This window comes from Agrobacterium sp. P15N1-A (assembly GCF_044626815.1).
Lineage (GTDB): Bacteria > Pseudomonadota > Alphaproteobacteria > Rhizobiales > Rhizobiaceae > Agrobacterium > Agrobacterium leguminum.
This window is the reverse complement of the sequence record NZ_JBIUPF010000002.1, coordinates 327,638-384,257: the sequence shown is the minus strand read 5'-3', so window position 1 is coordinate 384,257 and position 56,620 is coordinate 327,638. Positions and strand designations below refer to the sequence as shown.

51 protein-coding genes and 1 other RNA gene (2 of these 52 cut by a window edge) are annotated in these 56,620 nt (G+C 60.5%); 38 read left to right on the top strand and 14 right to left on the bottom strand.

The window, feature by feature from the left end; translation table 11 throughout:
• Positions 1–108, bottom strand: partial view of an alpha/beta fold hydrolase gene (locus ACIK7D_RS09870; protein ID WP_400156193.1) — the start only. It extends 870 nt beyond the left edge of the window; 108 of the gene's 978 nt are visible here — the first part of the coding sequence; the start codon lies at positions 106–108; its stop codon lies off the left edge, out of view.
• 147 nt (positions 109–255) lie between these two features.
• Here ACIK7D_RS09870 and ettA point away from each other — a divergent pair, with 147 nt between their 5' ends.
• The 3 genes from ettA (at position 256) to metF (ending at position 3,974) form a co-directional block, all read left to right on the top strand.
• Positions 256–1,905 carry an energy-dependent translational throttle protein EttA gene (gene ettA, locus ACIK7D_RS09865; protein WP_080816446.1) on the top strand — a complete coding sequence of 550 codons (1,650 nt, stop codon included), beginning with the start codon at positions 256–258 and terminating at the stop codon, positions 1,903–1,905.
• Between the two features lie 160 nt (positions 1,906–2,065).
• Positions 2,066–3,079 carry a metalloregulator ArsR/SmtB family transcription factor gene (locus ACIK7D_RS09860; protein ID WP_080816448.1) on the top strand — a complete coding sequence of 338 codons (1,014 nt, stop codon included), beginning with the start codon at positions 2,066–2,068 and terminating at the stop codon, positions 3,077–3,079.
• 1 nt (position 3,080) lies between these two features.
• Positions 3,081–3,974 (top strand): methylenetetrahydrofolate reductase [NAD(P)H], encoded by an 894-nt coding sequence (metF, locus tag ACIK7D_RS09855; RefSeq protein WP_003522177.1) that lies wholly within the window; start codon positions 3,081–3,083, stop codon positions 3,972–3,974.
• A 465-nt stretch (positions 3,975–4,439) separates the two neighbouring features.
• Here metF and ACIK7D_RS09850 read toward each other — a convergent pair whose 3' ends face one another.
• From ACIK7D_RS09850 to ACIK7D_RS09820, 7 genes are all read right to left on the bottom strand, one after another.
• Entirely contained in the window at positions 4,440–5,666 is a 1,227-nt protein-coding gene (locus tag ACIK7D_RS09850; RefSeq protein ID WP_127757276.1) for a lytic murein transglycosylase, read from the bottom strand.
• Between the two features lie 122 nt (positions 5,667–5,788).
• Complete coding sequence (locus ACIK7D_RS09845) at positions 5,789–6,568, bottom strand: GH25 family lysozyme (RefSeq protein ID WP_035239183.1); 780 nt, start codon at positions 6,566–6,568, stop codon at positions 5,789–5,791.
• 215 nt (positions 6,569–6,783) lie between these two features.
• Positions 6,784–7,503: a class I SAM-dependent methyltransferase gene (locus ACIK7D_RS09840; RefSeq protein ID WP_400156192.1), complete on the bottom strand. Its 720-nt coding sequence runs from the start codon at positions 7,501–7,503 to the stop codon at positions 6,784–6,786.
• Positions 7,500–8,750: a DUF3419 family protein gene (locus ACIK7D_RS09835; protein ID WP_003522181.1), complete on the bottom strand. Its 1,251-nt coding sequence runs from the start codon at positions 8,748–8,750 to the stop codon at positions 7,500–7,502. The genes ACIK7D_RS09840 and ACIK7D_RS09835 overlap by 4 nt, the downstream gene beginning before the upstream one ends.
• 199 nt (positions 8,751–8,949) lie before the next feature.
• A complete protein-coding gene (locus ACIK7D_RS09830) occupies positions 8,950–10,035 on the bottom strand; it encodes a transglycosylase SLT domain-containing protein (RefSeq protein ID WP_400156191.1) in 1,086 nt (361 codons plus the stop codon).
• Positions 10,036–10,171: 136 nt separating this feature from the next.
• On the bottom strand, positions 10,172–10,807 hold the full coding sequence (locus ACIK7D_RS09825) for a LysE family translocator (protein WP_400156190.1): 636 nt from the start codon (positions 10,805–10,807) through the stop codon (positions 10,172–10,174).
• A gap of 52 nt (positions 10,808–10,859) precedes the next feature.
• Positions 10,860–12,071, bottom strand: a complete 1,212-nt coding sequence (locus ACIK7D_RS09820; RefSeq protein ID WP_080816458.1) for a pyrophosphate--fructose-6-phosphate 1-phosphotransferase — start codon at positions 12,069–12,071, stop codon at positions 10,860–10,862.
• 319 nt (positions 12,072–12,390) lie between these two features.
• Between ACIK7D_RS09820 and ACIK7D_RS09815 the strand changes: the two genes are divergently transcribed.
• The 19 genes from ACIK7D_RS09815 to ACIK7D_RS09725 all read left to right on the top strand — a co-directional run bounded on the left by ACIK7D_RS09815 (position 12,391) and on the right by ACIK7D_RS09725 (position 33,032).
• Entirely contained in the window at positions 12,391–13,131 is a 741-nt protein-coding gene (locus ACIK7D_RS09815; RefSeq protein WP_003522185.1) for a DnaJ family molecular chaperone, read from the top strand.
• A complete protein-coding gene (locus ACIK7D_RS09810) occupies positions 13,128–13,907 on the top strand; it encodes an N-acetylmuramoyl-L-alanine amidase (protein ID WP_137003779.1) in 780 nt (259 codons plus the stop codon). The genes ACIK7D_RS09815 and ACIK7D_RS09810 overlap by 4 nt, the downstream gene beginning before the upstream one ends.
• A gap of 247 nt (positions 13,908–14,154) precedes the next feature.
• Positions 14,155–14,694: a lytic transglycosylase domain-containing protein gene (locus ACIK7D_RS09805; RefSeq protein WP_003522187.1), complete on the top strand. Its 540-nt coding sequence runs from the start codon at positions 14,155–14,157 to the stop codon at positions 14,692–14,694.
• A gap of 92 nt (positions 14,695–14,786) precedes the next feature.
• Positions 14,787–15,974, top strand: a complete 1,188-nt coding sequence (locus tag ACIK7D_RS09800) for an NAD(P)/FAD-dependent oxidoreductase (protein ID WP_400156189.1) — start codon at positions 14,787–14,789, stop codon at positions 15,972–15,974.
• A gap of 59 nt (positions 15,975–16,033) precedes the next feature.
• Positions 16,034–17,224 (top strand): NAD(P)/FAD-dependent oxidoreductase, encoded by a 1,191-nt coding sequence (locus tag ACIK7D_RS09795; RefSeq protein ID WP_400156188.1) that lies wholly within the window; start codon positions 16,034–16,036, stop codon positions 17,222–17,224.
• A 56-nt stretch (positions 17,225–17,280) separates the two neighbouring features.
• Positions 17,281–17,682, top strand: an RNA gene (rnpB, locus tag ACIK7D_RS09790) — RNase P RNA component class A.
• A 401-nt stretch (positions 17,683–18,083) separates the two neighbouring features.
• Positions 18,084–18,524, top strand: coding sequence for a division/cell wall cluster transcriptional repressor MraZ (gene mraZ, locus ACIK7D_RS09785; RefSeq protein ID WP_003522190.1), 441 nt, complete (start codon positions 18,084–18,086; stop codon positions 18,522–18,524).
• A gap of 14 nt (positions 18,525–18,538) precedes the next feature.
• Positions 18,539–19,564, top strand: coding sequence for a 16S rRNA (cytosine(1402)-N(4))-methyltransferase RsmH (rsmH, locus tag ACIK7D_RS09780; protein ID WP_003522191.1), 1,026 nt, complete (start codon positions 18,539–18,541; stop codon positions 19,562–19,564).
• 1 nt (position 19,565) lies between these two features.
• Positions 19,566–20,120, top strand: a complete 555-nt coding sequence (locus ACIK7D_RS09775; RefSeq protein WP_020811527.1) for a hypothetical protein — start codon at positions 19,566–19,568, stop codon at positions 20,118–20,120.
• Positions 20,120–21,862, top strand: coding sequence for a penicillin-binding protein 2 (locus tag ACIK7D_RS09770; protein ID WP_003522193.1), 1,743 nt, complete (start codon positions 20,120–20,122; stop codon positions 21,860–21,862). The genes ACIK7D_RS09775 and ACIK7D_RS09770 overlap by 1 nt, the downstream gene beginning before the upstream one ends.
• A gap of 57 nt (positions 21,863–21,919) precedes the next feature.
• Complete coding sequence (locus ACIK7D_RS09765) at positions 21,920–23,389, top strand: UDP-N-acetylmuramoyl-L-alanyl-D-glutamate--2,6-diaminopimelate ligase (protein WP_400156187.1); 1,470 nt, start codon at positions 21,920–21,922, stop codon at positions 23,387–23,389.
• Complete coding sequence (locus ACIK7D_RS09760; protein WP_127757266.1) at positions 23,386–24,819, top strand: UDP-N-acetylmuramoylalanyl-D-glutamyl-2,6-diaminopimelate--D-alanyl-D-alanine ligase; 1,434 nt, start codon at positions 23,386–23,388, stop codon at positions 24,817–24,819. The genes ACIK7D_RS09765 and ACIK7D_RS09760 overlap by 4 nt, the downstream gene beginning before the upstream one ends.
• 23 nt (positions 24,820–24,842) lie before the next feature.
• On the top strand, positions 24,843–25,943 hold the full coding sequence (gene mraY / locus ACIK7D_RS09755; RefSeq protein WP_003522196.1) for a phospho-N-acetylmuramoyl-pentapeptide-transferase: 1,101 nt from the start codon (positions 24,843–24,845) through the stop codon (positions 25,941–25,943).
• 3 nt (positions 25,944–25,946) lie between these two features.
• Entirely contained in the window at positions 25,947–27,356 is a 1,410-nt protein-coding gene (gene murD, locus ACIK7D_RS09750; RefSeq protein ID WP_400156186.1) for a UDP-N-acetylmuramoyl-L-alanine--D-glutamate ligase, read from the top strand.
• 5 nt (positions 27,357–27,361) lie between these two features.
• Positions 27,362–28,516, top strand: coding sequence for a putative lipid II flippase FtsW (gene ftsW, locus ACIK7D_RS09745; protein WP_003522198.1), 1,155 nt, complete (start codon positions 27,362–27,364; stop codon positions 28,514–28,516).
• A 6-nt stretch (positions 28,517–28,522) separates the two neighbouring features.
• Positions 28,523–29,659: an undecaprenyldiphospho-muramoylpentapeptide beta-N-acetylglucosaminyltransferase gene (gene murG / locus ACIK7D_RS09740; RefSeq protein WP_003522199.1), complete on the top strand. Its 1,137-nt coding sequence runs from the start codon at positions 28,523–28,525 to the stop codon at positions 29,657–29,659.
• On the top strand, positions 29,656–31,071 hold the full coding sequence (gene murC, locus ACIK7D_RS09735) for a UDP-N-acetylmuramate--L-alanine ligase (protein WP_080816481.1): 1,416 nt from the start codon (positions 29,656–29,658) through the stop codon (positions 31,069–31,071). The genes murG and murC overlap by 4 nt, the downstream gene beginning before the upstream one ends.
• Positions 31,068–32,033 (top strand): UDP-N-acetylmuramate dehydrogenase, encoded by a 966-nt coding sequence (gene murB, locus ACIK7D_RS09730; protein WP_020810676.1) that lies wholly within the window; start codon positions 31,068–31,070, stop codon positions 32,031–32,033. Before murC ends, murB begins: the two co-directional genes overlap by 4 nt.
• Positions 32,034–32,222: 189 nt before the next feature.
• Positions 32,223–33,032: a GGDEF domain-containing protein gene (locus ACIK7D_RS09725; protein WP_170985853.1), complete on the top strand. Its 810-nt coding sequence runs from the start codon at positions 32,223–32,225 to the stop codon at positions 33,030–33,032.
• 116 nt (positions 33,033–33,148) lie between these two features.
• Here the strand turns inward: ACIK7D_RS09725 and ACIK7D_RS09720 are convergent, their stop codons facing one another.
• Entirely contained in the window at positions 33,149–34,453 is a 1,305-nt protein-coding gene (locus tag ACIK7D_RS09720; RefSeq protein WP_003522203.1) for an MFS transporter, read from the bottom strand.
• A 543-nt stretch (positions 34,454–34,996) separates the two neighbouring features.
• Here ACIK7D_RS09720 and ACIK7D_RS09715 point away from each other — a divergent pair.
• The 9 genes from ACIK7D_RS09715 (at position 34,997) to ACIK7D_RS09675 (ending at position 47,285) form a co-directional block, all read left to right on the top strand.
• Positions 34,997–35,923, top strand: a complete 927-nt coding sequence (locus tag ACIK7D_RS09715; RefSeq protein ID WP_003522204.1) for a D-alanine--D-alanine ligase — start codon at positions 34,997–34,999, stop codon at positions 35,921–35,923.
• On the top strand, positions 35,911–36,843 hold the full coding sequence (locus ACIK7D_RS09710) for a cell division protein FtsQ/DivIB (RefSeq protein ID WP_003522205.1): 933 nt from the start codon (positions 35,911–35,913) through the stop codon (positions 36,841–36,843). Before ACIK7D_RS09715 ends, ACIK7D_RS09710 begins: the two co-directional genes overlap by 13 nt.
• Positions 36,840–38,171 carry a cell division protein FtsA gene (gene ftsA / locus ACIK7D_RS09705; RefSeq protein ID WP_003522206.1) on the top strand — a complete coding sequence of 444 codons (1,332 nt, stop codon included), beginning with the start codon at positions 36,840–36,842 and terminating at the stop codon, positions 38,169–38,171. Before ACIK7D_RS09710 ends, ftsA begins: the two co-directional genes overlap by 4 nt.
• A 92-nt stretch (positions 38,172–38,263) precedes the next feature.
• Entirely contained in the window at positions 38,264–40,024 is a 1,761-nt protein-coding gene (ftsZ, locus tag ACIK7D_RS09700) for a cell division protein FtsZ (RefSeq protein ID WP_400156185.1), read from the top strand.
• A gap of 265 nt (positions 40,025–40,289) precedes the next feature.
• The gene (gene lpxC, locus ACIK7D_RS09695) at positions 40,290–41,249 is read left to right on the top strand and encodes a UDP-3-O-acyl-N-acetylglucosamine deacetylase (RefSeq protein ID WP_003522208.1); all 960 of its coding nucleotides are present in this window, start codon (positions 40,290–40,292) and stop codon (positions 41,247–41,249) included.
• A 233-nt stretch (positions 41,250–41,482) separates the two neighbouring features.
• The gene (locus ACIK7D_RS09690; RefSeq protein WP_003522209.1) at positions 41,483–42,349 is read left to right on the top strand and encodes an outer membrane protein assembly factor BamD; all 867 of its coding nucleotides are present in this window, start codon (positions 41,483–41,485) and stop codon (positions 42,347–42,349) included.
• Between the two features lie 15 nt (positions 42,350–42,364).
• Positions 42,365–44,038, top strand: a complete 1,674-nt coding sequence (gene recN / locus ACIK7D_RS09685) for a DNA repair protein RecN (protein WP_020810274.1) — start codon at positions 42,365–42,367, stop codon at positions 44,036–44,038.
• Positions 44,039–44,152: 114 nt separating this feature from the next.
• On the top strand, positions 44,153–46,327 hold the full coding sequence (ligA, locus tag ACIK7D_RS09680; protein ID WP_400156184.1) for an NAD-dependent DNA ligase LigA: 2,175 nt from the start codon (positions 44,153–44,155) through the stop codon (positions 46,325–46,327).
• A 64-nt stretch (positions 46,328–46,391) separates the two neighbouring features.
• Positions 46,392–47,285, top strand: a complete 894-nt coding sequence (locus ACIK7D_RS09675) for an aminoglycoside phosphotransferase family protein (protein WP_400156183.1) — start codon at positions 46,392–46,394, stop codon at positions 47,283–47,285.
• Between the two features lie 6 nt (positions 47,286–47,291).
• On the opposite strand, the gene ACIK7D_RS09670 is transcribed toward ACIK7D_RS09675, so the two are convergent.
• The gene (locus ACIK7D_RS09670) at positions 47,292–47,825 is read right to left on the bottom strand and encodes a GNAT family N-acetyltransferase (protein WP_080816493.1); all 534 of its coding nucleotides are present in this window, start codon (positions 47,823–47,825) and stop codon (positions 47,292–47,294) included.
• A gap of 182 nt (positions 47,826–48,007) precedes the next feature.
• A complete protein-coding gene (locus ACIK7D_RS09665; protein WP_400156182.1) occupies positions 48,008–48,937 on the bottom strand; it encodes a DMT family transporter in 930 nt (309 codons plus the stop codon).
• 198 nt (positions 48,938–49,135) lie between these two features.
• Here ACIK7D_RS09665 and gcvA point away from each other — a divergent pair, with 198 nt between their 5' ends.
• From gcvA to ACIK7D_RS09650, 3 genes are read left to right on the top strand one after another with little or no spacing between them, the layout of a single operon-like run.
• Entirely contained in the window at positions 49,136–50,038 is a 903-nt protein-coding gene (gene gcvA / locus ACIK7D_RS09660; protein WP_080851418.1) for a transcriptional regulator GcvA, read from the top strand.
• Positions 50,039–50,081: 43 nt separating this feature from the next.
• Positions 50,082–50,690, top strand: a complete 609-nt coding sequence (locus tag ACIK7D_RS09655) for a 3'-5' exonuclease (protein ID WP_400156181.1) — start codon at positions 50,082–50,084, stop codon at positions 50,688–50,690.
• 46 nt (positions 50,691–50,736) lie between these two features.
• Complete coding sequence (locus ACIK7D_RS09650) at positions 50,737–51,228, top strand: CreA family protein (RefSeq protein ID WP_020810267.1); 492 nt, start codon at positions 50,737–50,739, stop codon at positions 51,226–51,228.
• Between the two features lie 234 nt (positions 51,229–51,462).
• Here ACIK7D_RS09650 and ACIK7D_RS09645 read toward each other — a convergent pair whose 3' ends face one another.
• A complete protein-coding gene (locus ACIK7D_RS09645) occupies positions 51,463–51,930 on the bottom strand; it encodes a chemotaxis protein CheW (protein ID WP_003522339.1) in 468 nt (155 codons plus the stop codon).
• 87 nt (positions 51,931–52,017) lie between these two features.
• Here ACIK7D_RS09645 and ACIK7D_RS09640 point away from each other — a divergent pair, with 87 nt between their 5' ends.
• The 3 genes from ACIK7D_RS09640 (at position 52,018) to ACIK7D_RS09630 (ending at position 54,028) form a co-directional block, all read left to right on the top strand.
• Positions 52,018–52,314, top strand: a complete 297-nt coding sequence (locus tag ACIK7D_RS09640) for a hypothetical protein (protein ID WP_400156180.1) — start codon at positions 52,018–52,020, stop codon at positions 52,312–52,314.
• A gap of 141 nt (positions 52,315–52,455) precedes the next feature.
• Positions 52,456–53,055, top strand: coding sequence for a cytochrome oxidase assembly protein Sco (sco, locus tag ACIK7D_RS09635; protein ID WP_003522341.1), 600 nt, complete (start codon positions 52,456–52,458; stop codon positions 53,053–53,055).
• A 94-nt stretch (positions 53,056–53,149) separates the two neighbouring features.
• A complete protein-coding gene (locus tag ACIK7D_RS09630; protein WP_080818669.1) occupies positions 53,150–54,028 on the top strand; it encodes a 50S ribosomal protein L11 methyltransferase in 879 nt (292 codons plus the stop codon).
• Positions 54,029–54,174: 146 nt separating this feature from the next.
• Here the strand turns inward: ACIK7D_RS09630 and ACIK7D_RS09625 are convergent, their stop codons facing one another.
• Positions 54,175–54,348 (bottom strand): hypothetical protein, encoded by a 174-nt coding sequence (locus tag ACIK7D_RS09625; RefSeq protein ID WP_003522343.1) that lies wholly within the window; start codon positions 54,346–54,348, stop codon positions 54,175–54,177.
• Positions 54,349–54,641: 293 nt separating this feature from the next.
• On the opposite strand from ACIK7D_RS09625, the gene ACIK7D_RS09620 reads away from it, so the two are divergent.
• On the top strand, positions 54,642–56,483 hold the full coding sequence (locus tag ACIK7D_RS09620; RefSeq protein WP_400156179.1) for an aminopeptidase P family protein: 1,842 nt from the start codon (positions 54,642–54,644) through the stop codon (positions 56,481–56,483).
• Here the strand turns inward: ACIK7D_RS09620 and ACIK7D_RS09615 are convergent.
• Positions 56,480–56,620 carry the final stretch of an AzlD family protein gene (locus tag ACIK7D_RS09615; protein WP_080816506.1) on the bottom strand. It continues 174 nt past the right edge of the window, so only the last 141 of its 315 coding nucleotides appear in the window; its start codon lies off the right edge, out of view; the stop codon is at positions 56,480–56,482. The genes ACIK7D_RS09620 and ACIK7D_RS09615 overlap by 4 nt on opposite strands.

The window sequence follows — 56,620 nt, the reverse complement described above, 5'->3', positions numbered from 1 at the left end:
GCGGGCGGGGAGGGCGGAAGGCTGATGACGGAAAGCGATGGAGGCGCCGGAAGGGGCCTCCAGTCTCTGGATCTGGCTGAACGCGAGGTTATCGGTCGTCTCATTCATCATCGCACCCATCGTCTCATCGCGCAGCTTGTCATAATCATGGGGTCATAATCGTGCCAGAGGTTGCCCCAAGGTCCTATTTACCCTACATAGCGGCAAATTTCCCGATACGTACTCTTAAAAATCCGATGTGGAGCATTCGCTACAATGGCACGTCAATTCATCTATCACATGGCCGGGCTGAACAAGGCCTACGGTGCGAAGAAGGTTCTGGAGAATGTGCATCTCTCCTTCTACCCCGACGCCAAGATCGGTATCCTCGGCCCTAACGGCGCCGGTAAGTCGACTGTTCTGAAAATCATGGCCGGCCTCGACAAGGAGTATACCGGCGAGGCCTGGCTGGCCGAAGGCGCGACGCTTGGTTATCTCGAGCAGGAGCCGAAGCTCGACGAAAACAAGACCGTGATGGAAAACGTCATGGAAGGCGTGGCGAGCAAGACGGCCATCGTCGACCGCTACAACGAACTGATGATGAACTATTCCGACGAAACGGCGGATGAAGGCGCGAAGCTTCAGGACATCATCGACAGCCAGAATCTCTGGGACCTCGAAAACCAGGTCGAGATGGCCATGGACGCGCTGCGTTGCCCGCCTGGCGACTCGGCCGTAACGGGCCTTTCTGGTGGTGAACGCCGCCGTGTGGCGCTCTGCCGTCTGCTGCTGTCTCAGCCGGACCTGCTGCTGCTCGACGAACCGACCAACCATCTCGATGCGGAAACCATTGCGTGGCTTGAAAAGCACCTGCGCGACTATCCCGGCGCCGTGATGATGATTACCCACGACCGCTACTTCCTCGACAACGTCACGGGCTGGATTCTCGAGCTCGACCGTGGTCGCGGCATTCCTTACGAAGGCAACTACTCCGCTTACCTGCAGGCGAAAGCCAAGCGCATGCAGCAGGAAGCCCGTGAAGACGCATCGCGCCAGAAGGCCATCAGCCGCGAAAGCGAGTGGATCGCCTCCAGCCCGAAGGCACGCCAGACGAAGTCCAAGGCGCGTATCAAGGCCTATGACGAGCTGGTGGAAGCAGCGGAAAACCGCCGTCCCGGCGATGCGCAGATCGTCATTCCGGTTGCCGAGCGTCTCGGCCGCGTCGTCATCGAAGCCGACAATCTGACGAAGTCCTTCGGCGACCGCGTGCTGATCGAAAACCTCTCCTTCAAGCTGCCGCCCGGTGGCATCGTCGGCGTCATCGGTCCGAACGGTGCGGGTAAGTCCACGCTGTTCAAGATGATCACCGGTCAGGAAAAGCCGGATAGCGGTTCTGTGACTGTCGGTGAGACGGTTCAGCTCGGTTATGTCGACCAGAGCCGCGATACGCTGGCGGGTGACAAGACCGTCTGGGAGGAAATCTCCGGCGGCAACGACATCATCAAGCTCGGCAAGTTCGAAGTGAACTCGCGCGCCTATTGCGGCGCCTTCAACTTCAAGGGCGGCGATCAGCAGCAGAAGGTCGGCAACCTCTCCGGTGGTCAGCGCAACCGCGTGCACCTCGCCAAGATGCTGAAGGCCGGCGGCAACGTGCTGCTGCTCGACGAACCGACCAACGACCTTGATACGGAAACGCTGGCAGCGCTCGAAGAAGCGCTGGAAGCCTTCGCCGGCTGCGCTGTTATCATCAGCCACGACCGCATGTTCCTCGACCGCCTGGCTACCCACATCCTCGCTTTCGAGGGTGACAGCCATGTGGAATGGTTCGAAGGCAACTTCGAAGACTACGAAAAGGACAAGGTCCGCCGCCTCGGCCCGGAAAGCATCAAGCCCGGCCGGGTGAGCTACAAGCGCCTGACGCGCTGATCCTTTTCCGTATCCCCTTAGAAAGGCCCGCCGTAAAGCGGGCCTTTTTTCGTGTAATAAGTTGACATGATCGTGTCACTGAACACTTTGCGCTTGCATCGAATGCCACATCGACATAAAGATATCTTTATATCTTGATTAGCTTGCGAGGCGCGGCAGAGTGGCGTTCGGTCTGGACAAATTGGTGGATCTCCTGAAGGCGGCGGGCGAGCCGACGCGCTTCCGTTTGCTGGCGCTTCTTTCGGCCGGCGATCTGACGGTTACCGATCTTACTGAAATCCTCGGCCAGTCGCAGCCGCGCATCTCCCGTCACCTCAAGCTTTTGACGGAAGAGGGGCTGATCGAGCGTTATCAGGAAGGCGCCTGGGCCTATTTCCGCTTGCGGCAGGATGGTGAGCCTGCGGGCGTCGTCCGGCAGTTGCTTGGCGCCGCGTCGCCGTCTGACGCGGTTCTCCAGCGCGACAGCGAGCGGCTTGCCACCGTCAAGCGGGTGCGGGCTGAACGTGCGCAGGATTATTTCAGCCGCAACGCTTCCGCCTGGGACGAGTTGCGCCGCCTGCATGTCAGCGACGAAGCCGTGGAAGGTGCGCTCCTGAAGCTGGTGGGCACCACGCCGGTCGATTCACTGCTCGATCTCGGCACCGGCACCGGCCGCATCCTGCAGCTTCTGAGCGGCATCTATCGCCGGGCGATCGGTGTGGATGCCAGCCGCGACATGCTGTCGGTGGCGCGCGCCAATCTCGACAAGGCGGGCGTGGTCAATGCATCCGTGCGCCATGGCGATATTCTCAACCTGCCGCTGGAAGGCCAAGATTTCGATCTGATCGTCATCCATCAGGTCCTGCATTTTCTCGACCAGCCGGAAATCGCGTTGTCCGAAGCTGCGCGCATGCTGCGCCCCGGCGGCCGCCTGATCGTTATCGATCTTGCCCCGCATTCCTTCGAATATCTGCGCGACGAGCATGCGCATGTGCGGCTGGGTTTCTCGCATCCGCTGATGGAAGAATGGCTGAAGAAGGCCGGGCTTTCTCTGGAGCGTGCCGTCGATCTTCATTCTGAAAAAGCGTCCGACGAAGCTCTGGATGTTACGATTTGGGTTGCCCGAGACCAGCGGCTGCTGATGGCAGACGATGTGGTGCAAGAGGTGGTTTTACTTGGCTCCGGGAGGGCATGATATGTTGAGGTCGGAAACCGCGCGCCGTGATGGCGATATCCGGTTGTCTTTCGAGTTTTTCCCGCCCAAGAATCCCGAGATGGAAACCCAGCTCTGGGAAACGGTTGCCGAACTGAAGAAATGGAACCCGGATTTCGTGTCCGTCACCTATGGCGCCGGCGGATCTACCAAGGCGCCGACGCTGGATGCGGTGCGCCGGATGATCGGCGACAGCCATCTGGCGACCGCCGCGCATCTGACCTGCGTGGATGCCAGCCGTGAGGACGTGCATCAGGTCATTGAAGAATTTCGTAATGCCGGCGTTCGTCATTTCGTGGCGCTGCGCGGCGATCCCTCCACGGGCATCGGCACGGCCTATAAGCCGCATCCCGAAGGGTATGAGAATGCCGCCGCTCTGGTGAAGGGGCTGCGTGAAATTGCCGATTTCGAGATTTCCGTGTCGGCCTATCCGGAAAAGCACCCGGAAAGCGCAAGCGAAGCGGTTGATATCGATATGCTGAAGCGCAAGGCTGATAATGGCGCGACGCGGGCGCTGACGCAGTTCTTCTTCGATAATGATGTGTTCGAGCGCTATATGGAGCGGGTGACAGCGGCGGGCATCACCATTCCGGTGGTTCCGGGCATCATGCCGATCCAGAACCTCACCCAGCTCAAGCGTTTCGCCGGTCGCTGCGGCACCAGCATTCCCGGTTTTCTGGATGAGCGTTTCGAAGGTTATGACGACGATCTGGAAGGTCGCGCCCGCGTGGCCGCGGAGGTTGCCGCCGAGCAGATCGCCGATCTGCAGCGGCGTGGCGTCAATGAGTTCCATCTCTACACCATGAACCGCGCGCCGCTGGTTGATGCGGTGCTTGAAAATCTCGGGCTGGAGCGTCTGCGCCGCAGCGCCGCCTGATTTTACACAGCGGATTACCGACATGAAAAAAGCGCAGGTCCCTCAGGGCCTGCGCTTTTTAAACTCGTGTCATCTACGGTTCTTATCTGCGTTTGGTCTTCACGTCTCGTCAGATGAAAAGCATCATCGCTACGAACAAAAACGCCAAACCGACTGCCAAGGCATTGAGAGATTTTGTAAGTCCCATGGGTGCCTCCTGTTGTTGACAGGTTCGATAATATGACCGTTTTGTGGCAGTTGAAAAGCGGTTTTTGTGATGCAGTGCAGCACATCTCCGAACGACATAAAAAAGAAATTTCTGTAATTATTTGAAAATAAAAGATTATTTTCTTATCACGCAGTGCTTCATATGTTTAAAAAAAGTAAATGACCGGGGTGTTATCCCCAGTCATCAGGTCGAGATTAACACTTTATGCCTTGATTCCGTCCGACAGATTAAGGGCCGGAAGGCGCTGTTAAGATTGCTTAAAGCGCCTGCAGAAGTGCGGTCGAAGGCCAGCCATCGGCGGGCAGCCCGAGACGCTGCTGCTCCTTCTGGATGGCGACGCGGGTGCCGGAACCGAGAATGCCATCCACCTTGCCGACATTGTGTCCGCGCGCTTCAAGCTTGGTCTGAAGCTCCTTCATGGTGGCATCATCGAAACCGGGCTCCGGGTTGCCCTTGTTGTAGACGGGAGAGCCCATGAGGCGGGTGGCGAAATAGGCGGCCGAGGTCGTGTAGATGAACGACTGGTTCCATTCCAGATAGATGTTGAAGTTCGGATAGGTAATGAAGGTCGGCCCCTTGCGCCCCTGCGGCATGATGAGGGCAGCGGGCAGGGTGGCGAAATTCCTGTTGCCGTCGCGCGGGGTGACGCCCAGTGCGAACCAGTCACCGGCGGTCAGCGGGCCGCCAAGGCCGGATTTTTCCCAGGGCAGGTTTTCCGGCAGCGAGACTTCCTGAATCCAGGGTTCGCCCTTCTTGAAACCGAGATGCTGGATGAATTTCGCAGCCGTCAGGATCGCATCCGGGGCGCTGCTCTTGACGTTGATATGGCCGTCGCCATCGCCGTCGACGCCGAAGGCGATGATGTCCTTGGGAAGCATCTGCACCTGACCGATTTCACCGGCCCATGCGCCGGTATTGGCGGCGGGATCGAGATCGCCGTGCTGGACCATTTCGATCAGCGCCAGCAGCTGCGGGCGGAAGAGTTCCGGGCGGCGGCAATCATGCGAGAGGGTCACCAGCGCGTTGCGGGTGTTGAAATCGCCCTGAACCGCGCCGAAATCCGTCTCCATGGCCCAGAAGGCGGCGATGACGCCGGCCGGAACACCGAATTCGTTTTCGGCACGGGCGAAGGTGGAGGAGAGTTCCTGAAGTTTCTTGCGGCCGATATCCAGGCGGGCCTGGCTGACGGTGCGCTGGGAGAATTCCAGGAAGGTCTGGCGGAAGACGCCCTGTGCACGGTCACGCGAGAGCACCTTCGGGTCGATCTGCGCGCCGGCAAGCGCCTTCTGGATCGCATCGGCCGGAATGCCCTTGGCAAGCGCATCGGCTTTCACGCCTTCGAGGAATGCACCGAGATCGCCGCCGCAGGCAACCTGCTTGGGATCGTCAGGCGAAGCCACTGGCGGTGTGGCGAGGGCGGAGCCGGTGGAAAGAAGCGACAAAGCGGCGGCAAAAATGATGCTGCGCGACCGGAACGTGGGCATGGGAATTTCCTCGATAGGTTGTGAGCCCGCTTTACCCATATGTTTGCGACAAAAAAACGGACCGAATGATCTGACGTTGCAGAACAACGCCGATTTTTCAAAAGTGTTGCTTCTTGGCCGTGTTATTTGGCGGAAGCAATCCATTTCCGCCAGTTTTTCTCCGTTCCGGCAAAGACATTGATGTCGGTCGGACCGTTCACGCCGGGCACGACGCCGGTTGCGGTATATTGCCAGAAGGCCCATTTGCGATCTTCGTAGATCTTGGCCGGATGGGCGGCGACGGAGCGGACCCAGAAATGGTAATCCTTGAACTGGCCGACGAGATTGTCGCGGTGGAAGTCCACCGAGGTATAGATGATCGGACGCTTGCCGTAGTGGGCTTCGATGCGGTCGAGGAAACGCTGCATCTCGGCGCGAACGATGCCGGGCGCGGGGCGCGTCTTGCAGGTGGGCGAGGCCGGGTTCCATTCCACGTCGAGAACCGGGGGCAGGGTGACGGCTTCCTTCGGCACGTTGCGAATGAACCAGTCGGCCTGGGCGTCTGCTGTCGAACAGAAATAATAGAAGTGGTAGGGCGCGTGCAGAACATCTGCCGCCGCCGCGCTGCGCCAATGGTCGCCGAATTTCGGATCGATGCGGTCCGATCCCTCCGTCGCCTTGATGAAGACGAAGGACACGCCTGATTTGCGCACGGTCGGCCAGTCGACATCGCCATTCCATTTGGACACGTCGATGCCGTGCACCTCATGGCGGTGCGGGTTGTTCGTGCCGAAATCCTGCGGATCGGTATCGGAAAATTTCGGCCTGGAAACGGATGCGGTTTCCAGCAGGTCATAGCTGGTGGAGGTGCAGCCGCCGATCAACAGCAAAGCCGACAATAGTGCCGATAAACGCAGCCGCATTGGAATCCTGATGAAAATGTTGCCCATCCCACGGCCGCAAAATGGCGCGCCGTATCTCCCGATTTACACATAACATGGTAAACAAACTGATATGGCAAGTGGCAACGTGCTTTTGCACCCGGCAAGTCGCTGGATTCGAAGCGATTTGCGGTTTCAGCGACGAAATCCGGCGTGGCAGGAGCCTCGAACGCGACGCCCCTTAGTACCGCCGGGAATCAGGCGTCGGCCAAGATGAGGTGGATTTTCGGCTGCTGCGCTTCGGCAGCCGGAAGCGTGATGACAGCCCGCCAGGCATAACCCCGGGCGATTTCCTCGAATTCGAGATTACCGTCAAAACGGCCGGCCATATTGGCCAGAACATAGCGGAGATTGGCGCGGGGCGTGACGTGGAAACGGGTAAGCCAGGCCTGCAAAAGGGTGCGGAACCACTTCGGCAATTGTTCCTGCTGGCCGAAATCGACGATGTGCAGCGAGCCGCCGGGTTTCAGCGCCGTGAGCGCCTGTTCGATCGCCTTTTCCCAATCCGGTATCATCGACAGCGCATAGGGGATCATGACGCGGTCGAAGCCGTCGGGCTGGCCGAATTCGGAGGCGCGAAAAGCAGTGGCATCGGCCACGCGCAGAATGGGGCGTTCCGTCTTGCCGGCAAAATTTTCGGCTGCGGTCAGCAGCATTTCGGCGGAGATGTCGAGGCCGAACAGCTTTGCCTGGGGAAACTTGCGGCTGGCCAGCAGCAGGTTGCGACCGGTGCCGCAGCCGACTTCCAGGAGCGTGCCACCCTTCGGCACGTCGAGGCCGGAAATGGTCCGGTCACGGCCGAGAAGGTAATATTTGCGGGTGATATCGTAGATATGCCGCTGGTGGCGATACATGCGGTCCATCAGGCTCGCATGCGCGCTGTCTGCAAGGCCCACATTCTCGCCGATGGTTTTCATGCCATAGCCCTCTGGTAGATATGGAAGCCGCCGTAGATGGCCGAGCGGTCCATGGCGTTGAGCTCGTTGGAGCGCTCTTCGAGATAGACCCACTGGTTGCGGATATCGGGCGAAAGCCGGCCTTCGATGACGCTCTTTTCGGCGGCGGTGCGGAAGATGACGCGCGCACCGGGCGCGGCGGTGCGGCTGATCTGCGACCACAATTCGTTGAGCTGCGTGTCCGTCATCCAGTCCTGCGCATCGAGGAGGATATAACGGTCGACGGCGCTCGCCGGCTTGCGCGAGAGAAGCTCGGTGTAGGTGGCGTGGTGCACCGCGACGCGCGCCGTGTTGTTGCGGATCGTCTCGTAATATTCCGGCTTGAGATAGGCGGGCAGCGCGCCCTCATGCGGTTCGGGATAACGGCGCGCGAAAGCCTGCCAGGCGAAATAATTGTCGCTGAGCGGGAAGTTGCAGGCGAGCTTTTCCAGACGCTCCTTCAGCACGGATGCAACCGTGCCATTGGCGGAAAGGCTGGCCAGCTCGTCATATTGGCGCGGCGGAATGCCAAGGCCGAACAGTGAGCTTTTGCGCTTCGTCAGCCAGCGCACGACCGGCTTGTCGAACAGCGGCGCCACCTTGCTGTCGAAAAACTGGCGCTGTTCGTCCAGCGTGCGGGTCTTGGCCATTTCGGTGAGCTTCACGCCGTGCAGCCGGGCCATGAGATGGCCGGCGCCGATGAAGCGGCCGAGCAGGCCGGTGCGATAGATGTTCCTGTCGAAGACAGAGATGCGGCGGCGGCCGGAAAGGGTGCGCTTCGACCAGTAAGCCTTGGTCGTGGCGTCGAGATGCTCGGCGATGAAGCGGTCGTAACCGTGGCTGTTGCTGCGCGTATTGGCGCGGCCGAAGTGGCGCACCACGTCCTGATGGGCGGGCAGATGGCGGAAGGCGGCGAGCTTCAGCTTGTTCAGCGCGATGTGGTGCGGGTTGAGGTCCACGACATCGATGCTGGCCGGGTTGCGGGAGAGATAGGCCAACATGTTGCAGCCGCCCGAGCCGATGGTGACGATGCGATGACCTTCGCCAAGCTCCATCGCTTCCATGTCGATTTCCGGGTCTTCCCATATCTGCGGATAGACGAGGCCGGAAAAGAGGACGCCGAAGAAGCGCTCGGACAGACCGCTTTTGGAGAGTGCCTTGTGCTGGAGCAATGCGGACTTCAGTTTCGTGTTCTTGCTGAAGCCGGTCTTGGGTGCCGCACTCGTCATATGTTCACCTCTCAGTCGATTGAGAGGCGTCTACAGCCGTGACACTACAATTTGATGACAGGGGCTGTGGGCAAAGGCGGGGAATAGGGGTGTCGGTGGAAAACCAGCCCGCGCCGCCCAATCAGGATGACGAAATGAAAACACCCGGCGGCTTAAGAAAAGCCGCGCGGTTGCATTCCCATAACAGAGCCGGAGGCCATCATTTGCGCAGAACGTGCAGCATGCCCTTGCGCTTGGCGTCGTAATAATAACCGCGCGCATAAAGCCGGACGGCGTTATCGCGGTCGTTGCCCGCCACAACCCATGCGCCGCGCAGATATTTCACGGCGTATTTGAGGTTGGTTTCGGCATCGAACAGGCCGGAGGCGGGGCCATCGAAGCCCATGGAGCGGGCCGTGGCGTGCCGGATCTGCATCAGGCCGAAATTGCCGCTGCTATAGGCGCCGGGATTATACATGCTTTCGCGCCGCACCACGCGGTGAACCAGATCTTCCGGCACATCGTACATGGTGGCGTATTTGGTAATAAGGCCGCTCAGCTTTTCGCGTCCAGCGGGGGCCGAATTGAGTGGCGTCGTCATCGATTCGTTCTGGCGGATGGCGGCCAGCGCGGCGTTGGTCGGGCCGGCGGCATAGGCCAGAACCGTGCTGTCCGGTTTCGGCAGCGGAATCACTTTGCGTTCGGCCGTCAGCTCGGTGCCGATGGAGGGCGAACCGGGCGGCGGCGGTGCGGGCGGGAAGCTGCCCTTGACGGCAACCACCTGCGGCAGATCGGCGGCGGCGTTGTGGGCAGCCGGCTTGGCCGCCACGTCAGCCGTTTCGATGGCTGCGACCGCCGAAGTGGCGCTTGTCGGTGCGAGCGCCGTGGCCGTGGTCGGCGCAGATGTCGTCACACTCGCCTGGGCGACTTCGTTCTGCTGCGGCTGCATCTGGGCGGCGATGGCTGCGGCTGCAGCAATTTCAGAAGCCGGCGGCAGCGCCACGCGTCCGCCCTTGACGGCGACTGCGGTGGGAAGTGCTGTAGGCTGGGAAGCGGTTGCGGTTTCGGCGGTCTGCACCGTTGCTGCTGCTGCCGGGGTCGCGCCCGCTGCTGCTTCGGCCGTTGCCGGCTGCGCCGATGTTTGCGCAGGAGTGGTCGCGGGATTGACCGTTGCGATCTTGGGGCCGTTCGGCCCTTCCTTTGCGGTATATTCGACGCTGGTGCATGCGCTCAATGCCAGTGCCAGACCCACGGTGGAAGACAGAAGAAGTGCACTTCTTCCGCGGAATTTTCCCGAATTTCGCATGTTGCCGCCTTCGTTATGCCTGTCTTTCGATACCCCCGCGTCGAGCGAAGCAGGCAGTGTCCCGTCGAGCCTTCATTAACCTATTGTAAGGATAGCGGCAAGCCGGGACGTTTCTCCCCGGCTTTCGGGCGGTTTTTCAGGCCGCGATGCGCCTGTATCCGGCGCTGACGGCGCGGCCGGAAATGAAGTGGGTGCGGTATTTCGGCCGGATTTTCTTATCGCCCGACATGCGGCGCACCATCGCCAAAGTGGTGCCGGCAAACAGCGCCTGCGCGGTCAGAATCACCAGCGCCAGAAGCAGGATGGCGGCCTGCGCCATGGCGAGCGTTTCAATTGCATTGCCGGAGGTGGACACGAATTGCGGCAGCAACGCCAGAAAGAAAGCGAAGTAGCGCGGGCGCAGGGCGGCAATGGCGTAACAATCGCGGAAAATGCCGCTCCAGGATTTGCCCGGCAGGTTGTCATTATCTGCATTGGCCGCCTGTGCGGCAGGCGTGGCGAAGGTCCACAGGAGAAACAGCATCAGCCAGCCGATGCCGGCCCATTGCACGATTTCGACGAAGGATTGCGGCAGCCAGGCGAGACCGGCCACCGGAATGGCGGAAATCGTCATGGCCGTGACGATGCCGAGCGCGCCGCCGCCGACGGAGGCGAAGACCGTCTTTTTGCCGCGAATGGCGGCATAGGAGGCGACAGAGAATACAAGGGGAGAGGGGAGTGCGAACACAACGGCACATGCTGCACAAAAAATCAGCCAGGCCTGTCCAGACATTCTCTTCCTCCTTGCCCTCCCTGTCGCCGTATTATTTTAGCCTATCGTAAAATCAGGCCGCTGTGAACGGCTGACCGACGTGTTCCATCACTTCGGTAAACCATTTTGCAGAGAGGTCGAAATGCTTTCCGCCCTTGATACGCGGAAACTCGATGGTCCGCAATTTGCCATTCTGGTCTTCGTCATGGCCGGTGACGCCGGAGACCTTGTTGAGCGCGCTTTCGACGGCGAGATCGACCATGCCCTGAATGAGGCGCAGGTCGTCGCCATTGGCGGCGGCGGAGCGGGCGAAATAGCCCGATTTCTGCACCATGGAACGTTCAGCGCCGATGAGGCTGGCGAACTGCTTCTGGAACCAGCCGCCGACATTGATGGTGTCGATCTTCACATGGCCGAAAGCGTCGCGCTTGACGGCCTCACCGGAGGCTTCGCGTTCGGCGACGATGGAATCGAGGCCCGCACCTTCGGAAACGAACAGCGTGACATAGCCGTTCCTGTCCATGATTTCCTTCAGTCGCTCGGCTTCCGCCTCGATGTCGAAGGCCATTTCCGGCAGGTAGATGCCGTCGATGTTCTTCATCTGCGTGTTCATCATCAGGCCTTCGACATAGTCATTGCCGCTGGTCTTCTGGATATAGGCGCGGGCGGTGGCGGCCGTCAGCCAGCCGCAGTGGCGGCCCATGACTTCGTGGATGACGAAGGTCTTGGGTGCTGCACTCTGCTCGTTGCTGACATTGTCGAAGAAGGACGCGCCGACTTCGGCGGCCGTCCAGGCGCCGAGCGATTGCTTGATCGGCACCACGTCGTTATCCACCGTCTTCGGCAGGCCGACGACGGTGAGATTGTAGCCGTTGGCGCCGAGATAGGCGGCAAGGTCCGCAGCTGTCGTGTTGGTGTCGTCGCCGCCGATGGTGTGAAGAATGGTGATGCCGTCAGCCGCCAGCCGGTCAGCCGCGACGCGAAGCGGATTGTCGCCTTCCTTGACCAGACCGCGCTTGGCGCAATCGGCTGCATTGGTGAGCTTGACGCGGCTGTTGCCGATCGGCGAGCCGCCGTAACGGTGCAGCAGATGCGCCTTCTCCCGCATATCTCTGGTGATCTCGATACGGTCACCCAGAAGCACACCCTGATAACCGGAGCGATAGGCCACGATGTCGATATCAGGCGCAATGTCGCTATACCGCTCGATCAGGCCGCCCACGGCCGAAGAGAGACAGGGCGCAAGGCCACCCGCGGTCAGCATTGCGACTTTCTGTTTGGCCATCATGGCTCTCCTTTTCACATATACCCAAAGACATGTCTGGCAAATGGATGCGACAGCCGCGTGTAGGTGTAAAGTGAATTTATGAAGAAAAACGCCGATTTCTCGCGGTTTTTCAGCGGCTTGAGCAAAGTGGCGGAATATAATCGTTTCAATCGGCATAGCCGGTGGTTGGCTTCCCGCCATCTGTGGAAAACTGTGGCGTCATCGTCTGGCGCGCTCTTGTTCCTGAAGCAAAACTGTCGCAAAGATGAATAAAAGTTAATGCCGCCGGCCCGCTGGACATATTGCATTCGCGGCAATATCCCGTCATGCTTGTCGCATGATGTTCGATTTCGCCTGTCTGCAAATTTCATCCCTGTGGGAACGGCTGCTCGGCGCAATCGGCGACGCGGCAGGCGGTGCGCTCGGGCGCGTGGTGGAAGCCATCCGCACCCTTTTCGAGGGCGATCCGGAGACACGCCGCAAGGTTTCCTTTTCCGTGGCGATCATAGCGCTCTCCGCCAAGATGGCGAAGGCCGACGGTGTCGTCAACGATGCCGAAGTGCGCGCCTTCCGGCAAATCTTCGATTTTCCGGAAGAAGAAGCCAAGAACGTCGCCCGTCTTTATAATCTCGCCCGTCAGGACGTTGCCGGTTACGAGGCCTATGCCGAGCGGCTTGCCGGTCTTTGCGGTTCCGGGCACGCCAATTGCGAGATGCTGGAAAGCGTCATCGACGGCCTGTTCCACATCGCCAAGGCCGATGGGCTGATCCATGAGCGGGAACTGGCCTTCCTCGGCCGGATCGCGGAAATCTTCCGTATCACCGAAGATCACTTCGAAACGATCATGGCGCGGCATGTCCATATGGACGGGCGCGACCCCTATCGCGTGCTCGGCGTTTCGCCTTCCGACGATTTTTCCGATATTCGCCGGCGTTATCGTTCGCTGGTTGCCGAACACCATCCTGACAAGCTCATTGCACGCGGCGTTCCCATGGAATTGCATGCGGCCGCGAATGAGCGTATGGCGGCTCTCAACGCCGCCTATGCGGCCATCGAGAAAGAACGCCGCGTCGCATGAGTGAATGTCTGCCGGATTTTACCCCGGATTTCGGGGGCGCAGCCGTTGCGCCTTCGCCTAACCATGGCGAAAGGCTGGGTGTGGCCGGCCCCGATATTATCCTGCTGCATTATACCGGCATGACGACGGCCGACGGCGCGCTGTCTTGGCTCTGCAATCCGGAAAGTCAGGTTTCCAGCCATTATTTCGTCTTCGAGGACGGGCGCGTCATCCAGATGGTTCCTGAAACCCGCCGTGCCTGGCACGCGGGCAAAAGCATCTGGGCGGGGGATCAGGACATCAATTCCCGCTCCATCGGCATCGAGATCGCCAATCAGGGCCATCCCGGCGGCCTGCCGGAATTTCCGAAGAAACAGGTGGAAGCCGTCATCGAATTGTGTCGCGATTGCGGCCAGCGCTGGTCTATCGCCCCTGAAAGGGTGCTGGCGCACTCGGATGTCGCGCCGATCCGCAAGGTCGATCCGGGTGAAAAATTCCCGTGGGACATCCTGTCGCAGCATGGTGTCGGCCATTGGGTGGAGCCTGCGCCGATCCGTGGCGGCCGTTTTTTCCAGCGCGGCGATCATGGCCAACCGGTCGAAGCGCTGCAGTCGATGCTGTCCATTTATGGTTATGGCGTTGAAATTACAGGCGCTTATTGCGAGAAAACCGAAGGCGCCGTGGCTGCCTTCCAGCGGCATTTCCGTCCCGCTCTGGTGGATGGCATCGCGGATTTCTCCACCATCGACACGCTGCATCGGCTGATTGCCAGCCTGCCGAGATTTTCGGCCGCCTGAACGCGAATCCTGGAAAATCGTTCCCGATTTTCTTGCCGTTCAAGTCGCTTTTTTTACCGTGCCACAGTTAATCCGCATTGAGGAAGTTTAAGAACGTCACTGCATGCGGTGTCGTTCTTCAGGGGAACCTGCCGTCAATATCAATCAAGGAGACCGGACAGCGGAAGGTCGTGATCGACTTTCCGGGCGCAGATTATTTGTGTCGCTTCATTGTTTCTGTCATCCGATCTGGAGACTTTTTCTACATATGAACAGGGTTGTTGTTGCTGTCGTGGCGGGCGTTGTTATGCTCGCTTCGCAGGCGGGGATTGCTTTTGCCAAAGACGAGGACGTCAAGACCAAAACCGTGACGCTGGAGACCTTCTTCCGCAAGCCCGGTTATCCCATTCCCGAAAAGAGCCTGCCTTCCTCGCTCAGGAACGACTATTCCGATCTGATCGTCAAATATGCCAAACGTTACGGCGTTCCCACCAATCTGGCGCATGCCGTGGTTTCGGTGGAAAGCAAGTTCAATCCGAAGGCCCGCGGCAGCGCAGGCGAGGTCGGGCTGATGCAGATCAAGCCGGCAACGGCGCGGATGATGGGCTATCGCGGCACGACCAAGGCGCTCTACGATCCTGAGACCAATATTCGCTGGGGCATGCAATATCTGGCCACGGCGCATCAGCTTGGCGGCGGCCAGGTGTGCAGCACGATCCTGCGTTACAATGCAGGCCATGGCGCCACCCGGATGAACCCGGTGTCCAAGCGCTATTGCGGTAAGGTGCAGGCGCTGCTGGCCGGCTGAGGCCGCCATCGTTCGTCTGCAAAATTGCGAAAAGCGATTCCGGTTCGGCCCGGCATGCTGTAGTCAGAAGCAAATCTGATACGGAGCATGGCATGCCGGATTTCAAATATATCGTCGTCGGGGCCGGGATGATGGGAGCGGCTGCGGCGCGGCATCTCTCAGCGCAAACGGATGGCGTGGCGCTGATCGGCCCGGACGAACCCGCCGATCGCAAGACCCATCAGGGTGTGTTTTCGAGCCATTACGACGAAGCGCGCATTACCCGCGGTTTTGATGGCGATCCGGTCTGGGCGGAACTGGCGCAGCGCTCCATCCGCCGTTATGCGGAGATCGAGGCCAAAAGCGGCATCCGCTTTTTCACGGAAGCGGGCTGCCTGTTCACCGGAAACGGCAAGGGGCTTGCGGGGGACTATGTCTCGCGCGCGCTTGCCTCGGCCGACCGTCTCGGTCTCGGTGTCGAGACACTCGGCACTGATGCGCTGGCTGGCCGGTTTCCGATGTTCTCCATGCCGGCCGATCACAGCGGTTATTTCGAGGCGCAATATGCCGGCCACGTCAATCCGCGCGCCTTGGTGAAGGCGCAATGCACGATTGCCGTCGCACAGGGCGCGCGGCTTGTGCGCCAGACGGCGGCGCATATTCGCGATACTTCCGATGGCGTCGAGGTTTCTACACGAGAAGGGGCGGTTCATACGGCTGAAAAGGTCATCGTAGCGGCCGGGGGTTTCACCAACATGGCCGAGCTTCTGCCTTCTCGCGTCGATATGGCGGCCACGGGCCGCACCATCGTCTTTTTCGAACTGGATGAGGCGCGGCAGGCGCTGTTCGGTGCCATGCCTTCCACGATTGTGCTGGCGGAGACTGAGGACGACATCGTCTATATCCTGCCGCCGGTGCGTTATCCCGATGGCAAGGTCTATCTGAAGATCGGCGGCGAGAGTGAAAAGGGCAGGCTTGAAACGCTCGCGGAAGCGGTTGGCTGGTTCCATTCGGACGGCACGCCGGGTGAGGTGGAGTTTCTGAAAAAGCGGGCGCTCTCCTTGATGCCGGAGCTCGCCGGCTGCCCGGTCACCTCAGGCTCCTGTGTCGCCTCCATCACCCGCAGCAGCTATCCCTATATCGGCTATACGCAATCCTCCAATATCGCGGTTCTGACCGGCGGTAATTTCGTCTCCGCCAAGTCTTCGGACGAAATCGGCCGGCTGGGCGCCATGCTGCTTTTGAACGGCCAGCTGACCGAGGATGAATTCGCCGCCGAAATGTCGCCGGTTTTCGTCTGACATTCAGGGACGAAGCAGCTACAAGGTTGCGACGGAAGTGAGCGGGTGAAGAGGGCGGCATGTCGGGACATTTCAGATACATCGTCGTGGGTCGCGGCATGATGGGTGCCGCCGCCGCCCGCCATCTGGCCGAAACGGTGGATGGCGTCGCGCTGATCGGTCCCGGCGAACCTGCCGACATCAAATCGCATCGGGGCGTCTTCGCCAGTCACTATGACGAGGCGCGGATTACCCGCACCATCGATGGCGATGCCGACTGGGCGCTGCTCGCCAACCGCTCGATAGCGCGTTACGCCGATATTGCCGCCAGAAGCGGCGTTGAATTTTATGCACCCGTCGGCTGCCTGATGGTGGGGCCTGAACGGGGCGGCGATAATCCTTTTGTCGACGATGTCCGCAAGGCGGCGGCGCGGCTCGGCGTGTCCACGGAACTGCTGGGCGGGGAACATCTCGAAAGCCGCTTCCCCTATTTCTCCTTCGAGCCGGGTTGCGAGGGGGTATTCGAGAGAAACAATGCCGGATACGTCAATCCGCGTGGGCTGGTGAAGGCGCAGGCCATTCTGGCGGAAAAGGCCGGCGTTACGCTTATCGACGATATTGTCGTTTCGACTCGGGAAGAGGATGGTCGCGCACGGGTGGAGACGGCCTCGGGCGCGGTTTATACCGCAGACCGGGTGCTGGTGGCGGCCGGCGGCTTCTCGATCACGAAAGATCTGCTGCCGCAGCCGGTGGCCCTCGATGTCTATGCACGCACCGTCGCTTTCTTCGAGGTAGATGAGGGTGATCTGGATCAATATGCGGACATGCCGTCGTTGATCTATGAGCCACGCGACACGACGAAACATATCTATCTTCTGCCGCCGGTGCGTTATCCCGATGGCAAATTCTATCTGAAGATCGGCGGCGATCCCGACGACAAGAGGCTCGGCAGCGACCCGGAAATCCGGGAATGGTTCCGCTCCGGCGGACGCGAAAGCGCGCGCGATCATCTCTCGGAGATCGTCGGATCGCTGGTGCCTTCCATCGATCTTTCGCGTGTCTCGATGGCCGCCTGCGTCGTCTCCAAAACGCAAAGCGGTTATCCGGCCATCGGCTTCACCGCCTCGCCGAAGATTGCGGTTCTGACCGGCGGCAACGGCACGGCGGCCAAGAGTTCCGATGAGATCGGACGGCTCGGCGCTGTGCTGCTGCGGGACGGAGAAATCGCCGATGGCGCCTTTTCGACGGATTTCAAACCGGCATTTCTTTGATCCTTGCCTGCGCTTTTCGGTGGCTTTCGCCTCGGAACATGGTTATGCAGCCCATGCCAGTTGGCCGGGCAGCCGCGCTTTACCAATGTCGAAAGACGGTAAGGTGAGGAAAGTCCGGGCTCCACGGAAATACGGTGCCGGATAACGTCCGGCGGGGGCGACCCCAGGGAAAGTGCCACAGAGAGCAAACCGCCATGCATCGCATGGTAAGGGTGAAAGGGTGGGGTAAGAGCCCACCGCGCTTCTGGTAACAGCGGCGGCAAGGTAAACCCCACCGGGAGCAAGACCGAATAGGGATGACACGGGATGGGCGAAAGCCCGTTCACAGCCGGTTTCCGGGCCCGTCATCCGGGTGGGTTGCGCGAGGCGGCATGCAAATGCCGTCCCAGATGAATGGCTGCCACGTTCCGGGTCAAACCGGAGCCATACAGAACCCGGCTTACAGGCCAACTGGCGAATTTTCCTTTCCGACCCTGAATTGCGGGTCTCGTGTGGGATTTGGTTATCCCGTTGCTTCATAAAAGAGAAATGGGTGTTTTGCGGTGAATTTCCACGCAGCGAAAGCGCATTGCCGCACGCAAAGTAAACCATTCGTTAAACTTAACGGCTTATGAATTTCCGATGCGAAGTCGGTATCGTGCCGGCTTCTCCCATTGACGCCCATAGTGTCCCATGATATCCCAAATGCACACCACATTGGGTCGTGTTTTTGACCCGCAATCGCTGAAACGAGTGAGGAGCCTACGAGGGGCTGCTGCAGGGCATGTCGCCCTGGCGCTTGGCGATGTGTCGTGCGTACCGGTGTCGTCTGTGAAGTGGATGGTTCGCTTTGCGGAATGCGGTTTTGGCGAGTTGAGTAATGGACCGCTTTTTATCGAACGTGACGAACAGGATCGACGCCAAGGGGCGCGTTTCGGTTCCGTCTCCGTTTCGTTCGGTGTTGGTCAGGCGCGGCATTCAGGAGCTTTATTGTCTTCAGGATTTCGCCTTTCCGGCCATCAGTGTCGGCGGTCCGGATTTGCTGGAGCGCTACGAGCGGCAGATTGCGTCGATGGATGCCTTCTCGCCGGAGGCGAACGCGATGTCGCTGCTGGTTCACGGCGGCGGCGTTTTCATGAAGCTCGACCAGGAAGGTCGATTGATGGTGACGGATTTCGTGCGGGAATTCACCGGCATATCCACCGAAGTCACCTTCGTCGGACGGGCGGATCATTTTCAGCTTTGGCAACCGAATGCGTTTTTGGCGGCGCAGGCGGAAGCAAGAGCGGGGCGCGGTTTTTCGGCTGCTCGCCCCGCCTAGGACGGGGACACGGAATGGCGGCGAATTCTGGCGGACGATCTTCTGATGCCGATGGCGGACCTCAGCGTCACATCCCGGTCCTGCTTCGCGAAGTCATTGCCGCGCTGGAGCCATCATCCGGCAAGATCATTCTCGACGGCACGTTCGGCGCCGGCGGCTACACCCAGGCCATTCTCGATCAGGGCGCCGACGTCATCGCGCTCGACCGCGATCCGACCGCTATCGCCGGCGGTCAGGCGATGGTTGCCGCCAATGGCGGTCGGTTGAGTCTCATCCAGTCGCAATTCTCCGATCTCGCGAAGCATGCCCCGCAAGGCGGGCTCGATGGCGTCGTTCTGGATATCGGCGTTTCCTCCATGCAGATCGACGAGGCCGAGCGCGGTTTTTCCTTCCAGAAAAACGGCCCCCTCGACATGCGCATGTCGGGTTCCGGCGTTTCGGCGGCCGATGTCGTCAATCGTGCGAAGGTCAGCGATCTGATCCGCATCTTCGGTTTTCTCGGTGAAGAAAAGCAGCCGGGCCGCATCGCCCGCGCCATCGAGAAGAAGAGGGCGGAAGAGCCTTTCCGCACCACCCGCGATCTGGCGGGCCTCATCGAAATCGTCACGCCGCGTAAGGCCAAAGACAAGATTCATCCCGCAACGCGCGTTTTTCAGGCGCTGCGCGTTTTCGTCAATGACGAGCTGGGCGAGCTGGCGCAGGCGCTTTTTGCCGCCGAGCAGGTTTTGAAACCCGGCGGCCGGCTGGTCGTCGTCACGTTCCATTCGCTGGAAGACCGTATCGTCAAGAAATTCTTCTCCGACCGTTCGGGCAAGGCCGCCGGTTCCCGGCACCTGCCGATGGTGGAGGACAAGCCCGCCATTTTCGATAATATCGGCAAGCCGATGATCGCCGCCAGCGATGAGGAGGCGGAACTCAATCCGCGTGCCCGATCCGCCAAACTGCGGGCCGGTCTGCGCACGACCGCACCGGCGCGCGCGGCGGATTATTCGATCTTCGAGCTTCCCGATCTCGCCAGCCTTGAAAAGATGGGAGGCTGATATGCTGCGCACTTTCGATGTCATCTTGATGGGTGTGATGGTCGCCGCGGCCGTCGTGACCTATTCGATCAAGCACAAGGCCGATCTGAAGCTTGAGGAGGTCCGCAAGCTGGAGGCCGAAATCAAGCTTGAGAAGGATACGATTGATCTCTTGAGGGCCGACTGGGCGCTCTTGACGCAGCCGAACCGTCTGCACCGGCTCGTGAATGCCTATCAGGACGAGCTTGGCCTTTCTCCGACGCTACCGACGCAACTGGCGCAGCCGCGCGAGTTGCCCATGCTGCGCTCGCAACTGCCGCAGCCGCCCGAGCCGGAAGGCATGAGCGTCGAGGATGTCATTGCCGCCGCCGTCAACGGTTCCAAGCCGGGTGCGACGCTTGGCGCGGCCACCAAAAAGAAATCACCGCCGGCGGGCCAGATTGCCGTTAACGGCACTCCGGTTCCGACACCCCGGGCGCGTGTTTCCCGTCCCACCGCGGCTCCGGCCGTCTCCGCCGTCGCGGGCGATGAAACCGACGACATGGATGACACGATAACAGGATCGGTGAACCGCTGATGTCTTTTCTCTCCCGCGTCATGGTTTTGAAGAGCAAGGCTCATTTTTCCGCCAGCACCACCGGCGTCTACACCGATCATGCGGCCTTTGAAGGCGCACGCAAGAAGCGCGCCGCCCAGGCGAAAAGCCGCGTCGGCCTGATCATTTTCGGTTTTGTGGCCTTTTACGCCGTCGTTGGCGGGCGTCTCGTGCAATATGGCATGGCGGAGCAGGAAACGGTGTCGAGCATCGCACCCGCCGACCGCTTGATGGCGTCGCGCCCCGATCTTCTCGACCGCAATGGCGAGGTTCTGGCCACCGATATTCGCACCGTCTCGCTTTTCGCCGAACCGCACCGCATCGTCGATATCGATGAGGCCATCGAGAAGCTGCGGACGGTTCTGCCGGATCTCGACCAGCGCAGCACCTATCAGAAACTCTCCTCCAATTCGCGCTTCCAGTGGTTGCGCCGCCAGCTTACGCCGAAGCAGCAGAGCCAGATTCTGGCGCTCGGCATTCCAGGCGTCGGCTTCCGCCCGGAAAAGCGTCGCTTTTATCCCGGCGGGCCGACCGCCGCGCATGTCGTCGGTCACGTCAATATCGACAATCGCGGCGTTGCCGGCATGGAACGTTACGTCGACAGCCAGGGCCTTGCCGATCTGACGGCGCTCGGCATGACCAGCGACCAGCCGCTGGAGCCGGTGAAGCTTTCCATCGATCTGCGCGTGCAGTCCATTGTCCGCGAAGTCGTGACCTCGGCCATCACCAAGTTCCAGGCGATCGGCGCCGGCGCGGTGGTTCTGGATGTGCATACCGGCGAAGTCCTCGCCATGGCCTCCGTACCGGACTACGATCCGAACAACCCGGCCGAAGGCGCCAAGGAAGGCTGGCTCAACCGCATGTCGAACGGCACGTTCGAAATGGGGTCCACCTTCAAGTCTTTCACGATTGCCATGGGTCTCGATTCGGGTCGCGTCCGTCTCGGCGATACCTTCGATGCGCGTTATCCGATCCGCATCGGGGGTTTCACCATCAAGGACTTCCACGGCAAGGGCCGGATGCTTTCGGTACCGGAAATCTTCCAGTATTCCTCCAACATCGGTACGGCCAAGATTGCCGACACCGTGGGAACGGAAGGCCACAAGGAATTCCTCACCCGGCTTGGCCTTTTGACCCGCATGCAGACCGAATTGCCGGAAGTGGCTCTGCCGTCGCAGCCGCGCGAATGGAAGAAGATCAACTCGATTACCATTTCCTTCGGCCACGGCGTTTCCACGACACCGCTGCAGACGGCGGTTGCCGGCGCCGCGCTCGTCAATGGCGGCAAACTGATCGAGCCGACTTTCCTGCCGCGTACCCGCGAACAGGCCGATCAGGTGGCCAAGCAGGTTCTGAAGCCGGGCGCCAGCAAGGACATGCGTTTCCTGTTCGAGTGGAACGGTGTCAACGGTTCGGGCCGCAATGCGCGCGTCGATGGTTTCAACGTCGGCGGCAAGACCGGCACGGCCGACAAGGTCGTCAACGGCCGTTACGTGCACGACAAGAACTTCAACGCCTTCCTCTCGGCCTTCCCAATGGACGATCCGCAATATGTCGTGCTGTCCTTCATCGACGAGCCGAAGACGGACAAGGGCAATGGCGCGGCACTCGCCGGCACATCCGCGGCGCCGATGGTGCGCGATATCATCACCCGCACGGCGGCGGTGCTGGGCGTGAAGCCGAAGTTCGGCAAGGATGGCTCGGCCTTGCTCGTGTCTTATTGATTGTTAGCTTATGATGTTCCGGCGATTCGCGCCGGGGGGACAAGACGGACACAGTCGATGAATTTGCGAGATATATCCGGAAATGCGTTTCCGGAATTGAAAGAATTGCTCCTGTCTGAGATCGGGGCGATCGAAATCGGGGGGATCACCGCAGACAGCCGCAAGGCTGCGCCCGGCAGCCTGTTCGTCGCGGTTGCGGGCACCAGGGCGGATGGTGCGGCCTATGTGAAGGACGCGGTTGCCAAGGGCGCGGTCGCTGTTGTTTCCGGACACGCGCTGGATGCCGATGTGCCGGTGCTTTCCGTTACGGATCCTCGCCTTTATCTCTCCCTTGCCGCTTCCCGTTTTTACGGAAAACAGCCGGAAACTATGGTCGCCGTCACCGGCACTGCGGGAAAGACGTCCGTTGCTTCCTTCGTGCGGCAGATCTGGGCTTTCGCCGGCCATGCCGCAGCGCAGATCGGCACGACAGGTGTGATTGCACCCGGCCGCGAGGATTACGGCGCGCTCACCACGCCCGATCCGGTGACGCTGCATGCGCTTCTGGCCGAACTTGCGGCCGAAGGTGTGACGCATGCGGCGATGGAGGCGTCCAGCCATGGTCTCGACCAGCGCCGTCTCGATGGAGTGAGGCTGGCGGCGGCCGGTTTCACCAATCTCGGCCGCGACCACATGGATTATCACCCCACCGTCGAGGACTATATGGCCGCGAAGATGCGGCTCTTCGATACGCTGATGGAAAAGGGCGCTCCCGCCGTGATCTTCGCCGACGATCCATGGTCGCAACAGGCGATCCGCGCGGCGGGCGAAGCCGGTCTCGATGTGCGCACGGTCGGTCGCAAGGGCGACTATCTGGCCCTGAAGCGGGTGGAGCACTTCCGTCACAAGCAGATGATCGAAGTGCATCATGACGGCGAGATTTATGAAGTCGACATCCCATTGGCGGGCGATTTTCAGGTTGCGAACGCTCTCGTCGCAGCCGGTCTTGCCATGTCCACCGGCGTTCCCGCGGCAACCGCGCTGAAGGCGCTCGAAAAGCTGATCGGCGCCGCCGGCCGTCTGGAACTCGTGGGCCAGACGAAGAACGGTGCGCTTGCCTATGTGGATTACGCCCACAAGCCGGATGCGCTGGAAAATGTGCTCACCTCGGTCCGGCCCTTCACCTCGGGCCGCATCATCACCGTCTTCGGCTGCGGCGGCGACCGCGACAAGGGCAAGCGCCCGATCATGGGCGAGGTTGCGACGCGGCTTTCCGACATCGTCATCGTCACTGACGACAATCCGCGTTCGGAAGATGCTGCAACGATCCGTTCCGAAGTCATGGCGGCAGCACCCGGCGCATTGGAAATCGGCGACAGGGCGGACGCTATCCGCCATGCGGTGTCGCTGCTTTCGCATGGCGATACGCTGATCGTCGCGGGCAAGGGGCATGAAGAGGGGCAGATCGTCGGTTCGGTAACGCTGCCGTTTTCCGATCATGAACAGGTGCGCGCTGCACTGGCAGGGCTGGAAGGATCGAAGATTTGAGCTGGTTATGGACAGTCGCCGACATGATCGCCATCACGGCAGGACGCCCCGTGGGCAACCTGCCGACCGGAATCACCGGCATTTCCATCGACAGCCGGACGGTCAAGCCGGGCGAAGCGTTCTTCGCCATCAAGGGCGACCGGGTGGACGGTCATGATTACACCAGCTTCGCCGTTGCGAACGGGGCGGGACTTCTGGTCGTTGCCGAGGCCAAGCTGCCGGCGCTCGGCCGCCTGACCGTGCCGATGATCGTGGTGGAAGACGTGCTTGCCGCACTCGGCAAGCTCGCCATCGCGGCACGTGAAAGAACGTCGGCGCGTATCATTGCGGTGACCGGTTCGGTCGGCAAGACGACGACCAAGGAAATGCTGCGGCAGGCGCTCGCCCCTTCGGGCCGGGTGCATGCGGCTGTGGCTTCCTTCAACAACCATTGGGGCGTGCCGCTGACGCTGGCGCGCATGCCGGCGGACACGGAATTCGGCGTGTTCGAAATCGGCATGAACCATTCCGGCGAAATCCGGCCGCTGGTGAAGCTGGTGCGTCCGCATGTGGCGATCATTACGACCATAGCGCCGGCCCATCTCGGCAATTTCAAGAACATCGAAGAGATCGCTAGCGCCAAGGCGGAGATTTTCGAGGGTCTGGAGGAGGGCGGTTCCGTCATTCTCAACCGCGATAACGCCCAGTTCGAACAGCTTGAAGAAGCGGCGCAGGAACAGGGTATCGAGCATATCCTCACCTTCGGGCAGCATGCCAAGGCGGATTTCCGCCTCGCGGATTTCGAGAGCACGACGACGGGCTCGACGATCTGGGCGATCCTGAACGGCGAAACCAGCGAATTGCACATCAATATTCCCGGCCGGCACATTGCTGATAACGCCATGGCCGTGCTGGGCGCCGTTGCCGTCACCGGCGCCAATCTCGACCGCGCGTTCGAGGCGCTGGGAACGCTCGAGGCCGTAAAGGGGCGCGGCCAGCGCCATCAGCTGGCAATCAACGGCGGCACCTTCCTGCTGATCGATGAAAGCTATAATGCCAATCCGGCCTCCATGCGTGCGGCGATTGCCGTGCTGGCGGAAACGGAAACGCAGGGTCACGGTCGGCGCGTCGCCGTTCTCGGCGACATGCTGGAGATGGGTGAGTTTTCCGCGCAGTTGCATGAAGAGTTGGCGGGCCCACTGCTCGCGGCCGGTATCGAACACGTCTGGCTGGCGGGCGAGGCGATGGCCGCATTGCGCGATGCGTTGCCGGACAGCGTGACCGTGATCTGGTTCCCAACGACGGCGGAACTGACCGATTTCGCCCTGCAATGGGTGCAACCGGGAGACGCGCTGATGGTAAAATCGTCACTTGGCCTCGGTTTCGGCAAGATTGTCGCCGCCCTGCTTGACAAGTATCCGGCATTCCCCGAGACGGAACGCCAAGTCTGAAATAGCCTTTTGAAAGGGCAATTATGCTGATCTGGCTCGTCGAACTGTCGGATAAAATTCAAATCTTCAACCTGTTCCGGTACATCACCTTCCGGGCGGGTGCCGCGATGTTCACCTCTGCGTTGATCGTATTCCTGTTCGGACCAGCGATCATCAATTCGCTGCGCGTGCGCCAGGGCAAGGGCCAGCCGATCCGCGCCGATGGGCCGCAGACGCATTTCAAGAAGGCCGGCACGCCAACCATGGGCGGGCTGATGATCCTTGCCGGCATTCTCGGCGGCTCGCTGCTCTGGGGCGATCTGTCGAATGTCTATGTCGTCGCCGTTTTGATGGTGACGCTCGGTTTCGGAGCCATCGGCTTCTACGACGATTATCTGAAAGTGACGAAGCAGAGCGACAAGGGCTTTTCCGGCAAGGCGCGTCTCGGCATCGAATTCCTGATCGCGGCGATTGCCGTGTTCTTCATGATGAAGATGGCGCTTGCTTCCGCCCCGCATGGCGGCACGCTCGGCAGCTCCATCGCCTTTCCGTTTTTCAAGGAATTCGTGATCAATCTCGGCTACTTCTTCGTGCTGTTCGGTGCTTTCGTCATCGTCGGCGCGGGCAATGCCGTGAACCTGACGGACGGCCTCGATGGTCTCGCCATCGTGCCGGTCATGATCGCCGCCGCCACCTTCGGCGTGATCGCCTATCTCGCCGGTAACGCGGTGTTCGCCAATTACCTGCAGATCAATTTCGTGCCCGGCACGGGTGAGCTCGCCGTCATCGTCGGCGCGGTCATCGGCGCGGGCCTCGGTTTCCTGTGGTTCAACGCGCCGCCCGCCGCCATCTTCATGGGCGATACGGGCTCGCTGGCGCTCGGCGGCCTGATCGGCTCCATCGCTGTCGCGACCAAGCACGAGATCGTCATGGTCATCGTCGGCGGTCTGTTCGTCATGGAAACGCTGTCGGTCATCATCCAGGTCTTCTGGTTCAAGCGCACCGGCAGACGTGTCTTCCTGATGGCGCCGATCCATCACCATTTCGAGAAAAAGGGCTGGACGGAAAGCCAGGTGGTTATCCGTTTCTGGATCATCTCCGTTGGCCTCGCGCTGCTCGGCCTCGCCACCCTGAAGCTGAGGTGAGCGATGATCCCGGTCACGTCGTTCAAAGGTAAGAAGGTCGCTCTCTTCGGGCTTGGCGGTTCGGGTCTCGTCACCGCCCGGGCGCTGGTGGCCGGCGGGGCGGATGTCGTTGCTTTCGACGACAATCCCGACAGTGTCGCCAAGGCCGAGGCCGAAGGCATCAAGACGGCGGATCTTCGGACGATTGACTGGCCGAGCTTCTCTTCCTTCGTATTGGCGCCCGGCGTGCCGCTGACGCATCCGAAACCGCATTGGTCGGTCGACCTTGCGAAGGCTGCGGGCGTCGAGATCATCGGCGATATCGAGCTTTTCATCCGCGAGCGCCGTGCGCACGCGCCGGATTGCCCTTTCATCGCGATTACCGGCACCAACGGCAAATCCACGACAACGGCGCTGATCGCCCATATTCTCAAGGCTTCAGGCCGCGATACGCAGCTTGGCGGCAATATCGGAACGGCGGTGCTGAGCCTCGATCCGCCCAAGGCACAACGTTTCTACGTTATCGAATGCTCGTCCTACCAGATCGATCTCGCGCCGACGATCAATCCGACCGCCGGAATTCTCCTCAACCTGACGCCCGATCATCTCGACCGTCACGGCACGATGCAGCATTATGCCGATGTCAAGGAACGGCTGGTGGCCGGCAGCGGCACGGCAATCGTCGGCGTCGATGACAGCCATTCGACGCTGATTGCCGACCGTATCGAACGCGCCGGGGTAAAGGTCGAGCGCATTTCCAAGCGCAATGTCGTTTCCGAAGGTCTCTATGCCGAAGGCAGCCGTATTTTCCGTGCGCATGGCGGCACTTCTTCGCTGCTCACCGATCTCGACGGTATCCAGACCCTTCGCGGCAGCCACAATGCGCAGAATGCGGCGGCGGCAATTGCCGCCTGCCTTGCGGTCGGGGTTTCCGAAGACGAGGTTCGCGCCGGTCTCAAATCTTTCCCCGGCCTCAAGCACCGCATGCAGCCGGTCGGCCGGCGCGGTAACGTCACCTTCGTCAATGACAGCAAGGCGACCAATGCCGATGCCGCGGCACCTGCGCTTTCGAGCTATGAGCGGATTTACTGGATCGCCGGCGGTCTTCCCAAGGCGGGTGGCATAACCAGCCTGTCGCCGCTGTTTCCTCACATCGCCAAAGCCTATCTGATCGGTGAAGCGGCGGCGGAATTTGCCGCGACGCTTGGCGAGGCGGTGCCTTATGAAATATCCGGCACGCTGGACAAGGCCGTGCAGCATGCGGCAGCCGATGCGGAAAAAGATGCGACGGCCGGCAATGTCGTGATGTTATCCCCGGCTTGCGCAAGCTTCGATCAATATAAGAACTTTGAGATCAGAGGTGATTCGTTCGTCGCGCAGGTCGCGGCGCTCGATGGCATGACAATGCTGGTTGACTCTGGAAAAGGGGGCTGAAGGCCATGGTAAGCCGAGTTGATCGCGGTCCGGTCGCGGAGTGGTTCTGGACCATCGACCGTTTCTTTCTGGCGGCGTTCATCGCGCTGATGGGCATCGGCCTGATGCTGTCGTTCGCGGCCTCGCCTGCGGTTGCCGAGCGCATTGGCCTCAACAGTTTCTTCTTCGTCGAGCGTCAGGCGATGTTCATGGTGCCGTCGCTGGCGATCATGGTCGGTCTGTCTTTCCTGTCGCCGCGTCAGGTGCGACGCGTCGCGGTCATCATGCTCATCGCTTCGCTGCTGATGATGATCTTCGCGCTGTTCTTCGGCATCGAGGTCAAGGGCGCGCGGCGCTGGATTTCCATCGGCACCTTCTCGATCCAGCCATCGGAATTCATGAAGCCGGCCTTCGTCATCGTCTGCGCCTGGCTGTTTGCCGAACGGGCGCGCCATCCGGAAATTCCCGGCAATCTCTTCGCCATCATCACCTTCGGCATCGTGGCGGCGCTCCTGATCGCCCAGCCGGACTTCGGCCAGACGATCCTGACCTCGGTTGTCTGGGGCGGCATGTTCTTCATGGCCGGCGTGCCGTGGTTCTGGATCATCATGCTCGGCGGCGTCGGCGTCGGCGGCATCATCTCCGCCTATCTGATGCTGCCGCACGTTGCCGGTCGTATCGACCGTTTCTGGACCGGCGAGGGCGATACGTTCCAGGTGGACACGGCGCGCGAGGCTATCATTCGCGGCGACTGGTTCGGTCGCGGACCGGGCGAGGGCATCGTCAAGCGCATCATTCCCGACAGCCATACAGACTTCATCTTCTCGGTGGCGGCGGAAGAATTCGGCATCGTTTTCTGCATGTTCCTGGTGGCGATTTTCGCCTTCATCGTGTTGCGCGGCCTCTCGCACGCCTTCAAGGAAAAGGACGATTTCTGCCGCTTCGCCGTGGCCGGCCTTGTGCTGCAGATCGGCATGCAGTCGATGATCAATATCGGCGTCAATCTGGAGCTGATGCCCGCCAAGGGCATGACGCTTCCGCTGATTTCCTATGGCGGTTCGTCGATGATGGCGATCTGCGTCACCGCCGGTTTCCTTCTGGCGCTGACACGCCACAGACCCGAAAAGCGGGCGCAGGAGCGGAGTTTCTTCCGCGTCGGTTCCGGCGTTCCCGCGGAGTAAACGATCATGAGCAAGGGTATTGTTCTTCTTGCCGCCGGGGGAACCGGCGGCCATGTCTTTCCAGCCGAGGCGCTTGCGCACACGCTGAAAGCGCGCGGTTATCAGGTGCACCTCGTCACCGACAGCCGCGCCGAGCGTTATGCCGGCAAGTTCCCGGCGGATGAAATCCATGTCGTGCCGTCCGCCACCATCGGCTCGAAAAACCCGATTTCCGTGGCGCGTTCGCTCTGGAAGCTCTGGGTTGGCCTGCGCGCGGCGCGCCGGCTGGTGGCGAAACTGAAGCCGGTCGCGGTTGTCGGTTTCGGCGGTTATCCCACCGTGCCGCCGCTTCTGGCATCGACCGGACTTGGCGTTCCCTCCATCATTCATGAGCAGAATGCGGTGATGGGCCGCGCCAACAAGGCGCTGGCAGGCCGGGTGAAAGCAATTGCCGGCGGTTTCCTGCCACCCGCCAACGGACAATATTCCGACAAGACGGTGGCGACCGGCAATCCCGTGCGCCCGGCGGTGCTTGCGGCGTCGGAGATACCCTATACGCCCTCGCAGACGGGTGAGACATTCCAGCTCGTCGTTTTCGGCGGCAGCCAGGGCGCGCAGTTCTTTTCCAGCGCGGTGCCTGCGGCGATCTGCCTGCTGAAGGATGAGCAGCGCAAGCGCATCGTGGTGACCCAGCAGGCGCGGCCGGAAGACAAGGACAGCGTGATCGCCTCCTACCAGAAGCTCGGTGTGAAGGCGGATGTTTCGCCCTTCTTCGGCGATATGGCGTCGCGTATCGGCGAGGCCGATCTGGTCATCAGCCGCTCGGGCGCTTCGACGGTATCGGAGCTTTCTGTGATCGGCCGCCCGTCGATCCTCGTTCCCTATCCGCATGCGCTCGATCACGATCAGGCGGCGAACGCGGCCGCACTTTCGGCGGCGGGCGGGGCAAGCGTCATCAAGCAGGCGGAACTGTCGCCGCAGAAGCTCTCCGGCCTGCTGTCCTCAGCGCTTTCGGAGCCGGACCGCCTTTCGGCAACGGCAGCGGCGGCAAAGGCAACGGGCAAACCGCATGCGGCGGATGTGCTGGCCGATCTGGTGGAGGCGATTGCTTCCGGCCGGTCCGTACAGGAATTCAAGAAGAAGAATGAAGGAGTTGGGGCATGAAGATGCCGAAAGCCATAGGCCTTGTGCATTTCATCGGCATAGGCGGGATCGGCATGAGCGGCATTGCCGAAGTGCTTCACAATCTCGGCCACCGCGTTCAGGGGTCGGATCAGGCCGATAGCGCCAATGTGCAGCGGCTGCGTGACAAGGGCATCGAGGTTTTCGTCGGACATACGGCGGATAATATCGGCGATGCTGAGGTCGTGGTCGTTTCCACCGCCATCAAGAAGAACAATCCGGAACTCATCGCGGCGCGTGAAAAGCATCTGCCGATCGTTCGCCGGGCCGAAATGCTGGCCGAGCTGATGCGTTTCCGCAATGCCATCGCCATCGGCGGCACCCATGGTAAGACCACGACCACCTCCATGGTCGCGACGCTGCTCGAAGCCGGCAATCTCGACCCGACCGTCATCAATGGCGGCATCATCAATGCTTACGGCACCAATGCCCGCATGGGCGAGGGCGAGTGGATGGTGGTGGAGGCCGACGAATCCGACGGCACCTTCCTGAAACTGCCGGCCGATGTGGCCGTCATCACCAACATCGATCCCGAGCATCTCGACCATTACGGCAATTTCGATGCCGTGCGTGCTGCCTTCCGTCAGTTCGTCGAGAACGTGCCTTTCTACGGTTTCGGCGTCATGTGCCTCGACCACCCGGAGGTGCAGGCACTGGTCGGCCGCATCGAGGACCGCAAGGTCATCACCTATGGCGAGAACCCGCAGGCCGACGTGCGTTTTTCGAATGTGCGCATCGACGGCACGCGCTCGGTGTTCGATGTGGAAATCCGCCGTCGCCGCACTGGCAAGATATTCTCCTTCAAGGACCTCGTCCTGCCGATGCCCGGCCGCCACAATGTGTCGAATGCGACGGCGGCGATTGCGGTTGCCAATCGTCTCGGCATTTCGGAGGCCGACATCAAGAAGGGCCTTGCCTCCTTCGGCGGCGTCAAACGGCGCTTCACGCTGACGGGCGAAGCCAATGGGGTGCAGGTCTTTGACGATTACGGCCATCATCCGGTCGAGATCAAGGCCGTGCTGGCCGCCGCGCGGGAGGCGTGCAAGGGCCGTATCGTCGCGGTGCATCAGCCGCACCGATACAGCCGTCTTTCCAGCCTGTTCGACGATTTCGCGCATTGTTTTAACGATGCCGACACGATTATCCTTGCTCCGGTCTATGCCGCGGGCGAAGATCCGATCGAGGGTGCAAGCTCGGAAGCGCTGGTTTCGGCCATCAAGGCCGCCGGCCATCGGGACGCCCGTTTTCTCGAAAAACGGGAAGATCTCGCCTCAGTGGTTGCAGGCATTGCGAATCCGGGTGATTTCGTGGTTCTCTTGGGGGCTGGAAATATCACGCAATGGGCAGCGGTGCTGCCTTCGGAATTGAAGAGCATATCAGGAAAGTCTGAATGAGACAGGTCGATGGGGTTAAATTGCTGGGGAGGCTCGGCGACGGGGTAAATGAATTGCGGGGACGTCTGACACCGGATGCGCCCATGGACCGCGTGACGTGGTTCAGAGCCGGCGGTCTTGCGGAAGTCATGTTCCAGCCGCACGATACTGACGATCTGATTGCCTTCCTGAAAATTCTGCCGGAAGACGTGCCCTTGACCGTGGTTGGCGTCGGCTCGAACCTTCTGGTGCGCGATGGCGGCATTCCGGGCGTTGTCGTCCGTCTGTCCGCCAAGGGTTTCGGCCAGGTGGAGCTTGCCGGCGAAAACCGCATCAAGGCGGGCGCGATCTGCCCGGACAAGCATATTGCCGCTATGGCCATGGATAATGGCATCGGCGGTTTCCATTTCTATTACGGCATTCCCGGCTCCATCGGCGGTGCGCTGCGCATGAATGCGGGCGCCAATGGCGGCGAGACCCGCGAGCGTGTCGTGGAGGTTTATGCGGTCGACCGTCAGGGCAACCAGCATGTTCTTTCGAACGCCGATATGGGCTACAGCTATCGCCATTCCGGCGCCGATGCGGGCCTGATCTTCACGGGCGCGCTGTTTGAGGGTTATCCCGAAGACAAGGCGAAAATCCGTGCCGATATGGATGCCGTGCGCCACCACCGCGAAACCGTGCAGCCGATCCGCGAGCAGACGGGCGGTTCCACCTTCAAGAATCCCGAAGGTCATTCCGCCTGGGAACTGATCGATGAGGCGGGCGGTCGCGGTCTGGTCATCGGCGGCGCGCAGATGTCATCGCTGCATTGCAATTTCATGATCAATACCGGCCATGCGACCGGTTACGATCTGGAATATCTGGGCGAGACCATTCGCAAGCGCGTGTTCGAAAAGTCGGGCATCCGGCTGGAATGGGAAATCAAGCGGCTTGGCCTTTTCATGCCGGGCCGTGAGGTGGAGCCGTTCCTCGGAAGCTGAAATCCGGTGTTGGCCGGTATGGTTGGCGACAAAACCTTGCGTTGATGCGGCCCTTGACGTTTATCGTAACGGTCGGTCAATGGTTGTGGTCTATAGCAAGATGAAAGTGGAGAGGGTGTCGGCCCTCTCCAATATTTTAGACGATTTATATTAGAGTTTTTGACGTTAGATGATTGGGCGCTGCTGGGGATGGTGTTGGGTCTCTGGAAAAAACTGATCGAGATGATGAGTTTTTCGATTGCGACGTCGGAGCGTCGCCGGCGGCTTGAACCGCTGGAATTTGCAATCCGGGTCGCGTGTGTCGTCACGGTCATCGCTGTTCTTATCTGTTTCTTCGGTCTGCTTCTGCTGGCGGAGTTCGGGCTGGTAACGGATCTCGTCAACGGGCTTATCCTTGGCATCACCCTGTCCGCCGCAATCTCGTTTACGATAACGCTGCTGGTTTGCTGGCTGAATGCCAGGGAAGTGAAGCTTCTGGCGCAATCGCATGAGCGGTTTTTGTATCTGAGCCATACGGACGCCTTGACGGGCCTCAGCAATCGCCTTGGGCTCTATGCCGGATGTATCGATCTCGGCCCGCATTATTGCGTCGCCTTCCTCGATATCGATCATTTCAAGTCTGTGAACGACAGGTTCAGCCATCTGGCCGGCGATGCGGTGATTTCCAGCGTCGCACAGCGGATACGCGCCGCCTTCGCTGCTTCTGCCAGCGTTGCCAGAATGGGCGGCGAGGAGTTCGTTGTCGTGCAGGAAACCGGGCTGCAATCGTTCCTGGACGTTTGCGAAAGGCTGCGTGCGAGTATCGAGGCCGTGCCGGTTGATTATCAGGACATGCGGATCGGTGTCACCATATCGATTGGTGTGGCTGTTCGGAAGGATGCCGAAGTCTTCGAAAAAGTCCTGCACAATGCCGATCTGGCGCTTTATCAGGCAAAGGGTACGGGGCGTAACCGCATCTGCGTGTCAGGCCAGCGCGACATCCGGCAATCCGTCGCCTAGCGTATTTCCAACAAAGCCGGGAAGAGATGCGCTGTTGCGCTGTCGGGCGCAGATATGAAAAGGCCCGCGAAACCTCAGGTTCCGCGGGCCTTCTTGTATTTCAAACCCTGTGTGGCTCAGACTTCGTCCTTGCGGGACAGAAGGATGCAGGCGAGCGTGATGAGCGCCGATACGCAGAGATAATAGCCGACATAACCCATGCCGTAATTCACCTGCAGCCATGTGGCGATGTAAGGCGCCAGCGATGCGCCGAAGATGCCGGCCATGTTGAAGGTGATGGACGAGCCGGTGTAGCGCACGCGGGTCGGGAAGGGCGCGGCGAGCGCCGTTCCGATCAGGCCGTAGGTCATGCCCATCAGCATCATGGCAAGGGCCGCGAAGACGAAGATCGAGCCTTCGCCACCGGACATCAGGCCGGGCAGCAGGAAGGAGAACAGGCCGATCAGCACCGTCGTCAGGATCAGGATTTCACGGCGACCGAATTTTTCGGCGAGCTTGCCGGCGATCGGAATGAAGATGCCGAAAACGATGGAGCCGAGGATCTGCACTTCCAGCGCGTCGAGGAACGGGATTTTCAGGACCTTGACGTTGTAGGACAGAAGATAGGCGGTGCCGATGTAGAAGAGCACGAAGGTGGCCAGCGCCACGAAGGTGCCGAGCACGAGGCTGCGCTTGTGGTTGCGGAACAGTTCCGCGACCGGCACGGCCACACGCTCTTCCTTTTCGATTGCCTTCTGGAAGTCGGGCGTTTCGGTGATCGACAGGCGAACCCACATGCCGACCGCGATCAGAATGATCGACGCGACGAAGGGAATGCGCCAGCCCCAGCTCAAAAGCGCTTCCTGAGACATGAAGTGCAGCAGGATCCAGAACACGCCAGACGAAAGGAACAGGCCAACGGGTGCTCCGAGCTGCGGGAACATGCCATACCAGCTGCGCTTGCCCGGAGGGGCGTTTTCCGTGGCGAGCAGGACGGCGCCGCCCCATTCGCCGCCGAGGCCGAAACCCTGGCCGAAGCGGCAAAGCGCGAGCAGCAGCGGGGCCAGAACGCCGGCGGTCTCATAGGAGGGCAGGAGGCCAATCACGACCGTGGAAACGCCCATCGTGAGCAGGGCGGCGACAAGGGTGGTCTTGCGGCCGACGCGGTCGCCATAGTGGCCGAAGACCACAGCGCCCAGCGGGCGGGCGAAAAAGGCGATGGAGAAGGTGGCGAAGGACGCCAGAAGCGCCGTCATCGGGTCATTGTTCGGGAAGAACAAAGTGGGGAACACGAGCACTGCGGCCGTGGCGTAAACGTAGAAATCGAAAAACTCGATGGTCGTACCGACCAGGCTGGCAGTGAGAACTCGTGCAGGCGAATTTGTCTTTACAACGTTCGAAGTGTCAGCGGTCGGCGATACCGGAGATATCGCGTCGGTCATGGTATTGGTTCCATTTTGGATGATTGCAATGTCATGCCTTGGGAGGCGACGACTGCGTTAACGCAATTTTTGTTCTTATGGAATGCTAAAAAAGAAATAATGCAGATAATGTGATCCATCAGTGCGACACGTGTGGTTATGCGTCTCGGGGATGCTTTGGCGATTGAGAGACTGATTCAGGCCGCGGTTTTAAAACGCTGAAACGCCAGATAATTTTCCCTGGGGAATAATCCCGTCTGTTAACGTTTCGGCCTTGCCTTTATCGCGGGGCAGCAGACGCGCGAGCGCCGTTTTATTTCCGATCATTGAAAACCTGCATGTTGCAATCCATGCAACTCTCTGATTCCAAGGAGGGAATCCGGATCGGTGCTGATTCTTTAACGAAACTCGGCACGTTGGGCGCGGCGGTTAACGAAAGTAAACGATTCATTAACCTTAATGGCGTTTAACTGATCTCAAGGGTCATGTGCCAGAATCACCGTTCGTCAAATTCGGTCGGTTCGGAGCGTGGTTCGTAACGGAGAGTTGGTGTCAGAGGGTTCGATGAGCGGCAAGCACGTAGCTGTTCTTTTGGGTGGATTTTCGTCGGAGCGGCCGGTCAGCCTGTCGTCGGGCAACGCTTGCGCGCAGGCTCTGGAAGACGAGGGCTACAAGGTCACCCGTGTCGATGTGGGGCGCGATGTCGCTGCCGTACTTGCCGAGCTGCGCCCGGATGTGGCTTTCAATGCGCTGCACGGTCCCTTTGGCGAAGACGGCACCATTCAGGGCATCCTCGAATATCTCGCCATTCCCTATACGCATTCCGGCGTGCTCGCTTCCGCGCTTGCCATGGACAAGGCGCAGGCCAAGAAGGTTGCCGCTGCTGCCGGCATCCCGGTGGCCGCCGAGCGCGTCATGAACCGCTTCGATTTCACCAGCGAGCATCCGCTTGCACCCCCTTATGTCGTGAAGCCGGTGCGCGAAGGTTCGAGCTTCGGTGTCGTGATCGTCAAGGAAGACCAGTCGCATCCGCCGCAGATTCTCACTTCGTCGGAATGGCGCTACGGCGATCAGGTCATGGTCGAGCGCTATATTCACGGTCGCGAACTGACCTGCGGTGTGCTCGACGGCGAGGCGCTGGGCGTCACCGAAGTGGTGCCGCTCGGTCACAATTTCTATGATTATGATGCGAAATATGCGGCTGGTGGCTCGAAACATGTCATTCCCGCAGAAATTTCACCGAAAATTTACCAAAAAATTCAAACACTGGCGGTTATGGCGCATCGGGCGATCGGATGCCGTGGCGTAAGCCGTTCAGACTTTCGTTACGACGACCGTTTCTCAGAAGATGGCGAAGTTATCTGGCTTGAAGTGAATACGCAGCCGGGCATGACGCCGACCTCCCTGGTGCCGGAAATGGCGGCCCATGCTGGCCGCTCCTTTGGTAACCTTGTCAGCTGGATGGTGGAGGACGCTTCGTGTTTGCGGTGATCGGCAAAAAGTCGACGGCAAAAAAGCGCGAACAATTCGCGGCGGCGGCCAGCGCCGACGACCGCATGGTGTTGCCGCGTCCTCTGCGTCGCTTCGTGCGTTTCGGTGTCAGCCTTGCGACCGGACGCATTCACATTCCAGCCCATACCGGTACGATTTCGGCCGTCGCCTTTTACGCGGTGACCGGGCTTTACGGCATGTCGCTCGGCGGGCACACCAATATCGTTACCCAGACCACCACATCGGCCGCAGGCTTTGCGGTCGAGGACGTGAAGGTTTCCGGCAATCTGCAGACCTCCGAAATCGAAGTGTTCCAGCTTCTTGGCCTCGATGGCAGCACCTCGCTGATCGCGCTCGATATCGATGCGGCACGCCGCAAGCTGGTGCAGCTTCCCTGGGTGGAAGATGTCGATATCCGCAAGGTGTACCCCAAGACCGTGGAAGTCCGCCTGAAGGAGCGTCAGGCCTTCGGCATCTGGCAGCATGGAACGGAACTGTCGCTGATCGAAAAAAGCGGCAGCGTCATTGCGCCGCTGCGGGACAATAAATTCGCTGCCCTGCCGCTCTTCGTCGGCCGCGACGCGGAAACGGGTGCTGCCGGTTTCGTCGAGCAGCTGGCCGACTGGCCGGAAATCCGCAACCGTGTCCGCGCTTATGTCCGCATTGCCGGCCGCCGCTGGGACTTGCATCTCGATAACGGCATCGTGGTCAAGCTGCCGGAAGAAAACCTGCCGCAGGCGCTGCAATTGCTGGCGCGGCTCGATCTCGAGGAAAAGGTTCTGTCGCGCGATGTCGCCGCGGTTGATCTGAGGCTCGCGGACCGCACCACGATCCAGCTGACCGAGGGCGCCACGGAACGCCGTCAGGCCGCTGTCGATGCGCGCACCAAGGCTCTCAAGAAGGCGGAGAAGAACACATGAGCTTATTCGGTTCTTCCCATTTCGGCCTGCCTCGCCTGAAGCCGCTGTCCTCCAAGCGCAGCCACATCGTGTCGGTGCTGGATATCGGCTCGACCAAGGTCGTATGCATGATCGGCCGGCTGACGCCGCGTCAGGAAAGCGAAATTCTGCCGGGCCGCACCCACAAGGTCGAAATCATCGGCATCGGCCACCAGCGCTCGCGCGGCGTGAAATCCGGCGTGATCGCCGATCTCGACGCGCTGGAAGGCGTCATCCGTCTTTCGGTCGATGCGGCCGAGCGCATGGCGGGTCTCACCGTCGACAGCCTGATCGTCAATGTTTCAGCCGGCCGGCTGGCGAGCGATATCTATACCGCGAGCATCGATCTCGGCGGCCAGGAAGTGGAAGCAAGCGACCTGCGCAAGGTTCTGGTGGCGGCAAGCCAGCAGTCCATGCGTCAGGACCGGGCGATCCTGCATTCTTTGCCGACGGGTTATTCGCTGGATGGTGAGCGTGGCATTCGCGATCCGCTCTCCATGTATGGCGACCTTCTCGGCGTCGACATGCATGTGGTGACGGTCGAGCGCACGGCGCTGAAGAACCTCGAGCTTTGCGTCAATCGTGCGCATCTTTCCGTCGAAGGCATGGTGGCGACGCCCTATGCCAGCGGTCTTGCAGCGCTGGTGGACGATGAAGTCGAACTTGGTTGCGCGGCCATCGACATGGGTGGCGGCACCACGACGATCTCGGTTTTTGCCGAAGGCCGCCTCATTCACACCGATGCGATCGGCCTTGGCGGCCATCACGTTACGACAGATCTTGCACGTGGCCTCTCGACACGAATCGAAGATGCGGAGAGACTGAAGGTGGTGCATGGTTCGGCTTTGCTGAATGGCGCGGATGAGCGCGACATGATTTCGATACCGCCGATTGGCGAAGATGATCGCGATCAACCATCGCAAGTTTCAAGAGCCCTTGTAACCCGCATCGTGCGGGCGCGTATCGAAGAGACGCTGGAATTGATCCGTGATCGTATCCAGAAGTCCGGCTTCAGCCCCATTGTCGGCAAGCGCGTTGTCCTGACCGGCGGCGCAAGCCAGCTGACGGGGCTGCCGGAAACGGCAAGGCGCATTCTCGCCCGCAACGTTCGTATCGGCCGCCCCATGGGCGTGGCCGGTCTTCCGGTAGCGGCGAAGGGACCGGCATTTTCAACCGCCTGCGGACTGATGATCTATCCGCAGGTGGCGGACATCGAAATTCATGCGGCGCAAGGCGGAATGTTCTCGCCGTTTGGTACGGGTAGCGGCCGGATAGCCCGGGTGGGGCAATGGCTGAAAGAGAGTTTTTGAGTGGCCTCGTGGCGTAAGCCGGAGGTTTCAGAGTTGAGTTTTCAAGAATCGGCCAGCGGGGCGATGCGGCCAGAGAAAGAAGGAATGCTAAAATGACGATACAGCTGCAAAAGCCTGATATCACCGAGCTGAAGCCACGCATCACTGTTTTCGGTGTCGGCGGTGGTGGTGGTAACGCTGTCAACAACATGATCACGGCCGGCCTCCAGGGCGTCGACTTCGTCGTCGCCAATACGGATGCGCAGGCGCTGACCATGACGAAGGCAGACCGGGTCATCCAGCTCGGCGTCAACGTCACCGAAGGCCTCGGCGCCGGTTCCCAGCCGGAAGTCGGCCGCGCCGCCGCTGAAGAATGCATCGATGAGATCATCGATCACCTGAACGGCACCCATATGTGCTTCGTCACCGCCGGCATGGGCGGCGGCACCGGCACCGGTGCTGCCCCGGTCGTTGCACAGGCTGCCCGCAACAAAGGTATCCTGACGGTCGGCGTCGTCACCAAGCCTTTCCACTTCGAAGGCGGCCGCCGCATGCGTCTTGCCGAACAGGGCATCGAGGAACTGCAGAAGTCCGTCGATACGCTGATCGTCATTCCGAACCAGAACCTCTTCCGTATTGCCAACGACAAGACGACCTTTGCCGACGCCTTCGCCATGGCCGACCAGGTTCTCTACTCCGGCGTTGCCTGCATCACCGATCTGATGGTGAAGGAAGGTCTCATTAACCTCGACTTTGCCGACGTTCGCTCGGTCATGCGTGAAATGGGCCGCGCGATGATGGGTACCGGCGAGGCTTCCGGTCCGGGCCGTGCGATGCAGGCTGCGGAAGCGGCAATCGCCAACCCGCTGCTCGACGAAACCTCGATGAAGGGCGCACAGGGCCTGCTGATCTCCATCACCGGCGGTCGCGACCTGACCCTGTTCGAAGTCGACGAAGCTGCGACCCGTATTCGCGAAGAAGTCGATCCGGACGCCAACATCATCCTCGGCGCGACCTTCGACGAAGCTCTGGAAGGTCTCATCCGCGTCTCCGTCGTGGCGACCGGCATCGACCGCGTTGCAGGCGTCGGCGAACAGAACGTTGCCGATATGCGTGCCGCAGCAGCCGTTGCCAAGCCGCTTATCCGTCCTTCCGCGGCCGTTGCTTCCGCTCCGGCCGCAGTTCAGCCTGCTCCAGCAGTATCGCAGGCACAGAAGGCCGTAGACCCGATCGCCCAGACCATCCGTTCGGCGGAAGCCGAAATGGAACGCGAACTCGGTTTCGCCGCACACCAGCAGCCGGCTCAGGATTTCCGTCCGCAGAGCAAGCTGTTCGCATCTTCTCCGGCTGAAGCGCCGGCGGCTCTTCGTCCGGCCCAGCCGGTTCAGCAGGCCGCTCCGGCACCGGTCGCTCCGGCGCCCGTCTACCATGCTCCGGAACAGGTTGCCGCTCCGGCGCCGCGCATGCAGCAGCCGCAGGCTCCTGTTTATCAGGAACCCGCACCGGTTGCCCGCCAGCCCGAGCCGGTACGCATGCCGAAGGTCGAAGACTTCCCGCCGGTCGTGAAGGCCGAGCTGGATCACCGCACCCACACCGCACCTGCCGCCCAGGAAGAGCGTGGCCCGATGGGTCTTCTGAAGCGCATCACCAACTCGCTTGGCCGCCGCGAAGAAGAAGAAGTTCCCTCCGACATGATGGATGCGCCGAGCATGGCGCCGCAGCAGCGCCGCGCCCCGCTTTCGCCGGAAGCCAGCCTCTACGCACCGCGTCGTGGCCAGCTTGACGACCACGGCCGTGCAACGCCTTCTTCGGCCAGCCATCACGACGACGACCAGCTGGAAATCCCGGCCTTCCTGCGCCGCCAGTCCAACTAAGGGCGATTCCATCCGCCTCTTCGAACGCCCGGGTTTCACGATCCGGGCGTTTTGTTTATTTTACGTTATTAACACTAAATTAATTTGTATTTTCAACAGTTTACGCGTGTAACAATCCGAAACGAACAGTGATTTGTCGTGGCACCTACATGTGCGTATGTATGAGGCTGGGTAAAGGAAAACACGGACTTGGCCGGTTGCCAGACCGGCTCGAAAACTTGAACGGCGCTCAAGCGGCGCGGTTTGCAAAACAAGGCATATTCGCATGACTATCGGACTGCTCGGATTTCAGACAACTATCGCAAATGCTGTTCAGCTCAAAGGCATTGGCGTGCATTCCGGCAATCCGGTTTCGATGACCTTCCAGCCCGCAGAAGCCGGAACGGGCATCGTCTTCCATCGCCTTCATGACAATGGCAGCGTTACCGAGTTGAAGGCGGTTTCGGCCAATGTCGGCAATACCGACCTGTGCACCGTGCTCGGCCGTTCGCTTTCCCAGTCGGTGGCGACGATCGAGCACGTCATGGCTGCCATCTACGCCATGGGCCTCGATAACCTCATCGTTGAAGTCGACGGTCCGGAAGCGCCGATCATGGACGGCAGCTCCGCACCTTTCATCGAAGCGATCGAATCGGTCGGCATCAAGAGCCTCGGCGTGAAGCGCCGTTATATTCGCGTCACCAAGCCGGTGCGCATCGATTCGGGCGCCTCCTGGGCGGAATTCCGTCCCTATGACGGTACGCGCTTCGAGGTCGACATCGATTTCGACACGCCGCTGATCGGCAAACAGTCCTGGAAGGGCGACCTGACGGCGGAGAGCTTCAAGAACGAGCTGTCGCGCGCGCGCACCTTCGGCTTCATGCGTGATGTGGAGCGCCTGTGGGCCGCCGGTTATGCGCTCGGCTCCTCGCTTGAGAACTCGGTCGTCATCTCCGACGACAACAGCGTCATCAACATGGAAGGCCTGCGTTACGCCAAGGACGAATTCGTCCGTCACAAGACGCTGGACGCCGTGGGCGACCTGGCGCTTGCCGGCGCGCAGTTCATCGGCTGCTACCGCTCCTATCGCGGCGGCCACAAGGTCAATGCCAATGCGCTGAAGGCGCTTTTGAGCGACCGCACCGCCTATGAGATCGTCGAAGCGCCGGCTGCCCGCAACCAGATGGTGCGCGCCCGCGAATTCGTTGCGGTCAACATGCCGGAATTCGCACCCTGGTCTGCGTGAATTCCTTCGCAGGCTATCAATTGACAGAAAAAGCCGCTCCCTTTGGGGCGGCTTTTTCGCGATGCGAACAAGAAGTTGCGTAATATCGCCTGATATTCATGCGATTGCACGGGTCGATGCCATAAAAATGCGTTAATGCGTCATCATTGCGTTGCCCTGCGGATGCTTTTATGGCTAGAACGCCAGTGCAAAGCCGATGCTTATGTATTTGCGCGGGAAGTGGGAACTGTCGAATGAAGCATGTAGGGTCTGGTGCAATGAAGGGTACGATGCGGGGGATCGCCGTCTCGTTGATGTTGGTCGGCGCGAGTGTCGCCGTCACGGCCTGCCAGTCCGATCCGGATATCGACATCACCAAGCTCGGCGTCGAGACCGATCCGCCGGATGTTCTGTACAAGCAGGGGCTTGCCAACATGAACGCCGGCAACATGACGGAAGCCTCACGCAAGTTCGAGGCGATCGACAAGCAATATCCCTTCACCGAATGGGGCCAGAAGGCGCTGGTGATGCAGACCTTCATTGCCACGCGCACCAACAAGAACGATGTGGCCATTACCAACGGCAGCCGGTTCCTGCGCCAATATCCGCGCTCCAAGGACGCCGCTTACGTTCAGTACATGATCGGCCTTGCCTATTCGAAGCAGATTTCCGATGTCACGCAGGACCAGCGCGCCGCACAGCGCACCGTCGAGGCGATGAACAAGGTCGTCAACGACTATCCCGATTCGGAATATGTCGCCGACGCACAGGCCAAGATCCGTTTCGCCCGCGACCAGCTCGCCGGCCGCGAAATGCAGGTCGGTCGTTATTATCTTGAGCGCAAGGAATATCTCGCCGCCGTTTCGCGTTTCCGCATCGTCGTCGAGCAGTACCAGAACACCAACCAGATCGAGGAAGCGCTGGCGCGTCTGACGGAAGCCTATTATGCGATGGGCCTGGTGGACGAAGCGCAGACTGCGGCCGCCGTTCTCGGTAACAACTATCCTGACAGCCAATGGTATTCGGATTCCTACAAGCTGCTGAAGGGCAGCGGGCTGGAGCCGCGGGAAAACAAGGGGTCCTGGATTTCGCGCGCCGGCAAGAAGCTCATCGGCGCCTGAGACGGGGCATAGGCCATGCTGGTCCAGCTCTCGATTCGCGATATCGTTCTCATCGAAAGGCTCGACCTCGGTTTCGAGGCGGGCCTTTCCGTGTTGACGGGCGAGACGGGTGCGGGCAAATCCATTCTTCTCGATAGTCTCTCGCTCGCGCTTGGCGGCCGTGGCGATGGCGGCCTTGTGCGGCACGGGGAAGAGAAGGGGCAGGTCACCGCCACCTTCGAGGTCCCGAACAATCACCCGACACGGCTTCTCCTGCGCGAAAACGGCCTTGATGACGATGGAGACCTGATTTTCCGCCGGGTGCAATCCTCTGACGGTCGCACCAAGGCCTATATCAACGATCAGGCCATTAGCGTGCAGATGATGCGCCAGCTCGGGCAATTGCTGGTCGAGATCCATGGCCAGCATGATGATCGCGCGCTTGTCGATACCGATGCACACCGCACGCTGCTGGATGCCTTTGCGGGGCTGAGCGATGAAGCTCGTGCCGTTCAGGGCCTCTATCGCACCTGGAAGGATGCCGAGCGTGCGCTGAAGACGCACCGCGCCAAGGTGGAGGCGGCGGCGCGCGAGGCGGATTACCTTCGCTCTTCCGTCGAGGAACTGGAAACGCTCTCGCCGCGCGACGGTGAAGAGGATGAGCTGGCCGAGCGCCGGGCGGTGATGCAGAAATCTGAACGCATTGCCGGCGATATCGCCGAGGCCAGCGAGTTCCTGAACGGCAATGCGTCGCCCGTGCCTGTCATCGCCTCGATGATGCGGCGACTGGAGCGCAAGAGCCACGAAGCGCCGGGCTTGCTGGAAGACACCGTGCAATTGCTGGATGCTGCGCTCGACAGCCTTTCCAATGCGCAGATGGAAGTGGAAGCGGCGCTGCGCCGCACCGAATTCGATCCGCGTGAGCTGGAGCGGGTGGAGGAGCGACTGTTCGCGCTGCGTGCTGCCGGGCGCAAATATAATGTTGCCGTGCCAGACTTGCCGGCTCTCGCCGAAAAAATGGTGGCCGATCTCGCCGATCTCGATGCCGGCGAAGAAAAGCTCGGCAAGCTCGAGGCGAATCTAGGCGTCGTGAAGGCCGATTTCGACCGTGCCGCGCAATCGCTTTCCGACAAACGGCGCCACGCGGCGGATGCGCTTTCCAATGCGGTGATGGCAGAGCTGCCGGCGCTGAAGCTGGAGCGGGCGCGGTTTACCGTCGAGGTTACCTCTGATGCCGAACAGGCGACGGCCGACGGTATCGACACGGTGGAATTCCACGTCCAGACCAATCCTGGCACCCGGCCGGGACCGATCATGAAGGTGGCCTCGGGTGGTGAATTGTCCCGCTTCCTGCTGGCGCTGAAAGTGGCGCTGGCGGATCGCGGTTCGGCACCGACCTTGGTGTTCGATGAAATCGATACGGGTGTCGGCGGCGCGGTGGCGGATGCCATCGGCCAGCGGCTGCGCCGCCTGTCGAAAACCGTGCAGGTTCTGTCCGTTACCCATGCGCCGCAGGTGGCGGCACGGGCGGCAACCCATCTTCTCATTTCCAAGGGCCCATCCGGCGACGGCAGCGAGCGTATCGCCACGCGCGTCGCCACCATGGAGCCGAAACACCGCACCGAAGAGATTGCCCGCATGCTTGCCGGTGCGTCGGTGACGGACGAGGCGAGGGCTGCGGCGGCTCGCCTGCTGGCGGCCAAGGACTGACGGCTGCCCGCTGCGTTGCGCGAGCGGATTCGGCTTGTGAGTCCAGCGGCAAAACTGTTTTTAATGTTTGTTATTTCGGCTAAAAGCGTTCGGTAATTCCGAAAAGAGGCCGTCATGTCGAAAGACCAGAAATCCGTCGAAAACCTCACCGAGCTTGAAGCCTCTTCCGAGCTTGCGTTTCTGGCGGCTGAGCTTGCGCGCCATGATGCGCTTTACCACGGCAAGGACGCGCCGGAGATTTCGGACGCGGATTATGACGCGCTGAAGCGGCGTAATGACGCCATCGAGGCGGCTTTCCCGGCGCTGGTGCGGGCCGACAGCCCGTCGAAAAAAGTCGGTTTCGCACCGCTTCCGACCTTTGCGCCCATCGTGCATGCGCGGCCGATGCTGTCGCTCGACAATACGTTTTCGGAAGAGGATTTGCGGGATTTCGTCAGTTCCGTCTATCGCTTCCTCGGGCATCTGCCGGACGATTCCATCGCCTTCACCGCCGAGCCGAAGATCGACGGGCTTTCCATGTCGATCCGCTATGAGAACCGCAGGCTGAAGACGGCGGCGACGCGCGGAGATGGCACGACGGGCGAGAATGTCACCGCCAATATCAGGACCATCAAGGAAATTCCGAACGAACTGCCCGCCGATGCGCCCGATGTGGTGGAAGTGCGCGGCGAGGTCTATATGGCCAAGAGCGACTTTCTGGCGCTTAATGCCCAGATGGAGGCCGAAGGCAAGCAGACCTATGTGAACCCGCGCAACACGGCATCCGGTTCGCTGCGCCAGCTCGACGCCAATGTGACGGCGAAACGCAAGCTGCGGTTCTTCGCCTATGCGCTGGGCGAGGTTTCGAATGGCGGCCAGCCGGCGCGGATTGCCGATACGCAATATGGTATCGTCGAGAAATTCCGGGAGTGGGGATTTCCGGTCAATCCGCTGATGAAGCGTTTCACCTCCGCCGAGCAATTGCTTGAGCATTATAATGAAATAGGCGTCGCACGGCCCGATCTCGATTACGATATCGACGGCGTGGTCTATAAGGTCGACCGGCTCGATCTGCAGGAACGGCTGGGCTTCCGCTCGCGCAGCCCGCGCTGGGCCACCGCCCATAAATTTCCGGCCGAGCAGGCGTTTACCACCGTCGAGAATATCGAAATCCAGGTGGGGCGCACCGGTGCCTTGACGCCGGTGGCGCGTCTCACCCCGATCACCGTCGGCGGTGTCGTCGTCACCAATGCGACGCTGCATAATGCCGATTATATCGAAGGCATCGGCAATAACGGCGAGCGCATCCGCCCCGAAGATCACGATATTCGCATCGGCGATACGGTGATCGTGCAGCGCGCCGGCGATGTCATTCCGCAGGTGCTGGACGTGCTTCTGGAAAAGCGCCCGGCCGAGGCAGTGAAATATGCATTCCCGGAAAAATGTCCGGTCTGCGGCAGCCATGCGGTGCGGGAGCGTAATGAGAAGACCGGCAAGCTCGATTCGGTCACGCGCTGCACGGGCGGGTTCGTTTGCCGCGCGCAGGCGGTGGAGCACCTGAAACATTTCGTCTCGCGCAATGCCTTCGATATCGAAGGGCTGGGCACCAAGCAGATAGACTTCTTCTTCGAAAGCGACGATCCGGCGCTCTCGATCAAGACCGCGCCCGAGATTTTCACCCTCAAGGCGCGGCAGGAAGCGTCGCATCTGACCAAGCTCGAGAATATCGATGGCTTCGGCAAGGTCAGCGTCAGAAAGCTGTTCGACGCCATCGATGCCCGCCGCGAAATCGATCTGCACCGCCTGATCTTCGCGCTCGGCATCCGCCATGTGGGTGAGACCACGGCGAAGCTGCTGGCGCGCTCCTATGGCACCTATGAGCATTTCGAAGAGAGCATGAAGGCGGCAGCCGACCCGGCGAGCGATGCCTGGGCCGAACTCAACAGCATCGACGGCATCGGCGAGGTGGTGGCCCGCGCCATCATCGAATTCTACAAGGAGCCGCGCAATCTCGATGTCATCGACCGGCTGATACGGGAGCTTCGCCCGAAGGAGGCCGAAAAACCCTCGACCGATGGCAGTCCGGTGGCGGGCAAGACGGTGGTGTTTACCGGCTCGCTGGAGAAATTTACCCGGGACGAGGCCAAGGCCCGGGCGGAAAGCCTGGGCGCCAAGGTTGCGGGTTCCGTTTCGAAAAAGACCGATATTCTGGTGGCAGGGCCGGGAGCCGGGTCGAAGCTTGCCAAGGCGACGGAACTGGGCGTGCAGACCATGGACGAGGACGAATGGCTGGCCTTGATCGGCGGCTGATACACCGTCATGGCAATGTTGTTCTCTGCCGCTAGAGCTTTGCGCCTGACACGGAGAGCACAGCATGGATGACCGCATTGTCGTCAGCACAGAGCAGGTCCGGGCGCTGGTTGACAGCCAGTTTCCCCAATGGGCGGGGTTAAATATCCGGCCGGTGGAACTGAGCGGCTGGGACAATCGCAGCTTCCGTCTTGGCGATGAGATGCTGATCCGCATGCCAAGTGCCGCCCGGTATGTTGCGCAGGTGGAGAAGGAGCATCGGTGGCTGCCGGCGCTTGCGCCGCTCCTGCCTTTTCCGATCCCTGCGCCATTGGCGCTCGCGCAGCCGGGACAGGGTTATCCGTTCCGCTGGTCCGTCTATCGCTGGCTTGAGGGCGAACCGCTCGCCCGGTATCTGGATCGCATCGATCTTTCAACCATCGCCATTGATGTTGCCGCGTTTTTAAGGGCATTGCACGGGGTGGATGCTTCGGATGGCCCACCCGCAGGCGCACATAATTTCCATCGCGGCGGCCCGCTTTCGGTCTATGACGGGGAGGCGAAGGCTTCGGCGGCGCGGCTTGCCGATGAGGTGGATCAGGCGCTGGCCATGGAGATATGGCAGCTTGCGCTTTCGAGCCATTGGCGCAAGCGGGGAGTGTGGGTGCATGGCGACATTGCCGAGGGCAATCTGCTGGTGAAGGACGGCCGGCTTTCGGCCGTCATCGATTTCGGCAGTTCCGGCGTCGGCGATCCGTCTTCCGATCTCATCCTCGCGTGGAATGTGCTCGATGCGGGAAGCCGCGCCGTTTTTCGCCGGGCGCTGGATCTGGATGAGGCGACATGGCAGCGCGGGCGTGGCTGGGCGCTGTGGAAGGCTTTGATCGTGCTGGATGCGGAGCGCGGGCGTAACGACAAAATGGCCGAATGGTCGCGGCGGACCATTCGGGAAGTGTTTGCGGATCACCTGGATAACTGACCGGAACTATCGAAGACGCGCCATCACGTGGGCATCGACATATTTTCCGTCACGATAGGCGTCGTTGCGCAGGGTGCCTTCGCGTTCGAAACCGAATTTCTCGTAAAGCCGGATTGCCGGGAGATTGTCGGTGAAGACGTTCAGCTCGATGCGGCGTATATCGTGCCAATTGTCGGCCGTGTCGATCAACGCCGCGAGGATATATGATCCAACGCCCTTGCCTGCAAAATCGTCGTGGACACTGATCACCAGATCGGCGATGTGGGACTGTCTTCCTGCCCTGCGAAACAGTCCTGCATTGGCAACGATCTTTCCACGCCATTCGCCAACGATGGCGATATCGTTCGGGCCGCGGTTTTCCATCGATTTTCGCGTTTTTTCAACGGACTGAAACGGCTGCCGAAGCGTGCCGTGACGGACGCCGGGCAGGTTGAACATTTCGGTCAGGGCTCCCGCATCGTCCAGACGCGCCGCACGCAGGACGACTTCGTTCAAGCTGAATTGAGATTCTTCATTGTCGGCAAATTTTATATTCTGCATGCCTGTCTCCTTGGGCGTATGGGAGCAGGTTTGCGGACCCTGCTCTAATGGCAGGGTGGAAATGGATCGCTTAACGCGACGACATACCTCTCCCTGCCGGGTGGCCGGTGATGGTATGGCGGCGGGTGATGTTCTGTTTCGTTGCGATCATGCACGCAGGATGCTTTTGCCGCATGGTCCTGTCAAGCGGGTGCGTTGCGCAGCAGGCTTCTGAGTTTTGCCGGCAGCCTGCCGTCGATCGCCGCAAGACCGGCGGCGATCATTGCCATGCCGGCGAAGTGCTTCATCTCCAGTTGCTCGCCGAGGAGCAGCGAACCGAGCAGGATGGCGCTGACGGGAATGAGAAAGGTGACGAGGGCGAGGTTGGTGGCGCCGGCGCTGGCGAGGATGCGGAAGAAGATGAGGTAGGCGAGCGCTGTCGACAAGAGGGCGATGCCGACAAGCGCGCCCCAGGTTCCGAGGCCCGGCATGGCGAGCGCCCATGGTTTATCGATGAGAAGGGCGGCCGGGATGAGCATCAGGGTCGAAGAGGAAATCTGGCCGGTGGCGGTCATCAGCGGCGGTACGCCCATGGCCTTGAAACGGCGGCCGAAGATTCCCGCGAAGGAATAGGAGATGGCCGCGCCGAGAATGGCGATCTGGCCCCAGAGGCCGGATGAGCCGGTGAAGGCGGCCGGGCCGATCATGGTCGCCACGCCGGCAAAACCGATCAGCACGCCGGTGAGCTTGTTGCCGGTCATCTTCTCGTCGACGGTCAGAAAATGGGCGACGATGACGGTGAAGAGAGGTGTGGTGGCATTAAGAATCGAGGCTAGTCCGCTGGCAATATGGGTCTGACCCCAGACGATCAGGCAGAAGGGGATGATGTTGTTGAGCAGGCCCATGCCGAAAAAGGCGCGCCATACCGCCCATTCACGCGGCAGGCGAAGGCCCATGATGCGGCAGACGATCAGAAGTGCGATTGCCGCCAGGCTTACGCGCAGCGTGACGATGGTGACAGGCGGCAGTTCCTTGACGGCGACACCGATGAAAAAGAACGATCCGCCCCAGAGAAGCGAAAGCGCGACGAGCATCGCCCATTCACCTGCATCCATCTGTTTCTGTATCGCCATCGTCATCTCCCAAAAGCGTGAGTATCGACATGATCGCAGGCGGGGTTGCCGTCATCCACCCGATATCTGTTGAGCTTAGCTCAAACTGGAGATGGATGGTTTTCACTGCGTTTCAGGTCTTGTTGCGTCTATTTACTCCCTGTTTTATGGTGTTTTCAAACGATTGTTTCTCGTTCGATAATTGAGATGATCTAAACCATGGCAGCCGAACTTCCGTCTTTGAAAGGGTTGCAGGCCTTCGAGGCCGCGGCACGGTATCGCAGTGTTACGCTTGCTTCCAATGAGTTGAATGTCACGCCCGGTGCCGTCAGCCTGCAAATCCGGGAACTGGAGGCGCGGCTTGGCGTGCAATTATTTTTCCGCAAGCCGCGCAGCATCCAGCTGACGCGTGAGGGGGAGCGTTATTACGGCGCGCTTCGCACCGCCTTCCGGATGATGCGCGAGGCGACGGCGGAACTGACGGCGCGCTCCGAGATCACGGTTCTGACGCTGAGCTGCACACCGACCTTCGCCGTGCAATGGCTGATGCCGCGATTGCCTGCCTTCCAGCAGCAACATCCGCAGGTGGATGTCCGCATCAGCGTGACGAACCGATTGGTGGACTTTTCGAGGGACGATGTCGATCTGGCGGTACGGCACGGGTTCGGTCGTTATGAAGGGCTGGAGAGCATCCGCTTCATCGATGACGGCACCCTGCCGGTTTGTTCGCCGCAACTTCTGGAGAAATATGGGCCGCTTCAGGAGGCAGGCGACCTGAAATCCATTCCGCTTCTGCACGATGAAAACCGCAATGAATGGCGGCGCTGGCTGGAGGCGGCGGGGGCTTCGGACGTGGATGCCTCCGGCGGCACCGTCTTCATCGACAGCAACGGTGCGCTGGATGCGGCCAAGGCCGGGCACGGCATTGCGCTGACCCGGCGTTCTCTGGTTTCCCGCGAACTTGCGGAGGGCGCATTGATTGCGCCCTTCGGCAAGGACATGGCCAGCACGCTTGCCTATTTCCTCGTTTATCCGCGGCGTATGCTGGATAATCCCGATCTGGTGACGCTCATTGACTGGATGCTTTCGGAAGCGGGTTCTGCCGAGGCCGGTTCTCTTTGACGTCAATCCGGTCTATGCCGGAATGAAACAACGGGAATCACTCTTGAAAACCATCGCCATCGATTTCGAGACCGCCAATGAGGAACGGGGCAGCGCCTGCTCCGTCGGGCTTGCATGGATAGAGGACGGCGAGATCGTTCGCGTCGAGGAACGGCTGATCCGGCCGAAGGACATGCGGTTTTCGCCCTTCAACATCGCGGTGCATGGCATCCGCCCGGCCGATGTCGAAGATGCGCCGGAATTTCCCGAGGTGATGGAGGAGTTCATCGACGACTTCCACGGCGCCACCATGATCGCCCATAATGCCGCCTTCGATTTCAGCGTCATGCGCGCGTCCTTCGACAAATACCGGCAGTCCTATCCAGACCTTTCCTATCTGTGCAGCGTCAAGATCGCCCGGCATGTCTGGCCCAATCTGGCGTCGCACAAGCTGAATGTCATCGCCCATCACCTGCAGCTGCGTTTCGTGCACCACAATGCAGCGGAAGATGCCGTCGTCTCCGCGGCCGCGTCGATTGCGGCGGCCAAGGCCTTGCGCGTTGCCCATATCCGCGATCTGCCGGAAAAGATCGGCATGGTCGCGGGGCGTCTCACCTCCACCGGTTACCAGCCCTGCAGCATGAAAAAACGCGCCGTCTCCCGGGTTGCGTAACCGTTCCGCGCACTTATGTTTGAAGCAGCGTAACGGAGAAGATGCGATGACGATGAAAACTCTGTCGGGTTTGTTTGCGGGCTTTCTGGCATTGCTTCCGGTGACAGCGGCGCATTCGCAGGTCGTGGGTGAGGTCGGGGTCGACTGGATCGGCAATGACATCGTCATCGAGGCGATCGCCGATCCGAAGATCAAGGGCGTGACCTGCCATGTGACCTATTTCGAGCGCGGCGTCATCGACCGGCTTAAGAACGGCAACTGGTTCGAAGACCCTTCCAACAATGCCATTTCCTGCAGCCAGACGGGACCGGTGGAGATCGGCGACATCGATCTCTCCAAGGGCGGGGAAGAGGTGTTCCGACAGGGCATGTCGCTGGTCTGGAAGAAGCTCGTTGTCAGCCGCGTCTATGACAGGGCGAACGATACGCTGATCTATCTGGTGCATGCGCGGGAGCTGACCGACGGTTCGGCCAAGATGGCGATTTCCACGGTGCCGCTCTATAACCAGCAGGTCACATGGCAAAAGGGCAAGCCGTGAAATTTTGTCCGACCATGTCCGTCATGCTGGACTTGATCCGGCATCCAGCCACGGCGCGTCTGCGCCGTGAAAGAGTCTTTCGCGATCAAGGACTTGATCGCGCTGGACCCCGGATCAGGTCCGGGGTGACGGAGTGCTTCTGAAACGGGACTGCCAGACTATGCAACCCGCGCCGCTTCAACGGCGCTGGCGCCAGGCGCTCCAAATCCTATCAAGAGGCAATAGCCAGCCTAATCAGGCCGCTTCGCGTGCCAGCTCGTCCGCGATGACGGTGTCGAGGTTGAGGAAGCAGACCATGCTCTTTTCCAGCGCCACGATGCCGCGGCAGAAGCTGCGCTGTTCTTCCGGAATGATATCGGGTGCGGGCTGCAGGTCTTCGGAGCGGATGGTCATCATGTCGGAGACCTGTTCCACCAGCAGGCCGACCAGCTTGCCGCCGATATCGGTGACGATGATGGCGGAGCGTTCGGACGGTTCGGTCATTTTCATGCCGAGGCGGCCGGCCATGTCGATGACGGGGATGACAGCGCCGCGCAGGTTGATGAGGCCGAGAACATAAGGCGGAGTGTGCGGCATCGGGGTAACCGGCGCCCAGCCGCGGATTTCGCGGATCGCCATGATGTCGATGCAGAATTCCTGATCGCCCAGATGGAAGGAAACGATTTCGAGATATGCGCCGGATTGCTTGATGGCGTTGGACATGACGGCAGGTTTCCTCTGATGGCTCTCTAACAGGCCCACGCAGGATTGAGCTTTATGCGGTGGCCGGAGAATGGACCGGGAGACATCATGTCGAGGCTTAAAAACCGCTATGGTCATAATGCACAGCAAGATTTTAAACTTTCCCTAACAATTGCTGCTGCCCCGCCGGCAAAACCCAGTATTTTGGCGGTTTTCGCGCTCATGCAAACAGGTTATGATGGGCATATGAACACGCTCGTTTCCCATCCGCTGAAGTTTATTCTGGCTAGTCTTGCCGCTGTGGCCTCGCTTGCCATCGTGCTTCTTGCCTTTGACGGCTGGGTGCGGCACGGCACGGATATTTTCCTGTCCACGGTACAGAGCGGCATCGCCTGGTGCCTGTGACGCGTTTTCCGGCTGCGGATTTGTGACAAATCAGCGCGGTTCCCGCAAATACGTCCAGTTGATTTGCCGTCCCCGTCGCCTTTCGTTATCTGTCTGCCAGGGCCTGCGATGTGCCGCCGGCTTTCGGGGTAGGATTGGACAATGAGAAATATTCGCATCGTATTGTGGGCCGTTGTGCTCGTTCTCGCCGGCGTTGTCAGCTGGTTGACGATCGAAATGACGAAGACGCGTAATGAAATGGTGGAGACGGCCTATGGTGTGCCCTTCCAACTCACGGCGCAAAACGGCCAGCCGATCACCGAAAAGGCCTTTCAGGGCAAGCCGACAGCGCTGTTCTTCGGTTTCACCCATTGCCCCGAAGTCTGCCCGACGACCCTTTTCGAGCTGAATGGCTGGATGGAGAAGGTGGACCCGGCCGGCGACAAGCTGCAGGCCTATTTCGTCTCCGTCGATCCCGAGCGCGATACGCCTGAAATCATGCAGCAATATGTCTCCAACGTCTCGAAGCGCATCACCGGCATCACCGGCCCGGCCGACAAGATCGCCGAGACGCTGAAGGGGTACCGCATCTATGCCAAGAAGGTGCCGGTGGACGAGAAGGATCCGAATGGCGATTACACCATGGATCACACGGCGTCCGTCATCCTGCTCGATGCCAATGGTCGTTTTTCCGGTACCATTGCTTATGGCGAAAACCCGGAAGTTGCCGAGCAGAAGCTTCAGAATCTTCTGAAGGGCTGATAGAGGCGGCATAATTGCGCCGGGCTTATTGGACTGGCCGAGGTTTTGTGGCAAAGGCAAGAACAATAACCTCATCCAGAGAAAGCAGCCCGCCGTGAGCGAAATCCGACTTTACGTCACCACGACCGAAATTCAGGCGGGTGAAATCCTCGATCTCATGTCGGACTATTTCGGCGAGGAGGATGTCGCGATTGCCACCACCGAGGTGGATGAGAAGCGCGATATCTGGGAAGCCTCCGTCTATCTGATGGCCGAGCAGGAGGAAGAGTTCCGCGAGCGTGTCAGCGCCCTGCTTGCTCCTGCCTTTCCCGGGCTCGTCATCGAGAAGGAGATCGTTCCTGATGTCGACTGGATCGCCAAGTCGCTCGAGGGGCTGAAGCCGGTGCGCGCAGGGCGTTTCATCGTGCATGGCGCCCATGATCGCGACAAGGTGCGGGCGAACGATCTGGCAATCGAAATCGAGGCGGGACAGGCTTTCGGCACCGGCCATCACGGCACGACGGCGGGTTGCCTTGAGATGATCGAGGAGGTTCTGCGGGCGCGGACCGTGCGCAATGCGCTGGATCTCGGCACCGGCAGCGGCGTTCTGGCAATTGCCGTGCGCAAGATGCGTCCCATTCCCGTACTGGCGACGGATATCGACCCCATCGCTGTCAAGGTGGCGAAGGAGAATGTGCGCCTGAACGGCATCGTCTCCGGGATGGCGCTGGAGACCGCGCCGGGCTTCCACTCGGACGCCTTCCGCAAGCACGGCCCGTTCGATCTCATCATTGCCAATATTCTGGCCCGGCCGCTCATCAAGATGGCGCCGCAGCTCGTCACGCATCTGGCGCCCGGCGGCACCGTCATTCTGTCCGGCATTCTGGCGTCGCAGCGCTGGAAGGTGCTTTCCGCCTATAATGGCGCCCGGCTTTCCCATGTCCGCACCATCTGGCGCAACGGCTGGGTCACGCTGCATCTGCGCAAAGACTGAACCAGCGGCGACATCCCTTTCGAGCAAAAGAAAAGGCGGCGCTTTCGCGCCGCCTGGAAACCCGCGAGCATGGGAGGAGCTTGCTCAAGCGGGTCGACGTATTCCTGTTCGGCGCGGTGGAGGGAGGATCGCCGCGCCGGACATCATCAGAATACGTAGCTGGACTTTGCCTTGCGACGAAGATCGGCGCGGTTCATGCCGAGCGCTTCCAGCGACTTGTCGTCGAGGTTCAGAAGGGCGGCGTTGACATGGCGGCTGACCTGACGCTCGCGTGCTTCAACGACGCGATCGAAGGCGGTGCGGAGGAAAGATTTTGCCATTGCTTCAAATCCTTGTTTGCCAGGAGAGTGTCTCTCTCGCTGTGTTGATCTGAAGATAAGCGATGTGTTTTTGTTTAGTTAGAGGGGATATCTCAGGGTAGGTATGCGCTTATCGCATGTCTCTTTGCCTTGAGTATTACTTATTTCGTAAAAACTGCACAATTTATCGCCGCAATCCGGTCTGTCATATATGGCTTGAAACCGGCTTTGTCCGCGTGGCATTGTCGTTGCGCGCCAATGATTTGACGGCGCGGACGAATAGCTTTTCTCATGACAGTTCCCGAAAGACGCCCATGTTCCAGACCTTCGAAAACAAATCCGCGCCGCAATTCGGCAAGGCCCGTGTCGAGGCGCTGCGCGCCGGTTTCGATGCCCTTGGTATCGACGGTTTTCTGGTGCCGCGCGCCGATGAATATCAGGGAGAATATGTGCCGGAATGCGCCGAGCGCCTGTCCTGGCTGACCGGCTTTACCGGTTCCGCTGGCATTGCGCTGGTGACGCGCACGGAGGCGGTGGTTTTTGTCGATGGACGTTATACGACGCAGCTCAAGTCGCAGGTCGATCAATCGATCTTCAGCGGCGGCGATCTGGTTGGCGCGCCGCCTTCCGTCTGGCTGGCCGAACATGCTCCAAAGGGTTTCCGGCTCGGCATCGATCCATGGCTGCACACCGGCGCGGAGTTAAAGCGGCTGGAAAAGGTGCTTGCCGGCAAGGGCGGTTCGGTCGTTCTTCTGGAAAAGAACCCGCTCGATGCCCTTTGGCAGGACCGTCCCTCCGAGCCGCTGGAGCCCGTCGTCATCCAGCCCGAGGCCTTTACCGGCAAGCTGGCGAAGGAAAAGATCGCTTCGCTGGCGGAGACGGTCTCGGCAAAGGACGCGGATGCCCTGCTGGTTACCGATCCATCCTCCATCGCCTGGATTTTCAATATTCGCGGCAATGACGTGCCGCATACGCCGCATCCGCTCGCCCGCGCCATCATCTATGCCGATGGCAGGGCGGATATTTTTCTCGACAAGCGCAAGACCGGCATCGAGACCGAGGCCTATCTGGCGCAGCTCGCGACACAATTGCCGCCGTCGAAGATCGCAGATCGCCTGCATGCCATTGCCAGTGCCAAGGGCCGCGTCATGGTGGATGCCGATCTGACCCCGGTGGCGCTGACCAGCGCGATCACCGCGGCGGGCGGCTCGCTGATCGAGGAGGCGGATCCCGTTCGCCTGCCGCGCGCGCGCAAGAACAAGGCGGAGCTTGCCGGCTCGGCAGCCGCCCATGTGCAGGACGGCGCGGCCATGGTCGAATATCTCTGCTGGCTGGACCGCCAGCAACCGGGCAGCGTCACCGAAATCGCCGCCGTCAAGGCGCTGGAGGCCGCTCGGGTCAAGGTGGGGCAGGGGCTGCAAAACCCGCTCAAGGACGTGTCTTTCGATACGATTTCAGGTGCCGGTGAACATGCCGCCATCATCCATTACCGCGTCACCACCGATACCGACCGCACACTTGCGGACGGGGAGATGTTCCTCGTCGATTCCGGCGCGCAATATGTCAACGGCACCACGGATATCACCCGTACCGTCGCAATGGGCACGGTGCCGGAAGAGCAGAAGCGTTTCTTCACACTGGTGCTGAAGGGCATGATCGGCATCAGCACCGCACGGTTTCCGAAGGGGACGCGCGGTTGCGATCTCGATCCGCTGGCGCGCATCGCGCTGTGGAAGGCGGGAGCGGACTACGCTCATGGCACCGGCCACGGCGTCGGCTCCTATCTTTCGGTGCATGAGGGGCCGCAGCGCATTTCGCGGCTTTCGACGCAGGAGCTTCTGCCCGGCATGATCCTGTCCAACGAGCCGGGTTATTACCGGCCCGGCGCTTTCGGCATCCGCATCGAGAACCTGATCTATGTACGCGAGGCGGAAGAGGTGGTCGGTGGCGACCAGCCGATGTTCTCTTTCGAGACGCTAACCTGGTGCCCCATCGACCGCCGGCTTGTCGTCACGGCGCTTTTGACCGACGAGGAGCTGGAATGGCTCAATGCCTACCACGCCGCGGTTCTGGAGAAGCTTTCCCCGCTCATCACCGAGGAAGAGGTAAAGGCGTGGCTCGTGGCCGCAACCAGGCCTTTGGAGCGGATCGCTTAAAACAGCGAAAAATGCCGGATGGCGATGACGATGGCCCAGCCGATGGCGAGCATCGTCAGGCCGGGAAAGCGCAGGCAGACCAGAAGTGCCGCCACCATGCCGATCTTCACCTCGTATCCGCCTTCGAAAAAGGCGGG

Excerpts from the sequence above, each read along its gene's own strand:
- ACIK7D_RS09800 (WP_400156189.1), top strand. The coding sequence starts at position 14,787 with ATGCCGGATTTCAAATATATCGTCGTCGGGGCCGGGATGATGGGAGCG.
- ACIK7D_RS09845 (WP_035239183.1), bottom strand. The coding sequence starts at position 6,568 with ATGCGGCTGCGTTTATCGGCACTATTGTCGGCTTTGCTGTTGATCGGC.
- ACIK7D_RS09830 (WP_400156191.1), bottom strand. The coding sequence starts at position 10,035 with ATGCGAAATTCGGGAAAATTCCGCGGAAGAAGTGCACTTCTTCTGTCT.
- ftsW (WP_003522198.1), top strand. The coding sequence starts at position 27,362 with ATGGTAAGCCGAGTTGATCGCGGTCCGGTCGCGGAGTGGTTCTGGACC.
- mraZ (WP_003522190.1), top strand. The coding sequence starts at position 18,084 with ATGGACCGCTTTTTATCGAACGTGACGAACAGGATCGACGCCAAGGGG.
- ACIK7D_RS09620 (WP_400156179.1), top strand. The coding sequence starts at position 54,642 with ATGTTCCAGACCTTCGAAAACAAATCCGCGCCGCAATTCGGCAAGGCC.
- metF (WP_003522177.1), top strand. The coding sequence starts at position 3,081 with ATGTTGAGGTCGGAAACCGCGCGCCGTGATGGCGATATCCGGTTGTCT.
- ACIK7D_RS09675 (WP_400156183.1), top strand. The coding sequence starts at position 46,392 with ATGGATGACCGCATTGTCGTCAGCACAGAGCAGGTCCGGGCGCTGGTT.
- murD (WP_400156186.1), top strand. The coding sequence starts at position 25,947 with ATGATCCCGGTCACGTCGTTCAAAGGTAAGAAGGTCGCTCTCTTCGGG.
- recN (WP_020810274.1), top strand. The coding sequence starts at position 42,365 with ATGCTGGTCCAGCTCTCGATTCGCGATATCGTTCTCATCGAAAGGCTC.
- ACIK7D_RS09775 (WP_020811527.1), top strand. The coding sequence starts at position 19,566 with ATGCTGCGCACTTTCGATGTCATCTTGATGGGTGTGATGGTCGCCGCG.
- ACIK7D_RS09765 (WP_400156187.1), top strand. The coding sequence starts at position 21,920 with ATGAATTTGCGAGATATATCCGGAAATGCGTTTCCGGAATTGAAAGAA.
- ACIK7D_RS09625 (WP_003522343.1), bottom strand. The coding sequence starts at position 54,348 with ATGGCAAAATCTTTCCTCCGCACCGCCTTCGATCGCGTCGTTGAAGCA.
- ACIK7D_RS09650 (WP_020810267.1), top strand. The coding sequence starts at position 50,737 with ATGACGATGAAAACTCTGTCGGGTTTGTTTGCGGGCTTTCTGGCATTG.
- ACIK7D_RS09665 (WP_400156182.1), bottom strand. The coding sequence starts at position 48,937 with ATGGCGATACAGAAACAGATGGATGCAGGTGAATGGGCGATGCTCGTC.
- ACIK7D_RS09850 (WP_127757276.1), bottom strand. The coding sequence starts at position 5,666 with ATGCCCACGTTCCGGTCGCGCAGCATCATTTTTGCCGCCGCTTTGTCG.
- ligA (WP_400156184.1), top strand. The coding sequence starts at position 44,153 with ATGTCGAAAGACCAGAAATCCGTCGAAAACCTCACCGAGCTTGAAGCC.
- ACIK7D_RS09670 (WP_080816493.1), bottom strand. The coding sequence starts at position 47,825 with ATGCAGAATATAAAATTTGCCGACAATGAAGAATCTCAATTCAGCTTG.
- ftsA (WP_003522206.1), top strand. The coding sequence starts at position 36,840 with ATGAGCTTATTCGGTTCTTCCCATTTCGGCCTGCCTCGCCTGAAGCCG.
- lpxC (WP_003522208.1), top strand. The coding sequence starts at position 40,290 with ATGACTATCGGACTGCTCGGATTTCAGACAACTATCGCAAATGCTGTT.
- murB (WP_020810676.1), top strand. The coding sequence starts at position 31,068 with ATGAGACAGGTCGATGGGGTTAAATTGCTGGGGAGGCTCGGCGACGGG.
- sco (WP_003522341.1), top strand. The coding sequence starts at position 52,456 with ATGAGAAATATTCGCATCGTATTGTGGGCCGTTGTGCTCGTTCTCGCC.
- ACIK7D_RS09715 (WP_003522204.1), top strand. The coding sequence starts at position 34,997 with ATGAGCGGCAAGCACGTAGCTGTTCTTTTGGGTGGATTTTCGTCGGAG.
- ACIK7D_RS09725 (WP_170985853.1), top strand. The coding sequence starts at position 32,223 with ATGGTGTTGGGTCTCTGGAAAAAACTGATCGAGATGATGAGTTTTTCG.
- gcvA (WP_080851418.1), top strand. The coding sequence starts at position 49,136 with ATGGCAGCCGAACTTCCGTCTTTGAAAGGGTTGCAGGCCTTCGAGGCC.
- ACIK7D_RS09825 (WP_400156190.1), bottom strand. The coding sequence starts at position 10,807 with ATGTCTGGACAGGCCTGGCTGATTTTTTGTGCAGCATGTGCCGTTGTG.
- ACIK7D_RS09840 (WP_400156192.1), bottom strand. The coding sequence starts at position 7,503 with ATGAAAACCATCGGCGAGAATGTGGGCCTTGCAGACAGCGCGCATGCG.
- ACIK7D_RS09810 (WP_137003779.1), top strand. The coding sequence starts at position 13,128 with ATGAGTGAATGTCTGCCGGATTTTACCCCGGATTTCGGGGGCGCAGCC.
- ettA (WP_080816446.1), top strand. The coding sequence starts at position 256 with ATGGCACGTCAATTCATCTATCACATGGCCGGGCTGAACAAGGCCTAC.
- ACIK7D_RS09805 (WP_003522187.1), top strand. The coding sequence starts at position 14,155 with ATGAACAGGGTTGTTGTTGCTGTCGTGGCGGGCGTTGTTATGCTCGCT.
- murC (WP_080816481.1), top strand. The coding sequence starts at position 29,656 with ATGAAGATGCCGAAAGCCATAGGCCTTGTGCATTTCATCGGCATAGGC.
- ACIK7D_RS09690 (WP_003522209.1), top strand. The coding sequence starts at position 41,483 with ATGAAGCATGTAGGGTCTGGTGCAATGAAGGGTACGATGCGGGGGATC.
- ACIK7D_RS09795 (WP_400156188.1), top strand. The coding sequence starts at position 16,034 with ATGTCGGGACATTTCAGATACATCGTCGTGGGTCGCGGCATGATGGGT.
- ACIK7D_RS09770 (WP_003522193.1), top strand. The coding sequence starts at position 20,120 with ATGTCTTTTCTCTCCCGCGTCATGGTTTTGAAGAGCAAGGCTCATTTT.
- ftsZ (WP_400156185.1), top strand. The coding sequence starts at position 38,264 with ATGACGATACAGCTGCAAAAGCCTGATATCACCGAGCTGAAGCCACGC.
- ACIK7D_RS09820 (WP_080816458.1), bottom strand. The coding sequence starts at position 12,071 with ATGGCCAAACAGAAAGTCGCAATGCTGACCGCGGGTGGCCTTGCGCCC.
- ACIK7D_RS09815 (WP_003522185.1), top strand. The coding sequence starts at position 12,391 with ATGATGTTCGATTTCGCCTGTCTGCAAATTTCATCCCTGTGGGAACGG.
- ACIK7D_RS09645 (WP_003522339.1), bottom strand. The coding sequence starts at position 51,930 with ATGTCCAACGCCATCAAGCAATCCGGCGCATATCTCGAAATCGTTTCC.
- mraY (WP_003522196.1), top strand. The coding sequence starts at position 24,843 with ATGCTGATCTGGCTCGTCGAACTGTCGGATAAAATTCAAATCTTCAAC.
- rsmH (WP_003522191.1), top strand. The coding sequence starts at position 18,539 with ATGGCGGCGAATTCTGGCGGACGATCTTCTGATGCCGATGGCGGACCT.
- murG (WP_003522199.1), top strand. The coding sequence starts at position 28,523 with ATGAGCAAGGGTATTGTTCTTCTTGCCGCCGGGGGAACCGGCGGCCAT.
- ACIK7D_RS09835 (WP_003522181.1), bottom strand. The coding sequence starts at position 8,750 with ATGACGAGTGCGGCACCCAAGACCGGCTTCAGCAAGAACACGAAACTG.
- ACIK7D_RS09720 (WP_003522203.1), bottom strand. The coding sequence starts at position 34,453 with ATGACCGACGCGATATCTCCGGTATCGCCGACCGCTGACACTTCGAAC.
- ACIK7D_RS09640 (WP_400156180.1), top strand. The coding sequence starts at position 52,018 with ATGTCGAGGCTTAAAAACCGCTATGGTCATAATGCACAGCAAGATTTT.